Source organism: Flavobacterium sp. Sd200, from assembly GCF_009826935.1.
In the GTDB taxonomy this organism is placed as follows: domain Bacteria; phylum Bacteroidota; class Bacteroidia; order Flavobacteriales; family Flavobacteriaceae; genus Flavobacterium.
In genome coordinates, this window is sequence record NZ_WUMN01000005.1 from 288,357 (window position 1) to 346,027 (window position 57,671).

The 57,671-nt window shown below is 40.6% G+C and carries 39 protein-coding genes (2 of these 39 cut by a window edge); 23 read left to right on the top strand and 16 right to left on the bottom strand.

The genetic code is table 11. The features are described 5' to 3' along the window. Both GR160_RS14755 and GR160_RS19330 read left to right on the top strand, forming a co-directional pair. A protein-coding gene (locus GR160_RS14755) for a hypothetical protein (protein WP_160750659.1) crosses the window boundary here: on the top strand, positions 1-12 show its 3' end. Its footprint begins 201 nt before the window's first position; only the last 12 of its 213 coding nucleotides appear in the window; its start codon lies beyond the left edge, outside the window; it ends in the stop codon at positions 10-12. A 157-nt stretch (positions 13-169) separates the two neighbouring features. After that, complete coding sequence (locus tag GR160_RS19330) at positions 170-337, top strand: hypothetical protein (protein ID WP_202390796.1); 168 nt, start codon at positions 170-172, stop codon at positions 335-337. A gap of 120 nt (positions 338-457) precedes the next feature. On the opposite strand, the gene GR160_RS14760 is transcribed toward GR160_RS19330, so the two are convergent. Further along, the gene (locus tag GR160_RS14760; protein ID WP_160750660.1) at positions 458-2,059 is read right to left on the bottom strand and encodes a Na+/H+ antiporter; all 1,602 of its coding nucleotides are present in this window, start codon (positions 2,057-2,059) and stop codon (positions 458-460) included. A gap of 535 nt (positions 2,060-2,594) precedes the next feature. Here GR160_RS14760 and nudK point away from each other — a divergent pair. The 5 genes from nudK to GR160_RS14785 all read left to right on the top strand — a co-directional run bounded on the left by nudK (position 2,595) and on the right by GR160_RS14785 (position 8,927). After that, entirely contained in the window at positions 2,595-3,173 is a 579-nt protein-coding gene (gene nudK, locus GR160_RS14765; RefSeq protein WP_160750661.1) for a GDP-mannose pyrophosphatase NudK, read from the top strand. Positions 3,174-3,324: 151 nt separating this feature from the next. Then, positions 3,325-5,631, top strand: coding sequence for an acyl-CoA dehydrogenase (locus GR160_RS14770; RefSeq protein WP_160750662.1), 2,307 nt, complete (start codon positions 3,325-3,327; stop codon positions 5,629-5,631). Between the two features lie 61 nt (positions 5,632-5,692). After that, on the top strand, positions 5,693-6,715 hold the full coding sequence (locus tag GR160_RS14775; RefSeq protein WP_160750663.1) for an LLM class flavin-dependent oxidoreductase: 1,023 nt from the start codon (positions 5,693-5,695) through the stop codon (positions 6,713-6,715). Between the two features lie 357 nt (positions 6,716-7,072). Continuing rightward, entirely contained in the window at positions 7,073-7,540 is a 468-nt protein-coding gene (locus GR160_RS14780; protein ID WP_160750664.1) for a Fur family transcriptional regulator, read from the top strand. 115 nt (positions 7,541-7,655) lie between these two features. Further along, positions 7,656-8,927 carry an adenylosuccinate synthase gene (locus tag GR160_RS14785; RefSeq protein WP_160750665.1) on the top strand — a complete coding sequence of 424 codons (1,272 nt, stop codon included), beginning with the start codon at positions 7,656-7,658 and terminating at the stop codon, positions 8,925-8,927. Between the two features lie 720 nt (positions 8,928-9,647). On the opposite strand, the gene GR160_RS14790 is transcribed toward GR160_RS14785, so the two are convergent. Next, complete coding sequence (locus GR160_RS14790; RefSeq protein WP_160750666.1) at positions 9,648-10,925, bottom strand: retropepsin-like aspartic protease; 1,278 nt, start codon at positions 10,923-10,925, stop codon at positions 9,648-9,650. A 205-nt stretch (positions 10,926-11,130) separates the two neighbouring features. Continuing rightward, positions 11,131-13,056, bottom strand: coding sequence for a transcription termination factor Rho (gene rho / locus GR160_RS14795; RefSeq protein ID WP_160750667.1), 1,926 nt, complete (start codon positions 13,054-13,056; stop codon positions 11,131-11,133). A gap of 190 nt (positions 13,057-13,246) precedes the next feature. Between rho and GR160_RS14800 the strand changes: the two genes are divergently transcribed. Further along, positions 13,247-13,657, top strand: coding sequence for a DUF4293 domain-containing protein (locus GR160_RS14800; RefSeq protein WP_160750668.1), 411 nt, complete (start codon positions 13,247-13,249; stop codon positions 13,655-13,657). Positions 13,658-13,722: 65 nt separating this feature from the next. Here GR160_RS14800 and GR160_RS14805 read toward each other — a convergent pair whose 3' ends face one another. Then, positions 13,723-14,451 carry a biotin--[acetyl-CoA-carboxylase] ligase gene (locus tag GR160_RS14805; protein ID WP_160750669.1) on the bottom strand — a complete coding sequence of 243 codons (729 nt, stop codon included), beginning with the start codon at positions 14,449-14,451 and terminating at the stop codon, positions 13,723-13,725. 93 nt (positions 14,452-14,544) lie between these two features. On the opposite strand from GR160_RS14805, the gene rsfS reads away from it, so the two are divergent. From rsfS to GR160_RS14840, 7 genes are all read left to right on the top strand, one after another. Next, positions 14,545-14,916, top strand: a complete 372-nt coding sequence (rsfS, locus tag GR160_RS14810) for a ribosome silencing factor (RefSeq protein WP_160750670.1) — start codon at positions 14,545-14,547, stop codon at positions 14,914-14,916. A gap of 17 nt (positions 14,917-14,933) precedes the next feature. Beyond that, complete coding sequence (gene ftsH, locus GR160_RS14815; RefSeq protein WP_160750671.1) at positions 14,934-16,862, top strand: ATP-dependent zinc metalloprotease FtsH; 1,929 nt, start codon at positions 14,934-14,936, stop codon at positions 16,860-16,862. Positions 16,863-16,968: 106 nt separating this feature from the next. Beyond that, positions 16,969-17,568, top strand: coding sequence for a lactate utilization protein B/C (locus GR160_RS14820; protein WP_160750672.1), 600 nt, complete (start codon positions 16,969-16,971; stop codon positions 17,566-17,568). A 1-nt stretch (position 17,569) separates the two neighbouring features. Next, positions 17,570-18,388, top strand: coding sequence for a phosphatidate cytidylyltransferase (locus tag GR160_RS14825; protein WP_160750673.1), 819 nt, complete (start codon positions 17,570-17,572; stop codon positions 18,386-18,388). After that, positions 18,378-19,031: a phosphatidylserine decarboxylase family protein gene (locus GR160_RS14830; protein ID WP_160750674.1), complete on the top strand. Its 654-nt coding sequence runs from the start codon at positions 18,378-18,380 to the stop codon at positions 19,029-19,031. Before GR160_RS14825 ends, GR160_RS14830 begins: the two co-directional genes overlap by 11 nt. Positions 19,032-19,034: 3 nt before the next feature. Then, complete coding sequence (locus tag GR160_RS14835; RefSeq protein WP_160750675.1) at positions 19,035-19,298, top strand: acyl-CoA-binding protein; 264 nt, start codon at positions 19,035-19,037, stop codon at positions 19,296-19,298. A gap of 8 nt (positions 19,299-19,306) precedes the next feature. After that, the gene (locus GR160_RS14840; protein ID WP_160750676.1) at positions 19,307-20,086 is read left to right on the top strand and encodes a superoxide dismutase; all 780 of its coding nucleotides are present in this window, start codon (positions 19,307-19,309) and stop codon (positions 20,084-20,086) included. A 306-nt stretch (positions 20,087-20,392) separates the two neighbouring features. Here GR160_RS14840 and GR160_RS14845 read toward each other — a convergent pair whose 3' ends face one another. Continuing rightward, positions 20,393-20,623, bottom strand: coding sequence for a hypothetical protein (locus tag GR160_RS14845; protein WP_160750677.1), 231 nt, complete (start codon positions 20,621-20,623; stop codon positions 20,393-20,395). Then, a complete protein-coding gene (locus GR160_RS14850; RefSeq protein WP_160750678.1) occupies positions 20,623-22,035 on the bottom strand; it encodes an MATE family efflux transporter in 1,413 nt (470 codons plus the stop codon). The genes GR160_RS14845 and GR160_RS14850 overlap by 1 nt, the downstream gene beginning before the upstream one ends. A gap of 200 nt (positions 22,036-22,235) precedes the next feature. Between GR160_RS14850 and GR160_RS14855 the strand changes: the two genes are divergently transcribed. Then, the gene (locus tag GR160_RS14855; protein ID WP_160750679.1) at positions 22,236-22,763 is read left to right on the top strand and encodes a hypothetical protein; all 528 of its coding nucleotides are present in this window, start codon (positions 22,236-22,238) and stop codon (positions 22,761-22,763) included. 72 nt (positions 22,764-22,835) lie between these two features. Here GR160_RS14855 and GR160_RS14860 read toward each other — a convergent pair whose 3' ends face one another. Beyond that, complete coding sequence (locus tag GR160_RS14860) at positions 22,836-23,711, bottom strand: PPK2 family polyphosphate kinase (protein WP_160750680.1); 876 nt, start codon at positions 23,709-23,711, stop codon at positions 22,836-22,838. A gap of 72 nt (positions 23,712-23,783) precedes the next feature. Between GR160_RS14860 and GR160_RS14865 the strand changes: the two genes are divergently transcribed. The 3 genes from GR160_RS14865 (at position 23,784) to GR160_RS19450 (ending at position 28,287) form a co-directional block, all read left to right on the top strand. After that, positions 23,784-24,632 carry a hypothetical protein gene (locus GR160_RS14865; RefSeq protein ID WP_160750681.1) on the top strand — a complete coding sequence of 283 codons (849 nt, stop codon included), beginning with the start codon at positions 23,784-23,786 and terminating at the stop codon, positions 24,630-24,632. A gap of 231 nt (positions 24,633-24,863) precedes the next feature. Then, entirely contained in the window at positions 24,864-25,376 is a 513-nt protein-coding gene (locus GR160_RS14870; RefSeq protein ID WP_160750698.1) for an RNA polymerase sigma factor, read from the top strand. Next, the gene (locus GR160_RS19450) at positions 25,366-28,287 is read left to right on the top strand and encodes a VWA domain-containing protein (protein ID WP_160750682.1); all 2,922 of its coding nucleotides are present in this window, start codon (positions 25,366-25,368) and stop codon (positions 28,285-28,287) included. Before GR160_RS14870 ends, GR160_RS19450 begins: the two co-directional genes overlap by 11 nt. A gap of 44 nt (positions 28,288-28,331) precedes the next feature. On the opposite strand, the gene GR160_RS14880 is transcribed toward GR160_RS19450, so the two are convergent. From GR160_RS14880 to GR160_RS14920, 9 genes are all read right to left on the bottom strand, one after another. Then, positions 28,332-31,751 carry a patatin-like phospholipase family protein gene (locus GR160_RS14880; protein WP_160750683.1) on the bottom strand — a complete coding sequence of 1,140 codons (3,420 nt, stop codon included), beginning with the start codon at positions 31,749-31,751 and terminating at the stop codon, positions 28,332-28,334. A gap of 458 nt (positions 31,752-32,209) precedes the next feature. Continuing rightward, positions 32,210-33,025 (bottom strand): T9SS type A sorting domain-containing protein, encoded by an 816-nt coding sequence (locus GR160_RS14885; RefSeq protein ID WP_160750684.1) that lies wholly within the window; start codon positions 33,023-33,025, stop codon positions 32,210-32,212. A gap of 248 nt (positions 33,026-33,273) precedes the next feature. Next, entirely contained in the window at positions 33,274-36,513 is a 3,240-nt protein-coding gene (locus GR160_RS14890) for a pectinesterase family protein (protein ID WP_160750685.1), read from the bottom strand. Between the two features lie 68 nt (positions 36,514-36,581). Continuing rightward, the gene (gene pelA, locus GR160_RS14895) at positions 36,582-37,658 is read right to left on the bottom strand and encodes a pectate lyase (RefSeq protein WP_160750686.1); all 1,077 of its coding nucleotides are present in this window, start codon (positions 37,656-37,658) and stop codon (positions 36,582-36,584) included. A gap of 10 nt (positions 37,659-37,668) precedes the next feature. Beyond that, complete coding sequence (locus GR160_RS14900; RefSeq protein WP_160750687.1) at positions 37,669-39,288, bottom strand: glycoside hydrolase 43 family protein; 1,620 nt, start codon at positions 39,286-39,288, stop codon at positions 37,669-37,671. Between the two features lie 16 nt (positions 39,289-39,304). Then, the gene (locus GR160_RS14905) at positions 39,305-40,504 is read right to left on the bottom strand and encodes a glycoside hydrolase family 88 protein (protein ID WP_160750688.1); all 1,200 of its coding nucleotides are present in this window, start codon (positions 40,502-40,504) and stop codon (positions 39,305-39,307) included. A gap of 344 nt (positions 40,505-40,848) precedes the next feature. After that, complete coding sequence (locus GR160_RS14910) at positions 40,849-42,639, bottom strand: RagB/SusD family nutrient uptake outer membrane protein (protein WP_160750689.1); 1,791 nt, start codon at positions 42,637-42,639, stop codon at positions 40,849-40,851. Between the two features lie 17 nt (positions 42,640-42,656). Continuing rightward, on the bottom strand, positions 42,657-45,866 hold the full coding sequence (locus tag GR160_RS14915) for a TonB-dependent receptor (protein WP_160750690.1): 3,210 nt from the start codon (positions 45,864-45,866) through the stop codon (positions 42,657-42,659). Between the two features lie 32 nt (positions 45,867-45,898). Beyond that, entirely contained in the window at positions 45,899-47,329 is a 1,431-nt protein-coding gene (locus GR160_RS14920) for a glycoside hydrolase family 28 protein (RefSeq protein ID WP_160750691.1), read from the bottom strand. Positions 47,330-48,093: 764 nt separating this feature from the next. Between GR160_RS14920 and GR160_RS14925 the strand changes: the two genes are divergently transcribed. From GR160_RS14925 to GR160_RS14940, 4 genes are all read left to right on the top strand, one after another. Then, complete coding sequence (locus GR160_RS14925) at positions 48,094-51,777, top strand: DUF4450 domain-containing protein (RefSeq protein WP_160750692.1); 3,684 nt, start codon at positions 48,094-48,096, stop codon at positions 51,775-51,777. A 179-nt stretch (positions 51,778-51,956) separates the two neighbouring features. Then, positions 51,957-54,764, top strand: a complete 2,808-nt coding sequence (locus GR160_RS14930; protein WP_160750693.1) for a TonB-dependent receptor — start codon at positions 51,957-51,959, stop codon at positions 54,762-54,764. An 82-nt stretch (positions 54,765-54,846) separates the two neighbouring features. Next, the gene (locus GR160_RS14935; protein WP_160750694.1) at positions 54,847-55,902 is read left to right on the top strand and encodes a phytase; all 1,056 of its coding nucleotides are present in this window, start codon (positions 54,847-54,849) and stop codon (positions 55,900-55,902) included. 208 nt (positions 55,903-56,110) lie between these two features. Next, on the top strand, positions 56,111-57,671 hold part of the coding region annotated (locus tag GR160_RS14940; protein ID WP_237421233.1) for an IPT/TIG domain-containing protein (this coding region is incomplete at its 3' end). 26 nt of the annotated region lie beyond the right edge of the window; 1,561 of 1,587 annotated nt are visible.

Here is a 57,671-nt window from a genome sequence, read left to right on the forward strand (position 1 = left end):
TTTCGCAACTGAATTTATGCAACGGATGGGTACAGGCCACAGAAGCAACTACCCACTTTAGCCTCATCCGGTAATTACTTAATATTTACCCAATTAATTTATTTTTAAGAAAATAGCCCATCACATAGTTTTAACTTTAGGGTATAGATTAACCTAAACACAAAAAATTATGCAAAACAGGGTCATAAAATTAGGGGCATTAGCCATGATGATGATGCTCTTAACCGGCTGCGAAGCTATTGGCGATATATTTAAAGCCGGAATGGGATTTGGTATTTTTTTAGTAATAGCCGTAGTAGTATTAATAATATGGCTGTTGAGTAAATTTAGGAAATAACCAACAATATATGCATGTTGAGAAGCTGTCCAAAAAGTATTTTGAACAGCTTCTTTTTTTTGAATATAACTTAGTCAATTCAGATGATACTCACACTAAAACCGAAAACTGAGACTGAAACTACCCCTCATACATATCCATGCTCAGTCTTGTTTCTTCAAGGTCGAGTTCACGCTCTATTTTGCGCAACACCTCTTCGCTGGCAAGGCCTTTGCGGTGCATTTCGTCTACCTTACTGCGCTCCACATTAAGCAGGTCTATTTGCAGTTGCGTAAATTCATTAAATATATTAGCCGAAAGTGTTTCGCCATTTCCAAAAAAATTAGCAGGTAAGTCGGTGCGTTGCAAACGGTTATATTTTACTTCATATTTACTTTTAATGTTATTTAAAAGTTCATCCTGTAATAGCGATAAGTTATCTTCTATATGGGTTATAGCTCCCGACACCACTATATTTCGCACCTCATATTCTTCGGCATAAATAGAATAGGGCTTAATTTTCAATACTTTTATAAGCAGTGGCAGCGTTAACCCCAATCCTATTAACGATGTTAGTATTACACAAAAAGTAAGGTATATAATAAGGTTGCGGTGCGGAAAAGCACTCCCATCCGGCAAGGCAAGCGGCAATGCCAGCGCTGCCGCCATAGATACTACCCCACGCATGCCTGCCCAGCCAAATACGGCCAGGTTTCTTGGATCGAAAGCTTCTTTGTCTCTTATTTTTCTACTCAAAATACGTGGCAGCATAGCCGCAGGAATTACCCAAACAAAACGCACTATTATTACAACTGCACTTATGGCAAGCCCCCACAAGGCAAGCTCTCCTGTTGTATAATCGTCCAGTCCTTCCTGTATTTGCCTTAGCTGTAAGCCAATAAGTATAAAAACCAAACCGTTGAGAATATAAGCCACAACATCCCACACGGTAGTTGCCATAACGCGGCTTTGATGCGTAAATATAGTTCCCGATCTAAAGGACAAATACAAACCTGTGGTAACCACCGCTATTACACCCGAAAAATGAAAATGCTCTGCCAGTAGATACCCGGCAAAAGGTGTAAGAAAAGTAAGGGTAACCTCTACTATAGGGTCGCACACAAAATTTTTATGTATTAAATACATTATATACCCCATGCCCAAACCTATGGCAACCCCCGCACCAACCACTACAAAAAAATTGAGACCGGCCTGCCACAATACAAAATTGCCTGCCGTTATTGCGGTTAATGCATACTTATAGGTCACCAGGCCGCTGGCATCATTTACAAGGCTTTCGCCTTCCAGTATAGTAATAAGCCGCGGATGCAAACCAAGCCCCCTGGTAATAGAGGTTGCAGCAACAGCATCCGGCGGAGACACGATGGCGCCAATTAAAAAAGCCAATGGCCAGCTAATATCGTTTATTAAATAGTGTGCAGCCACAGCTACGGCAAGTGTTGTAAAAAGCACCAATCCAACCGCGGCAAGGCTAATGGGGCGTATGGATCCTTTAAAATCGTGCCAGCTCGTGTTCCATGCGGCATGATAAAGCAACGGTGGCAGGAATATAATAAAAATCACCTCGGGGCTAAGAGATATTACCGGAAGACCGGGTATAACGCTTATAATTAACCCACACAGTACTAAAACTATAGGAAATGGGAAGTTATATTTATTGCTCAACGTGCCCAAAAAAGCCACACCAAAAAGCATGAGAATTATTATGCCAATGTTTTCCATTTGGAAAGAATTTAAAATAAGGATTAAAGAAGGGTAAATATAACAGAAAAACACTACAACAAAAAACCCGCTGCAGCTGCCACTGTAGCGGGTAATATTTTGGTGCCAATAAAAGATTTGTTAAGTATATTTTTACTGCTATTTAAAAATTTACTGAACAAACGGCAGCAGCCGGTGGCAAATTAAATGAGGGTTCGAAGCTAATTTAACGTTAGCCACACTAACTACTGCTTTATTATAATATCAACAAATATGCGGCTAATATATTACATTGTTTTATATTTTAGTACGAAAAGATTATAAATTTTAATCACATTTCGAAAAAAAATCCTTATTTCAAATGCTTGGTAATGAAGCTTAAAGTTATCTTATTATCAATAAATAATCAAACATGCAAAAAGCCTGAATATTATGCAAGCATAGTTAAATATAAATTCTTAAAATTGCCAAAGCACTGAAAATAATACAAAACACACTTAAAACAATATTTTGCCCGTTATAGTCATCGTATATTTGTTAAAACAAGCCTGTAAAAATGGAACATTCAATTAAAATACTTTCCAGAAAGCTACTATCAGATAATTGGGCAACACTGCATAAAGTAGAATATGTGCATACACTTCCCTCCGGTAAATCACAAAATGAAGTACGGGAGGTATATGACCGCGGCAACGGTGCTGCCATTTTGCTCTATAATATTGCTAAAGGCACGGTTATACTTACGCGTCAGTTGCGCATTGCCACCTGGTACAACGGAAATACAGAAGGACTCATGATAGAAGCCTGTGCTGGATTGCTGGATGAAGCCGATCCTGAAGATTGTATTCGCCGTGAAACAGAGGAAGAGACCGGTTATACACTAACCGAGGTTACAAAAGTTATGGAAGCCTACATGTCACCCGGATCGGTTTCGGAGATATTGTACTTTTTTATTGCCGCTTACAGCGATGCCATGAAAACCGGCGAAGGCGGTGGGCTTGATAGTGAACAGGAAAATATAGAGGTACTCGAAATCTCATTTAACGAGGCGCTTGCCATGATAAAAACCAAACAAATAAAAGATGCCAAAACCATAATGCTGTTGCAGTATTTGAGGTTGGAAGGAATTCTTTAAGAGATTGTTGGATTTTTAGATATAGGATTGTTGGATGTAAGATTGTTGGAACTAATATCTAATAATCTTACATCCAACAATCCTTTTAACACTTATTTAAACCCATTGCTGTAAGTAATTGCTTATTTTTAAAGGATAAAATATTACCATAATGGACATTACTTTTAGTACCGACCCTAAACTTTATATAGCACTGCCGTTTATTTATTATGCCTGGCACGACGAAATAATTACTAAAACAGAGTTTGACGCAATTTCAGATTTTATAGACACTCAGAACTGGCTTACAAAAGCAGAGAAAAGTTTTCTGGAATCTAAAATAGTATATGACGCCCCCCCTACCCGTTCGGAACTTTTTCAGTGGAAAGAAATTATAAACAAAACATTAGACGCTAACACAAATGTTAGCAGCTTTACAGAGTTAGGCATCCTGATTGCTAATACTGACCGTGATACATTTACTGAAGAAGACATCAAAACCATTGCCCCGGCAGTGGCACTGCTTGAAGCTAATTTAGGTATATCTGCCGCCGAAGCCATTGCGGGGTTTAGCAAAAACGAAAAAACCGTTACTCAGGAACACAACACCATTCAGAGTTTTGACGTGGCAAAAATGACCGCGCTGCTCGATGGCAATCAGGCAGAAATTATCAATAAAGTAAAAGATATTATTAGTAGCGAGGCCTTTAAACTGGACATCCCTACCGATGTGAATGATTTTAGGGAAAAAGTACTACAATGGTGTAAAATACTGGCCGAAAACGGATTGGGGTCTTATGCCTATCCTATAGCACAGGGTGGAAAAAACGACATTGAAGGCTATTTTGCTATCATGGAAACACTTAGCTATCATGATCTTAGCCTTGTTATAAAATTTGGGGTTCAGTTTGGACTTTGGGGTATGAGTATATTGTCTTTAGGTACTGAAAAACATTATAAAAAATACCTGAAAGATGTTGGCACTTTAGAGCTTCCGGGCTGTTTTGCCATGACCGAAACACACCATGGCAGCAATGTAAAGGGCATACACACAACAGCTACTTATAATCATACCGACCGTACTTTTAATATACATACCCCCGAAAAATATGACCGTAAAGAATATATAGGCAATGCAGCCAACCATGGCGAAATGGCTACCGTTTTTGCAAAGCTTATCATAGACGGAAAAGACTATGGAGTTAATGCCTTTGTAACGCCAATTCGCAATAAAGACAAAAGTCCTTATCCGGGAGTAACAATAGAAGACTGTGGTCATAAAATGGGGCTAAACGGTGTAGACAACGGCATCATTACCTTTAATAATGTAGTTATTCCGTATGAAAATATGCTCGACAAATTTGCATCGGTAAACGAAAACGGAGAGTTCGAAAGCCCCATACCGAGTGATAACCGAAGATTCTTTACCATGCTGGGCACACTCGTTGGCGGCAGGATAGGTATACCACGATCGGCACTTGCGGCATCAAAAACCGGGCTTACCACAGCAATTAAATATGGCGATAAACGCAGGCAGTTTGGCCCAGAAGGCGGACAGGAAGTGCCCATACTCAATTATCGCATGCACCAACGCAGGCTAATGCCCTACCTTGCAAACGCCTATGCACTAACCTTTGCTTTACAGCACCTTACTAAACGTTTTGTAAACCGTAAGGAAGAAGAAATGCAGGAAATAGAAGCTTTGGCAGCCGGGCTAAAAGCTTACACCACCTGGAACGCCCGCAATACATTGCAGGAATGTCGCGAAGCCTGTGGCGGTAAAGGCTACCTGAGCGAGAACCGCATAGACGACCTTAAAAATGACACCGAAATATATACCACTTTTGAAGGCGATAATACTGTATTAATGCAGCTTACTGCCAAGAACAGGCTGGGCGAATATCGCAAGCAGTTTGGCGAAATGAATGTTTCTACCATATTTAATTATGTCGTTGGGCAGGCAAAAACCGCAGTTACAGAAAAGAACCCGTTTGCCACACGCAACACCGACGAAAGCCATCTTAAAGACCCTGCCTTTCATTTAAACGCCTTTACCTATCGCGAAAAAGAAATTGTTAGCAGTGCAGCACGCCGTTTTAAAAAACTGGTTGATGACGGCCTCGAAGCTTTTGATGCTGCCAATATTATGCACCCGCACATGCTTCAAATAGCCGATGCCTATTTAGACAGGGTGGTACTGGAGCAGTTCCAGGCTAAATTACAGGAAGTTACAGATGAGTCGCTTAAAGAAGTTTTAACACGCCTGTACACGCTTTTTGCCCTTAATAAATTAGAAGAACATAAAGGCTGGTATTTAGAGCAGGGTTATATGGAAGGCGTTAAAACTAAAGCTATCCGCAAGTATGTTAGCCAGTTATGCTGGGAAATACGCCAGGATGCCGTGCCGTTAGCCGATGCCTTCAATATACCGGAAAGCTGTCTGGGGCTTATTGCTACCACCAAGGCAGATGAGGCGTAAAGGATGTACAGGTTACAGCTTTTATCTGTAACTTTGTATATTACATTTTTGAATTCACACAATGAAAAACATAAAAATAAGCGTTCTCGACCAGTCTCAGGTAAACCGTAACAGTAGTGCCCATGAAGCGTTAATGGAATCGGGTAAATTGGTGCAACTTGCAGACCAACTGGGGTTTGAACGTTATTGGGTGAGCGAACACCACAACTTTAAGCTTGTAGCAGGCACCACTCCAGAGGTGCTTATACCTTATTTGGCAGCAAGGTCTGAAAGGATAAAAGTAGGTTCGGGTGGTATCATGCTGCCCAATCACACCTCCTTAAAAGTAAGCGAGAATTTCGGCATGCTTGCCACGCTCTTTCCGGGCAGGATAGATCTTGGCATAGGACGCGCACCGGGCGGCGACAGGCTTTCTGCACATCTTCTAAACCCTGCAAATACATTTAGCGAGAAAGATTTCTACCAACAAATAGTTGATGTTCAGGCATTTTTGCGCAATGCAGAAATCCCTGATACGGTACACACAAAGGTCAAGGCCTACCCTATCCCTGATGTTTTGCCGGAATTCTGGATACTGACATCGAGCGGTGGCAGCGCACAGTTTGCAGCACATTTTGGCATGGCACTCTCTTTTGCACATTTTATAAATCCGCAGGGAGGACCAGAGGTTGTAGCCATATACCGCGATAGCTTTAAGGCAAGCCCCGAACTAAAGGAACCTAAAGTAAACGTGGGTATTTTTGCCTTTTGCTCTGAAAATGAAGACAAAGTAAAGGACTGGATCACAGAGTTTGACTACCGCATGCTGCATATAGAAATGGGTGCCACAGGCGATTTGCCGTCGCTTGAGGAAATAAAAAACAAAGAATACACCATGCACGAACGCGCACGCATTGCATGGAACCGCAACCGCTTTATTGCCGGAACACCCGATGTGGTAAAACAGCAGCTTGATGACCTTGCGCACGATTATAATGTAGACGAAATTATGATAGCCACCTGGTCGGATAATTTTGAAGACCGAAAAAGATCGTATGAATTGATAGCAGAAATGTATCCGGTTGAGAAAACTGAAACAGTTTAATAATGCTCTATGTATATTTATTTACCACTAAAAATCAGTGTACAAAAAGTGTTGTTTAAGAGTAAAACCGAATAGGCTTTGAACGGTTTTGAACAACTTTGAAACTGTTTGACCTGAAAAAATACAGATGATGAGCATTTTCAGCCAAAAAGGGTATATATAGCTATTTACGGTGTATTTTCTTACATAAATTAACTTTCACACAGAAGAGATTTTAGTCAGTTTTTGATGCTGAAGCAATTTTTATAAATCCGTCTGAAAATTTTTCAGGCGGATTTTTTGAAAGCGTCAAGATTTAACCAACTAATATTTTACTTCAAAAAAATTAGCGTATCTTTGCATATCGATTTACAGACTATGGAAAATAATAAAAACCAGGATATTGTAAAAAATGTCTTCACGAAATTCCTGGAAGACAAAGGCCACAGGAAAACACCCGAGCGTTATGCTATACTTCAGGAAATATACAACAGCCTGGAGCATTTTGATATAGAGTCGCTTTACATCAAAATGAAGAACAAAAACTACCGTGTTAGCCGTGCCACTTTATACAATACCATAGAGTTACTGCTGGAGTGCGGGCTTGTGCGCAGGCATCAGTTTGGGCAAAACCAAAGCCATTACGAAAAATCGTATTTTGACAAGCAGCACGACCATATTATAATGACCGATACCGGTGAAGTTATAGAGTTTTGCGACCCAAGGATACAAAGCATTAAAAAGACCATAGAAGAAATTTTTGGTATTGAGATCCATAACCATTCTTTATACCTTTACGGCAACAAAAAAACTACTGCCGCAGAAGCAGAGAATGCCGAAAGCTAATAACGGCTGATGGTAAAGCAACAGCAAACCAACCCTGCATAAGGATTGGTTTTTGTTTTTAATAACTATTGCGACTTATTTAAACACAACATAAACAACTAACTAAATAAAAGGAATGACCGTAGATCTACTACTCGGATTACAATGGGGCGACGAAGGCAAAGGTAAAATTGTTGACGTGCTTACCGCCGGATATGATATTATAGCACGTTTTCAGGGCGGGCCAAATGCAGGGCACACGCTTGAGTTTGACGGTATTAAACACGTATTGAGAACCATACCGTCGGGTATATTCCATAAAAACTCTGTAAACATAATAGGCAACGGTGTGGTAATGGATCCGGTTGTTTTTCAGAAAGAGCTGGAAGGCCTTGAAAAATTTAATATTGATATTAAATCACGCCTGCTTATTTCGCGCAAGGCACACCTTATATTGCCAACACACCGCCTGCTTGATGCTGCCAGCGAGGCCAGCAAAGGCAAGGCAAAAATTGGCTCTACGCTTAAAGGAATCGGCCCTACTTATATGGACAAAACAGGCAGGAACGGCCTTCGCATTGGCGATTTAGAGCTTGATAATTTTAAAGAGCTTTATCGTGCGCTTGCTGACAAGCACCAGGCTATGATAGACTTTTACAATGTAGACCTGCAATATGACCTTGAAGAACTTGAAACCGAGTTCTTTGAAGCGGTAGAGGTACTTAAAACCCTTACTTTTATTGACAGCGAAGAATATTTAAACCAAGCCATGAAAGCCGGAAAAAGCATTCTTGCCGAAGGTGCACAGGGCTCGTTGCTTGATATAGATTTTGGAACTTACCCATTTGTAACATCGTCTAATACAACTGCTGCCGGAGCCTGTACAGGGTTGGGCATTGCCCCAAACAAGGTTAAAGAAGTATTTGGTATTTTTAAGGCATATACTACCCGCGTGGGCAGCGGTCCTTTCCCTACCGAACTGTTTGATGAAGACGGCGCTACCATGGCACGTGTAGGTAATGAGTTTGGATCGGTAACAGGGCGTGCAAGACGCTGCGGATGGTTAGACCTTGTGGCACTAAAATATGCCGTACAGGTAAACGGTGTAACACAACTTTACATGATGAAAGGCGATGTACTGTCGGGCTTTGAAACCCTTAAAGTTTGCACTGCCTACAAATATAAAGGAGAAGAAACCAAGCATTTCCCTTATAACATCGAACCGGAAAATGTTGAACCCGTTTTTGTTGAGAAAAAAGGTTGGGCTGCCGATCTTACCGGAATTAAGGAATACGACCAGCTTCCGGCTGAGTTTAAAGACTATGTAGCGTTTATTGAGCAGGAACTTGAAGTGCCTGTTAAAGTAGTATCTGTAGGACCGGACAGAACACAGACTATTTACAAATAATCTTTATTATATTATATACAGAACAGGCAACCATAAAGGTTGCCTATTTTTTTGTTAGCATACTGATTAGCAGGAAGAGCACATATATAGTTAAATCTATAAAAAATGTCATAGTTTAAAAGACACACCCCTAACCCCTCTCAAGAGGGGAATAGCTTCACTCTTACTGATAAAAGCAACTATCTTTAAAGGTCTGAGTAAGCACATCTGAGTGTTCCCCTCTTGAGACTATCGTGTGGACACAAATATTAAGTTGATTAATTCTGCCAAAAGTCCTCTCCCCCAACCCCTCTACGAAGGAGAGGGGAGCCAACGGACGGGTACAGTACGGCAAAAAAAACACTGTCATATTATTGCTGAATCGTTATCAACATGTATGAGTGAAGCTCCTCCCTCCCCTTCGGGGAGGGTTGGGGTGGGGACAAAAAAGATGTGTCCACACGATAGCTCTTGAGAGGGGTTAGGGGTGTGTTGTGTAGAATAATTATCACCAATAGAGATTCATTATAAAATTCAACATACCTCCCCTCCGGAGCTTATTATCAAAACCCAGTTATCTACAACCCAAATAAAAACCTGCAAGGTTTTGAAAACCTTGCAGGTTAGTGGTGCGTGATCATTATCGCTCTCACACATGATATAGAAGACCCTGCATGTATGGCAAAAACTTCTTATATCATATTTAAATTATTTGATATTTTAAAATACACTCCTTAACAACTACTTAGGCGTTGCCCAGAGTTCTTTTTCATTCGTAAACTTATATTCGGTCTTTGGCTGAGGGGTTAAGGAAATTTCCTTGCCATTTTTAAGCTTTAAAATAAGCTTCTTTTGATCTTTCAATAAATTTTGCTGATACATCCTTAAGGTATAATTATCTCCAAAATCTGCCGGAACTTTACCGTTAATGCTCACCACCTCGTCCATCAGTTTAATATCGCTGTTTACAGTATTAGCATTAGCATCTATAGACATGATTTTAAGCTTACCTTCTATATAATGCACACGGTAGCCATATACCTCGTTTCCAATTGCCGGAGCCGGCTTTTTCCTTGACGAAAGCGCATATACTGTATTGCCAGAAGTATTTATTATTACATTATAATTATCCCTAAAAATTTTATTGCCAATAATTATATTGTTTACAGCTTTTGTAAACGAAATTTTGGGTTGGACGGCAAGTTTTTTTCCCGAAAGCTCGAAGCTAAACCCATCTTTAATAGTATAAATAGTGTCAACAGGCGCCAAACCACCTACGCTGATAGAGCTGGGTCCAAAGGCTTTAGTAGCGTCAGACTTAGCAAAGAAATGTGCATTTGAAGTATTTACCTCAATAATATCGTTGTTAAATCCAAAATCAACCAAGGTTTCAATCTTGTTGCCATTAAGCGCAATGGGCATATAATGGTTTGCATTGGTTTCAATAATGCGATAGGGCAAAACCAAATCGTTATTGTTTACCATAAATGGTTTTTCAGATATTTCTACAAAATTGTTATCGAAATCAAATTTCCAATTTAGTTTATTGATAACCGCAGCTCCTAAAATACCCTGGAACATTAGCTCTTTGGTCTGGCTTATCGATTTAAAATCTACCTTAAGAAACGGGGAGTTCAGAACCGAAATTCCACCAATCTCCATCTTAGGACAAATTATAAAATTTAAATTTACCTGAACGTTATTTCCATCGGTCGCAGTAACGCTCTCGGCATTACCACCATAGGGCACAAATTTAAATTGGTCTACAAGAGAATTATCAATACCCGAAAACGAGAAACCGTTATCCCACATAAAAGTGGCATTTTTTCCGTTAACTTTTATTTTTAATAATATAAGGTCATTTTTTATTTCAATCGGAATTTTAACCGTTTTGTTGTCGGTTTTCAGCGTTGCTGAATGCAAAAAATCAACTATCTCTTTTTCTGTTTGTGCCTGCGCTTTAGGCAATGAAAGAGATAATGTAATCAGGAAAAATAAGATCGTGTGGTGTAGTTTCATTTTGGCTTATGTAAATAATTAAAGGGCAATTATAGTCAATATTTTTTACACACCACTTTTAAACTTCAACCTCTACACCCTGACTTTACCTGTAAACACGTACACTTTGTGCTATCTAAAAAGCAAAAAACCTGCAAAAACTGTTCTTATTCAGTTGTTTGCAGGCTTAATGATTATTTTATGATGTACCTAAAAAAAATCGGTATTAGTCGTTCATCGAAATAAGGAATTCGGCGTTGTTACGGGTCTTTTTAAAACGGTCGTTAATAAAATCCATAGCCTCAACCGGATTCATATCGGCAAGATATTTCCTCATTATCCACATGTGCTGTATGGTTTTTTCGTCAAGCAGCAAATCGTCTCTCCTTGTGCTCGACGATGTAAGGTCTACCGCCGGGAAAATACGCCTGTTGGCAATTTTCCTGTCTAACTGTAGTTCCATGTTTCCGGTACCTTTAAATTCCTCAAAAATAACCTCGTCCATTTTAGATCCGGTTTCCGTTAGTGCCGTAGCAATAATACTTAAAGATCCGCCACCTTCTATATTACGGGCTGCACCAAAAAAGCGTTTTGGCTTTTGCAGGGCGTTGGCATCTACACCACCGCTCAATACTTTTCCGCTTGCAGGCTGCACCGTGTTGTAAGCCCTGGCAAGACGCGTAATAGAGTCCAAAAGCACCACTACATCGTGGCCACACTCTACAAGACGTTTGGCTTTCTCTAAAACAATATTGGCTATTTTTACGTGTTCCTGCGGCTCTTTGTCAAAGGTAGAGGCAATAACCTCTCCCCTAACGCTGCGTTGCATATCTGTAACCTCTTCAGGACGTTCGTCAATAAGCAGTACAAGTAAATAAACTTCAGGATGATTTGCCGCAATAGCGTTCGCTATATCTTTAAGCAACATGGTTTTACCAGTTTTTGGCTGTGCCACGATCATGCCGCGTTGTCCTTTCCCTATAGGCGAAAACAGGTCTATAATACGGGTAGATATAGTGCTTTGCTTTTCAGCAATATTAAATTTCTCTGACGGGAAAACCGGGGTTAAGTGCTCAAAAGCAATCCTGTCGCGCACCACCTGTGGGTCATGACCGTTAATTTTGTTTACCTTAACTAACGGGAAATATTTTTCGCCCTCTTTTGGCGGACGTACCACACCTTTTACAGTGTCGCCCGTTTTTAAGCCAAACAGGCGTATTTGCGAATTAGACAAATAAATATCATCCGGAGATGCAAGATAGTTGTAGTCAGATGAACGCAGGAAACCGTAGCCATCAGGCATCATTTCGAGCACACCTTCGCTCTCAATAATACCGTCAAACTCATAATCCGGTTCGCGGTAGTTTTGTTTCTTGTTTTGTGTTGCCTGTGGCTGTGGTGCTGTGGCTGTGCTATTATTGTTGCTTGCCGCCTGGGGCTGTGCCGGCACAATAGCAGGGCCATCTGCCTGGGGCGCACCACCATCTGCAAGAGCCTGCATTCTTTTTTTATAGCTTGGGTGATTAGGATTGTTGGCATTAGCCCTCTCAATTTGTGCCCTTCGCTCTTCTTCGGTCAGTTGTGGCCTTTGCTTTGCAGGCGCATCACCTTTTGGTTGGTTAGCGTCTCTCGCCTGTATTTTTTTCCTTTTGTCTTTCTCACCTGCCGGATTTTGACTGTTAGCAGCAGATAAATCTGTCGGCTCTTCAGTCTTAACTTCCTGTGCAGCATCTTCTGTCTGTGCGGTTTGCGCCACAGGAGTATCTTCGGCTGTTTCAGTTTGTTTTAAAGGAGTATTTTTCTTTTTAAAAACCTTATCGGTTTTGGGTTCAGCTGTCGGTGTGTTTTCGGCAGTTGGAGCTGTTTCTGCCGCAGGGGCTTCATCAGCAAGGGTTTGTGTTTTAGTTTTAGCATCGTCTGCCTTAGCTATCCTGGCACGCTTTGGTTTAGCTTCGCTTTCAGACGTGGGCGCAGCGGCAGCCGTTTCTTCAAATAGTGGCAATACCTGTGCAGGGTTTGCCGCCTGATGGTCTAAGATCTGGTAAATAAGTTCGTCTTTTTTTAGTCCGCGATATTTATTGATCTTAGCTTTCTTAGCAATTTCCTGAAGTTCAGGCAGCTTCATTTCTTTCAATTCAGAAATATCAAACATGTATTATTTCGGGTTAGTTTTTGAAATTTTAAAAAACGCAGAAAGTAATAAGGAATTTTTGGAGAAACCATACTTCTGCAGAGAGGAAGTACTTGTAGTTTAGTATTGCAATATTACAAATTATTTTTTACTGTGCAATAGTATTTTTATAAAAAGAAAACATATTTTTGTGCAGCAATTAAAAACAGCGATGTTACAAAGAATACAAAGCATATATTTATTTATAGCCGTTATTAGCAGTGGGGTGCTGCCTTTATTTTTGCCCCTGTACACTCTTGATAATGGCGAAGAAGTATCGTTTATGCAAAATATAGCCTATGTATTGTTATTTGTTTTTAGTGCCACGCTTTCTATAATAGGCATATTTACTTATAAGAGAAGAAAAAATCAGTTTGTTATTGGCAGGCTGAACATAATATTAAATTTAGTTTTATTAGGATTATTTATTTACAGGGTGCTAAATTTATCCGGAGATACAAAAGTATCAGAGAAGGGTATTGGGATGTTCCTCCCTATTGTTTCTATCGTTTTTATAAGCCTTGCCAATAAGGCTATCAAGAAGGATGAGGATCTCGTAAAATCAGCAGACCGTTTAAGATAAACCTTTAATCTTAGTTTATTAGTGCGTAAAAGATCCGGAGCTTGCCAGCTACCGGATTTTTTTGTTTAATACAGCAACTGCACCTCTTTTATAGCATATTGCGCAATGGAAGTATCTTCAAGAGCAACCTCTAACATGCCGTTGCGGTTAACGCCCTGGATAATGCCCACAAACCTTTTCCCGTTACTTTCAAAGGTCATAGGTACTCCTTTTTTGAACAGCCTGTCGTGATAGGCCTGCCACAATGCATCTTCCCCATTATTCAGTAATTTTACGGCAGTAAGTTTTATTTGCTGTATTATCCTGTGCATTATCTCCTCTTTATCAAAATCATGGCCTGTCACCAAGGCTAATGACGATGCCCTGGCCAATCCATCAAAATTTTGCTGGTTCACATTAAGCCCTATTCCTATAACAGATGATATAGCCCCACCCGACTTAAAACTATTCTCTATAAGCACACCGCCAATTTTTTTACTGCCTGCCAAAATGTCGTTAGGCCATTTAACACTAAGCTGCGGAATATTATATACTTCTAAAGCTTGGGCAATGCTTACTGCCACCCCTACATTAAGGTTAAAAACGGCATTAGCTTCAAACAGTAAATTTTTAACCAAAACACTAAAAGTTAAGTTTTTACCCGACTCTACACTCCACTGCGCACCCATTTGCCCACGCCCGGCTGTTTGGTTTTGGACAGTAACAACAGTAAAATTTTCTATGTCCTGAGAAGCCACCAGTTGTTTAAGGTAATCGTTGGTAGAGTTTGTGGCATTGAGTTTGATTATATTCATTTTAAAATAAGTGTACTTACCCTTTTTTAATATAAATTTAGGGTCAAAAGTAAACACAAAAGTGATAACTTTGCGTAATATATAAATTTTTAGATGGCGAAAAAAAATGTAAACAATGATGATCTGTTAGCTAATATCATCAAAGGAATAGAAGAAGTAAAAGGCAATGATATAGATATCCTCGATTTAAGGGCAATCGATAATACCGTGTGCGATTATTTTGTAATATGCAACGGTACCTCTAATACACAGGTAAACGCTATTGTTCACTCAATTCAAAAAATAGTTTCCAAAGAATTAAAAGATAAACCTTGGCATGTTGAAGGTACAGAGAATGGTGAATGGGTACTTATGGACTATGTAAACATAGTGGTACACGTTTTCCAGAAACACATTCGCGAGTACTACAACATAGAAAGCCTGTGGGGCGATGCCAGGATAACTTCTATTGGTAACAACTACTAACAAAGAACCAAAAATTCATGTCAAAAGATAATAAGCCTACAAAATTTAAAATAAGCCCGTACTTTATATATGGCGGAATTTTATTGCTGCTTATAGCTGCAAACTATTTTAGCGGAGCTTCTAACTGGAGCAGCCCTAAACCTACATCGCTTTCTACTTTTTACAAGTACTTAGACCAAAATGAGGTACAAAAGGTAGTTTACAACAAAACTACCGCCGAGGTGTATTTAAAACCCGAAGCCCTTAAAAGCAAAGAGCACGAAAAAGTACAAAAAGACATGTTTGACCACGCCAACAAAGGCCCTCACTACAGTGTGGTTATTGGCGACAAGAACGAACTGTTTGTAAAAAAACTTGACGAAGCCTCTAAAGCCGGTAAGCTTACAGACTATTCTGCTGAGCCGGAGAGTGCCTGGGGCGAATGGCTGATAACGCTTTTCCCTCTAATCATCATTATTGGTCTTTGGGTGTTTATGATGCGAAGAATGTCTGGCGGTGGCGCAGCCGGAGGCGGCGGACAGATATTTAATATCGGCAAATCTAAAGCTAAACTTTTTGACGAAAAAAACGATATTAAAGTAACTTTTAAAGACGTTGCAGGCCTTGAAGGTGCCAAAGAAGAAATACAGGAAATTGTAGAGTTCTTAAAAACCCCTGAAAAATACACCAGCATTGGCGGTAAAATACCAAAAGGAGCATTGCTTGTAGGCCCTCCGGGAACAGGTAAAACCCTGTTAGCCAAAGCTGTTGCAGGCGAAGCTAAAGTTCCTTTCTTTTCGCTTTCGGGTTCAGACTTTGTTGAGATGTTCGTAGGTGTGGGCGCAAGCCGCGTGCGCGACCTGTTTAAACAGGCCAAAGAAAAATCACCTGCCATTATATTTATAGATGAGATCGATGCTGTGGGCCGTGCCCGTGGCAAAAATAACTTCTCAGGCTCTAACGACGAGAGAGAAAACACCCTGAACCAACTACTTACAGAAATGGATGGTTTTGGTACTAACACCAATGTTATTGTGCTTGCCGCAACCAACCGCGCCGATGTTCTTGACAAAGCTCTTATGCGTGCCGGACGTTTTGACAGGCAAATTTATGTAGACCTTCCGGACATCAGGGAGCGTCGCGAGATATTTGAAGTACACCTTAAGCCGATAAAAAAATCGGAAGACTTAGATACTGAGTTCCTTGCAAAGCAAACCCCGGGCTTCTCCGGTGCTGATATTGCAAATGTTTGTAACGAAGCTGCCCTTATTGCTGCCCGTAACAACAAAACCGCAGTAGACAAACAGGATTTTCTTGATGCTGTAGACCGTATTGTGGGTGGTCTTGAAAAGAAAAACAAAATCATCTCTGCTGAAGAAAAACGTGCTATTGCCATTCACGAAGCAGGCCACGCAACCGTAAGCTGGATGCTTGAGCATGCTGCCCCACTGGTAAAAGTAACCATCGTGCCAAGAGGTCAAAGCCTTGGTGCTGCTTGGTACCTGCCGGAAGAAAGGCTTATTGTTAGACCGGACCAAATGAAAGATGAAATGTGTGCCACCATGGGAGGCCGCGCTGCTGAAAAGGTTATTTTTAATACCATATCTACAGGTGCTTTAAGCGACCTTGAAAAAGTGACCAAACAGGCACGTGCTATGGTTACCATTTATGGGCTAAACGACAAACTGGGCAATATTACATATTATGACTCTACCGGGCAAAGCGAATATAACTTTGGAAAACCTTATAGTGAAGACACAGCACAGGTTATTGACAAAGAAATTTCAGACCTTATAGAAGAGCAATACCAGCGCGCTATTAACATTCTTGATGAGAACAGGGACAAGCTACTTAAACTTGCCGATATACTTATTGAAAAAGAAGTGATCTTTAAAGACGACCTTGAAGCAATTTTTGGCAACAGGCCGTTTGAAAAAACAGGGCATGAGGTAATTAGTGAAGCTTAGATAAAAAATCATAAATAAAAATTAAAAATCTTAACCCAATCGCAGGATTGAGTTAAGATTTTTTTATCTTTGGTCATTAAGCAAATCATTTGGGGATATAACGAGTATGAGCCTTTTTAAGAAGATTTTTGGTGCAGGAGAAGTTTCCGGAGAAGAGAAAAACGCAGACAACAGTCCTTTTCTCCCGGAAGATCAATTGCCTATTGACGAGCTTTTTACTACAAATTTTAAAAAAAACGGGGGTAAATTTATTTACTGCGACAGCGTTAACGAGGTGCACGAACAGTTTTTAAACGTGCTTGAAGAAAACGACTGGTTTGAATGCGAAGCTTTGTGTTTTGAACCCAAATTACAGCACCTGCTCGACGAAAACAGGCTTGAATACAATAATGTTAAAAACCCTAAGTTTTTACTGGCAACCTGCGAAAGCCTTGTGGCCGATGAGGGTGCAATACTTTTTTCGTCTAAACAAATAAAACAATTTAAACCCGGCGAACTGCCCGACAACATTGTAATATTTGCCACAACCAGCCAAATGCTGGCCAGTAAAACAGACTGCCTTAGACATATTAAGAAAAAATATGATAAGGACTACCCCACTAACATAACAGCCATTAAATATTTTGAAAAAGCTAAAGACGAAGATTTTTTGCATTATGGCAGCGTAGCTAAAAACCTTTACTTATTGCTTTTAGAAGACCTTTAATATGAACGAGAGCATCATAAGGACATTATCGGGCTTGGTTTATATTATTTTGCTTGTATCAGCAACCCTTTACTCCCCCTTTACCTTTGCAATTTTATTTGGCATTTTCCTTATACTATCTGTAGTAGAGTTTTGCCGCCTTGCTAATCTTGACAAAGCTGTTCCTATTGTTATGGCCTTAGCAGGTTTAATGCTGTTTGGCTACAACGTTAACAACAATCCGGCATCTAACCTCATGCTCAACCTGGCAGCACTATTTATATCGGTTAGCCTCCTTATGGATCTTTTTAAAACCGGGCCGTTGGTGCCACGCGACAAAACCGCAAAACTGGCGCGTTTAACCGGATATGTTATTATACCGTTTATACTTATCATTAAAATGGCGTTTTTAACAAACGCCTTTAATCCGTATATAATTATAGGCATGTTCATACTAATATGGGCTAATGATACCTTTGCGTATATTGTGGGCAAGCTTATAGGCAGGCATAAACTGCTTGAACGTATATCTCCCAAAAAAACCATAGAAGGTTTTGTGGGGGGCATGCTGTTTGCTGTTGTAGGAGCCTATATTTTAGGACAAAGCAGCTATTTTAATACAGCCCTAAGCCCCTGGCAGTGGATGGCCTTTGCGGCAGTCCTTGTAATTTTTGGCACATTGGGCGACCTTGTAGAATCTCAACTTAAACGAAATGCCGGTGTAAAAGACAGCGGTAAGATAATGCCCGGACATGGCGGCATACTTGACAGGCTGGATAGCGTATTATTTGCGACACCTTTCTTATTTTTGTATTATCAAATCTTAAACTATGTTTCATAAAGAAGGAGCTAAAATTATTTTTATTGCCTTAGTGGTAAGTGTGGGCATTGTATTGCTGGCAGAAGAATTTATACAGGTATTTTGGCTTTTAAAAGCCATTCAGGTATTTACGTTGGTTTTCCTGATCCTGATATTGCAGTTTTTCAGGAACCCGAAACGCCACGTTACCGCTTCAGACCATAATGTAATTGCCCCTGTAGACGGCAAAATTGTGGTTATAGAAGAAGTGTATGAAGAGGAATATTTTAAAGAAAAACGCCTTCAGGTATCTATCTTTATGTCGCCCATAAACGTACACGTAACACGCTATGCAGTAAACGGTTTGGTAAAATTCAGCAAATACCACCCTGGCAAATATCTTGTAGCCTGGCATCCTAAGGCCAGCACCGAGAACGAACGTACGACTGTGGTTATAGAGAATAATTATTTTGGAGAAATATTGTATCGCCAAATTGCAGGTGCATTGGCAAGACGAATTGTAAACTATGCACAACAAGGCATGCAGGTAGTACAGGGCACTGATGCAGGCTTTATAAAATTTGGCTCAAGGGTAGATATTTTTTTACCTTTAGGTACAAAAGTAAATGTGCAGCTTAACCAAAAAGCCATAGGCGGAAAAACCATTATTGCAACTAAAGAGTAATAAATGCAGGAAAAAGACCTTGATACCCTTTTTCAGGAAGCTTATGAAAAAGCTTCTTTAATGACCGAGGCCCTGCCGCAGGATGTAATGCTACGCATATATGCCTACTATAAACAAGCTACTTATGGCCAGTTTAATGTAGGGCAGCACGCCGGGTCTAACTTAAGGGATGCTTTTAAAACAAATGCCTGGATGCAGGTAAGCCACATCTCGCCCGATGAGGCCAAGAAATTGTATATTGAAACGATAAACTCGTTAACTAAATAATTACTATTATGAAAAAAGTAAAAATTTTCTTTTCAGCATTAGCCGTTGTAGCTGCGCTACAATCTTGTAAAGATAAAGATAACCTTGAAGAGGTAGTAACTGTTCCTGAGCCGCAAAAAGAGGCCGCTGCGCCTGTTGGCAACCCCGACGATGTTAAGGCAGAAGACGCTTCGGGCAAATTCCAGATAGCCAAGCTTGGCTATAAGTATGATGCGCTCGCTCCAAACATCGACGCAAGAACAATGGAACTACACTACTCTAAGCATTATAAAAAATATACAGACGAGCTTAACAAAGCAGTTAAGGGCACTCCGCTTGAAGGCAAGACCATAGAAGAGATATTTGCAACACTTGATCCTGAAAACAAGGCAGTTCGTAACAATGGTGGCGGTTTTTACAACCACTCACTATTTTGGGAAGTAATGGCTCCTAATGCAGGAGGCAAACCAACAGGCGCACTTGCCGATGCTATTACTAAAGATTTTGGATCGTTTGAAGCATTTCAGGAGAAATTTACTGAGGCTGCCACTAAGCAGTTCGGTTCGGGCTGGGCATGGCTTGTAGTTACTGCCGATGGAAAACTTGCCGTGGGCAGCACTGCCAACCAGGACAACCCATTAATGCCGGGACAGTCTGTTACAGGTAAACCAATTTTAGGCCTTGATGTTTGGGAACACGCATATTACCTAAACTACCAAAACAAAAGACCTGACTATATTACTGCTTTTTACAACGTAGTAAACTGGCCTGTAGTAGCTAAAAAATATGAAGCTGCCATAGCCAAATAATATCTTTCTTATATTATTTTGGTCAGATTAGTTGTATATTTTTGTCACGCAAAGACGCGAAGACGCAAAGTTGATGACAAAAACCGATATTTCTGAGCGACGTAAGTCGCAAAGCTTTGCGACTTACGTCGCTCAGAAGAATTGCTAATCCAAAAAACAGCTTTGCGTCTCTGCGCCTTTGCGTGACAAGACTTTTAAGCTGAAATATTAAATAATCAAGCCGCATGAAACTAACATCATGCGGCTTTTTTTATAGTATAAATTCGGTAAAGGTTTAAAACCTAGAACTGTTACTGTAAGCTCCCCCTACTCTTTTTCGTAACGATCCATTTCGCGGTCATAAAAATTGTTGGCCTCTTCAATAAGGCCTTCCATTTCGGCATTAAGTTCATTTTCGTCAAGATCTTCCGGCTCTTCCAAAAATTCTACCTCATCATCTTTAAGGTTTATTATAAAGCGTGGGTAATCAAGATGAATAATAAATATATCATCCGGATGATCTGTATTATCTGCAAGTACAAATTTAGGTAATTCCATTACTTAGTTTCAGGTTTAAGGTTTAAAGTTTCAGGTTGCCCGTCTTCTTCAATAAATTTATGGGTTAAATAATTAAAGCGAAGATACAAAAATATTGCTGCTGCGGTCAGTCCTGCCAGCAAACCAATCCATATTCCTGTTGCTTTTAGCGGTGTGTACAGCCCTAAATAGAACGATACCGGAAAGCCAATAACCCAGTAGGCTATAAACGTAATTATAGTAGGCACTTTAACGTCCTGCAAACCACGCAGTGCACCAAGTACCACCACCTGCACCCCATCGGATATCTGGAAAACAGCAGCTACTAAAAGTAATGTAGACGCTATTTTTATTACTTCGGTATTATCAGTCAACTGTATAACATCTTCAGCATTTACAAACCAATGTGGCAAATAATTGTGCAGCAGCACGAAAAGCAGCGCAAAAACAATTTCTATAATAATTGCCAGCAAAAATATAGAACGGGCTACTATTCTTAAATTAGCATAATCTCTTAATCCTTTTTGATTGCCTACACGCACCATGGCTGCCACACTTAGCCCCATAGCAAACATAAACGTCATAGAAGCCAGACTAAGCGCAATTTGGTTTGCCGCCTGATTGGTCTTGCCCAAAAAACCTGAGAGCCACACAGCGGCCGTAAAAAGGGCTACCTCAAACAGCATTTGCATAGACGAAGGCAAACCCAGTGAGGTTATTTTTTTAAGCATACTCTTTTTAATTTCGCCAAAGCTGAAATTGCTGAAATACTTTTTAAGTTTTGCATTGCGCGATAGCGATATGTGCATGAAAATGAGCATGGCAACGCGCGAGGTTACTGTACCAATGGCAGCCCCCATCATTCCCATTTCAGGGAAAAACCACACGCCATATATCAGTACATAGTTAATACCTACGTGTATAACATTACTGAATATAACTGCATACATAGCATATTTGGTTAACGACATACCGTCGGCAAACTGTTTATATCCCTGAAACATAACCATGGGCAGCAACGAGAACCCCACCCAGCCCACAAAGGGTTTGGCAAGGGCAATTACCTCTTCGGGTTGATGCATAAGCTTCATTAACGGTGTTGCAAAAGATACAATGGTAAACAAAATTATGCCCAGCATGGTGCATAACAGCAACCCATGATGAAAAGCAGAACGCACGGTTTGCTCGTCTTTCCGGGCATCGCCCTGTGCTACTATTGGCGTTATGGCAGTAGAAAAGCCTATGCCTGCCGACATAGCTATAAACACAAAACTGTTAGCAAGAGATACAGCGGCAAGCTGTGTAGCTCCAAGCCTGCCTACCATGATATTATCTATAACACCTATAAGGGTATGACCAAGCATACCCAGGATTACCGGATAAGCAAGCCGGATATTAGACGAAAACTCTTTTGTGTAAAGCGATAGACCCACTATGAAATTGTAATTTTTTACAAAGGTACGCCGTAGTTTCCGATTGAAAACCTAAATGCGCTAAAACATTATAAATCATTATTTTATGTAAGACATATCTTAATTTTATTATTTCTTTGGTAATATATTAACTAAATATTACAAATGATGATAAGCAGCTTACTGTAATTTTGGCTTACTAACATAAACTTGATGAAGCCATGAAAACGAAAATGAATTTTAAAGCTTTACTGCTGGGAACATTGCTTTTACTTGGGGCAAATGGTTTTGCACAAAAAATTACGGGTACAGAAAATCCTGCCATTGATAACTATGACCAAAATTTCAGGCTGGGCTTTGGTATAAATGCCGGGCTGCCTACCGACAGCGATTTTAACTTTGCACTGGGCGGCGATATAAGGTTTCAGTATGACCTTACCATGAAAACATCGTTGACACTAACTACAGGCTACACACACCTGTTTGCCGATGAAAACATTCCTGATCTTGGTTTTATACCCGCAAAAGCAGGCTTTAAAGCCTTTGTTTGGGAAGACCAGTTTTATGTATTGGGCGAAGTGGGTGCCGGTTTTGCTGTGACTAATAACTATGACCAAACCACGTTTTTATGGTCGCCTGGCATAGGCTATGCCAATAAATACATAGACATAAGCGCACGCTACGAAGGCCTTAATGATTTTGGTACCGACCAAATTGCACTGCGCATTGCGTATGGCTTTAAACTTTAAATTGCCCCCTTTTATAAACATAACCTAAGTTACCAAAACTACCCGGCAGCATTAATTTGACTGCCGGGTTTTTTATTCGTTTTCAAGCTGCTTTCTGTATTTGGCAATATTATCTGCAACTTCTTCATCAACTTCGGGTTCTTTAATATCATATTTTTTAAGCTCCTCTAAAATAGTTTTAGCTACAAAAAGCCTAGCCTTCTTTTTATCATCGGCAGGAATAGCAAACCATGGTGCTTCATGTGTAGCAGTATTATTAATAGTTTCTTCATAATACTGTTGATAATCGTCCCATCGCTCACGGTCTTCCAGATCGCCCGGAGAAAATTTCCAGTTGTGTCCTTTCAGGTTTAAACGACGCAAGAGGCGTTGTCGTTGTTCTTCTTTACTGATATGAAGAAAAAACTTAAGTATAATAGTTCCGTTTTGCGAAAGATGTTTTTCAAAATTGTTCATTTGGTCGTAACGGTCATTCCATATAGTCGATGGTATATCTTCAACCTGCTCAATACCCGGCAAATTTTCAGCTAATATGTTTTGAGGATGCACCCGGCTAACCAAAACATTTTCGTAATGCGAACGATTAAACACTGCAAACTTGCCTTTTTCCGGCAGGGCAATATAATGACGCCAAAGATAATCATGCTCCAACTCTGCCGAAGTTGGCTTTTTAAAACTATACACATTTACCCCACGTGCATTAAAGTTTTTAAAAACTTCACGAATAAGGCTGTCTTTACCACTGGTATCCATTCCCTGAAGACATATCAGTACGCTATATCGGTTGTTAGCATACATTTTATCCTGTAGTTTACTCAGGTCTTTGCTTATCTTTTTAAGTTCACTTTTTAGCATATCTCCGGTCACACCCAGGTCTATATCAGTTAGAGCGTCATTAATGCTAAAAGCTCCGTTAACTTTAAAATCGTTAGTATTTATATTCTTCATCTACAAAATAAATTATCTTTATATAAATATAACAATTAAAATACCGCTGCGTTTTTAGTAAAACATAAGATTATGCAAAAGTTTACGCTTCAGTTGCTGTTTAAAATTATAGGCATTGGGTCGGCTTCAGGGCTCATATACAATAACAATTCGCTCTACCTTATTGCCGACAACAGCCATTTGCTGTATGAATACAACTTAGACAACAAAGTCCTTGATAAAACACCGTTGGTGTCTAAAGACTATGCGGGTGCATTAGAAAATGTGCCTAAAAAAGATAAAACAGATTATGAAGCCATTGCCGCAAAAGGCGATGACCTTTACCTGTTTGGCTCCGGCTCTACAGAAAACCGCAACCTGATAGGCCACATTAACGGCAAAACAAAGGAGGTATATCCGCACATTGATGCCACCGACCTTTATCTTGCCATGCAACAGTTTGGCGAAATATCTCCCGAAAATTTTAACATAGAAGCTGCTGTAAATGATGGTGGCGAAGTGTGGTATTTGTTTAACCGCGGTAATGGCCCGGCTGCACAAAATGGCATCTTTACACTTACAGGGACAATAGACGACACTGCTTTCCAGATAGTATATAACAAAATTAAACTACCAAAAATTAAAGGGGCTCAGGCCAGCTTTACCGATGCTGTTATGGTAGACAACAAACTCTATTTTATTGCAGCAGCCGAAGGCGGCAACAGCACCTATGCCGATGGCGAGGTTTCGGGCACGCTTATTGGCCGCATCAACATAGACAAAATGAAAGTGGAGTTTACTGAGGTTATTTCGACTAAAAATAAATTTGAGGGAATAACACTCTATAAAAAGGAAGGCAAAACCCTTGAATTTTTGCTATGTGAAGATACCGACAGCGATGCTGCTGAATCGGATATTTATAAAATAACCGTTAAACCGTAGAGACGTTGCAGTGCAACGTCTAACATCCATAAAAATATTGGGCGATATTATTGCAGACGTTGCAATGCAACGTTTCTACAAAATATGTTTTTGCGAGGTGTTAGACGTTGCAGTGCAACGTCTCTACAAAATCTTTTTTCACCCCCTCCCAACCTTTTTATCTTTTTCGTGCTCTATGTATAAAAGAGACTAATTGTGATAGACGAAAAACTCATAACAGCTTGCAGAAAAATGCACCGCGACTCTCAGAGGCAGGTGTATGAGCTTTTGGCTCCTAAACTGTACCACACCTGCAAACGGTACCTTAAAAGCGAAGAGGCCATAGAAGAGGCTATGGCTGATGCCTTTTACACCATATTTACTAAACTCGACCAGCTAAAAGAAACCAAAGCTTTTGAGGCCTGGGCGCGCAAAATTGCCGTAAACCAGTGCCTGCTGAGCCTTAAACGCAATATAAACTTCAACATTTATATTGAAGATATGGCCCGTGCCGAAGAACCGTCGGTAGGGCAAACGGCAACACTGGAAGAGGAAGACCTGCTACACCTGCTTACTTATTTGCCAGAGGGCTGCCGCACCGTGTTTAACCTGTATGCCATAGAGGGATTTTCGCATAAAGAAATTGCCGCTATGCTGGGTATTAGCGAGGGAACATCTAAGTCGCAATTAAACGTCTCCCGTACCAAACTTAAGGAAATGGTAAACAATGTTTATTACAAAAACACGAGCAGCAATGGAAAATAAAGATAAAATATACGACCAGTTTAAAGAGGCCGCCACTAAGGCCGAAGATAAAGGCTTTGCACGCATGGATGCCGTATGGAACCGTGTGGAAGAAAAGCTTGACCAGAAAAAAGAACGCCGTGCCGCCATTTGGTGGAAGTATACCGGCATTGCCGCCCTGTTACTGCTGTTTACAGGCATAGGAGCTTATTTGATGAATAATAACGATGCGGTTATAACACCACAGGCATTGCCACAACATAACGTTACGGTTACAGATACGATAAAAGTAAAAGAAACCGTTGCCCCGATTACAAAACAAACGGTTACTAAAAAACCGGAACAGGTTATTGTTTCTGCAGAAAAACCGAAAGCCAAAAATGCCCCGGTTATTGACAAGACCAAACCTGTTATTGAAAGCAGTGCAGATGCAGCAATAGTTGCTGCTCCAAGTGTAAACAACACCAGTGCTTACAACACGGCAAGCAGTGAGGTTATGGAAGCAATGGCAAAGGAAAAATATCCTGTAGCCGAAACACCACAGACCGAAATAGTGCTTACCCCAGCTGTAGCTACTATAAATGCAGAGGGTAAAATGGTGTACAGCGGTATTGTTTATGACAGCAGCAAAATGCCGATTCCGGGGGTTAATGTAACCTTAAAAGGCCTGACAACAAAAGGAGTACAAACTGATTATGACGGTAAATATCAAATTGATGCCAACCCCGGCGATATTCTGCAATTTTCTTTTATAGGTATGGAAAGCCAGGAAATAAGGATAAGCAGGAACACTACGATCGATATTGCCATGGCTGATGACAGTAATACACTTGAAGAAGTGGTAGTAGTGGGGTATGGTACTTTGAAAAAATCAGATGTAACCGGTGCTGTTACTACTGTAAACCGAGAGCTTTCCCGAAAAGAAAGACGGAAACAGGAAAAAGAGGCTAAGGCCGCTATGCAGCAGGGTGTAGCTGCAGCATCTATGGGAGATATTAATACTGGCTATGGATACTCAGCCCCATCAACTGAACTTAAATCGTATAAAGGGAAAAATGAAAACCTAGCTAAAAGCAATACTTCCGTTAATAATTCCTTGGCAGTTGGTGTAGATGCCAAAGCAATACAAGATACAAATATTACACAGGCTTTACAAGGGCAGGTTGCCGGGCTGCAAATAACTCCCAACAACGGTGCGTCGGAATATTATAATACAGTATCAATAAGAGGGGTTGGATCTATACAAACTGGTAACAAGCCTTTGTATGTAATTGATGGAAAAATAGCCAGCGAAGATGCATTAAGGAACATTGACCCTAATAAAATTGAGCATATAGAAGTGCTTAAAGATAACGCTGCAACTTCACTTTATGGCAGCAGGGCTTCAAACGGAGTAATAATCATTAAAACCAAAAACCTGTCGCGCAAAGAAAAAAGAGCTATTAAAAAGGCTGCTAAAGAAGCACTAAAAACAGGGTATATAGATACAACATCGGGAAAAAGTTTGACACCTGAAAAAATACAGGTTGATAGCGAAGAATATGAAGCCTTTGAAGAAAATAAATTTGAAAACCCTGCCACTACTCCACTGTCCACCTTTTCGATAGATGTAGACAATGCATCCTATACCAATGTACGAAGGTTTTTGAACGGTGGGCAAACCGTGCCTAAAGATGCGGTTAGGGTTGAGGAGATGATAAACTTTTTTAAATACAGCTATCCGCAGCCAAAGGGCAACGATCCGTTTTCTGTCAACACCGAATACAGCGATGCCCCATGGAACCCTAAGCATAAGCTGCTAAAAATAGGGCTTCAGGGCAAAGAAATAGCCTCTAAAGACCTGCCCGCCTCTAACTTTGTATTTCTTATAGATGTTTCGGGTTCTATGAGTGACAGCAACAAACTGCCCCTACTCAAGCAGTCTATGAAAATATTGGTTAGCCAAATGCGAAAGCAGGACAGGATTGCCATTGTGGTATATGCCGGGGCCGCAGGTTTGGTACTGCCTTCTACAAGTGGTGATGAAAAAGAAACCATAATTGCGGCCTTAGACAAACTGAATGCAGGCGGTAGCACGGCAGGCGGTGCCGGTATAGAACTGGCTTATAAAACAGCTCAGGAAAACTTTGTAAAAGGCGGCAACAACCGTATTATACTGGCTACCGATGGCGATTTTAACGTAGGGGCATCATCTAACACCGATATGCAAACGCTGATTGAAGAAAAGCGCAAAAGCGGCGTGTTCTTAACCTGTCTTGGCTATGGCATGGGCAATTATAAAGACAGTAAACTGGAAACCCTGGCCGATAAAGGTAATGGTAATTATGCCTACATAGACAACATGCAGGAAGCCGACCGCTTTTTGGATAAAGAGTTTAAAGGCTCTATGTATGCCCTTGCAAAAGACGTTAAGATACAAATTGAGTTTAATCCTAAACACGTGCAGTCGTACCGATTGATAGGCTATGAAAACCGCAAACTGCGAGACGAAGATTTTGCAAATGATGCCATTGATGCCGGAGAACTTGGTAGTGGTCACACGGTTACAGCGCTGTATGAAATTATACCCACAGGGGTGCAAAGCGATTATTTTGCGCCAACATCTGAACTAAAATACAGCCAGCCCAATGCTGCTACGGGTACATATAACAACGAACTTGCCACTATAAAACTGAGGCATAAAAAACCTGAAGGCGATAAAAGTACCGAAACAGTTACCGTAGTCCCTAATAGTGCCGTGAGCCTGGAGCAGGCATCAGCCGATTTTAAATTTGCAGCTTCGGTAGCGTGGTTTGGGTTAAAGCTAAGAGACAGCAAACTGCTACCTAACAAACAAACCAAAGATATTTATGAACTGGCCAAACCTTGCCTGTTGTATGACCCCGAAGGTTATCGCGCAGAATTTTTAAGGCTTATACAAATGGTGGAATAAAAAAAAGGGGCTGTCTAAAAAGTTAGGCAGCCCCTTTTTTATTCTTAAAGCCCTATTTGAGTCCTGCTGTTTATAGAATGATACCCTAATTTCCTGTAGCTTTCAAACTGGGCTTCATCAAAAAACTGGTCGGCGGTAGATTGCTGCGGAAAATCAGGGTTTGCCATTTTGTATTCCCGTATATCCACCGGCTCGTCTTTGGTTAAGCTTGCTTTTACATAAACCAGTGTGCCTTGTTTTTGCGTAGTGCCCGGATAAATGATATCTCCTTTTACCACGTGAGCAGACGAATTTTCTATGGCAGAAATAGATATAACTATCTCAACCCCAAAGTCTATCCTACAGCGCCTAATGGCATTGGCAAGACCTTCGCACGCTGTTTCCTGATCCTGTTCTGCATCGCCAAGAAGTATATAGCTGCATTTTCGCCTTACCAGTTCATACAACCCCATGTTATCAAAATGGCCTCCATCAGAAAGGCACACATAATTCATATCAATGTCTGATTTTCCCATAAGGTCTCTTATTAAATACAGTAGCCCAAAGTTTGGGTCAGACCTTTTCCATCGCCTAAGCCTTGGGTTTCCAATCCACCACCCCAGGCGCACATTAAACATCGTTAACAAAAAAGCCATGCCCGGTGATGAATGATAGCCCCAGTTAGGGTTTACGGCTGCGCCCGATATTGCCATGGCCGTACCAATGGTTGGGCCTCCTTTTTCGTTAGAATATTCATCGGTTGGCCTGTATCCGTATTCATATACATGGTCTATGTCGTATGTAGAAGGCCGTGTTGGGCTAAAGTCGTAGCCACAATATAAAGGCGAAAAAACAAACGATTCGGCCATCCTGTCCTGCCGGTCTAAAGCAGATACCACAGTAGCATTTAATGCCGAATTTATTATTGGAAACGGACCTGAATAACCATATTTTGTTTGAAAAGAAGATAATAGGATATCATCGTTAGAATCGAAACCCGTATAGGCATTTTCCGATTTTGTTCTTTCTTCCCGCGTGCGTGTGGCACCCAAAAATGCCCTTATAAGCCTGTTCCTGTAAAAATGATGAAGAGAGAATTCGTTTACACCCACCCTCCAGCTTAAAATAAGAGTTGTAAGGGCTAAAATTAGCGTGATGATCCATCTGCTCAAATCTGAACTTCCAAAGTTTTCCCTTATCTCTTTAATGATATACGACCCCGATAAAAGCATTATTATTAAAAATACAAACGGACTTATTTTAATCACAAGGTTTGTAATCAGTTTCTTTTGTTCTTCTTTTATGCTTGTGGCTTCAAAAGCTTTTTTTACTCCCCAGCCTACAATAACTGCACCTCCCGGAAGTACTGAAAGCAGATATTTTTTTACATCATTTTCCCAAACATCAGGCATAAGTAATGATGCAAAACTCACAACTATCCAAAGCAGCATAAACCTATGTATGTTGCCCCCTATCCTGCCCCACCATTCTCTCCTGTAATCCGGGAAAAGCTCTCCCATTAAAGCCATGCGCACTATTACCGAAACAGAGAATATTTCCAGCACTAACGGCACCCCGAAAATAAGTATAACCTTTTTGGGGTCTATTCCCCATTCTGCCTCTATAAAAGTGTAAATATCAGCCAATGAAGTCCAAAATAATACCAGTAAAAAAATAAGGATCGCCGCCGATACAATTGAGGAAAGGAATACTGCTACAAGCACTTTTGCAGAAGTATTGTCGCTATTGATTTGTTCATTATCATATATATTGGCAAGCCCCAGTTGCATAATATCTTTACGCTTATGGTAATTGCCCCAGGCAGCCACCCAAATAAATGCTAGAAAGGCAGCAAAGGCGGCATGCAGGCCTAAATCGGTTATGTCTTCTTTAGATGTATCGCACTTGGCTAAAAAATAGGTAGTTATTATAAGTGCAGACAGGCATGCCCAAACAACAAGCAGCGCCGGAAGCGTTTTAGAAAAATTGATTATAGAAGAGAGACTGAACTTTATATTTTCAAAAAAATCAGGAAACTTTATCCGTATGGTTTTATGCTCAACCGTATGAAAAGAGCGCATTGCTACGGCTATCAAAAGTGCCCCTGTAAAAAATATAATAAAGCTATAACAAAACATTCCAATAGATTTCTGTGTAATCATATCAATCACAGATCCTTTCCAAAGGGCAAATATATCTTCAATAAAAGAAAGAACGGTGAGCAATGTGAGCATTAAAACAAACTGATTGATAACAGTATTTCTAAGCCAGGTCATGCCCGATGCCCACGCATCTGAAGACATTATGCCTGTGTTTGGCGAGAGGTAGTTACTAAACATACGCAGCCAACGCAAAGGGCGCACCTCATCGGCCAACGGATCGCCGGACTTAGTTGGAGACAGTTGATCGTTTACTTTGCTAAACGAACCCGACCTTTTTATCCAGGAGTTAAACCAGGTACCTATATACCCCCCGCCCGAAACTGTTGATATATAATCGAACTTATGGAGCACATTCAGGCTGGCAAGTTTTTGCAAAATGCCCAGATTGAATGTTGCCGACCTTATGCCTCCTCCCGAAAAGGCAATTCCCATAAGTTCCATTTCATTCGCTTTTACAAAGGGGTCAAAAACATCGAGTGTTTTGAGTTTTACCGAATTATTTTTTACACTTTGGCTGTTATTGTTAGGAGAAGTGATATCGAATTCCTCGGCACGCCTGCATCTCGCCTCTTCGATCTCGATCAACTCATCTCTCAGCAATGTTTCAAATGGCAAAGGAAATCCCCTCATTTTAAGTTCATTCAGCAGCAAATTGTCTTTTAAAAGCAATGCATTAGCTTCTTCGTTTTTTCCTTTCCACCAGCTCCTATAGGCAATACAATCGGGCTTGCTCAAAATATCGGTATAATCAGTGCTGTCTGCTTTCTCGACAGAATCATCTTTAAAAGGTTTATAAAACTGGTAAAGCCTTATAAAATAGGCCTTTTTTTCCTGTCCTGCTAACGTAAGTATAACCTGCAGAGGTATGTATTGTAAAATTGCTGAAAGCTCAATACGCTGTTGCGCATCTCTGTAGAGCACTGCACGAATTTGCTCTCGCCAAAAAAACGGAGGCCTAAATAAAAAAAGTTCATTATTTTTCTCTGCCGGTTGGTGTATTTCAATTTCAACATTAAATATAATAGGAGGCTTAACTATGTTATCATATAGCCAATGATATAATTTTATAACCGTATTAAAATATCTCGATTTTAATTTATCCCTGTCATATTTAGTTGGGCTGTGCCAAACAAGATCTTTTATCCTTGCGTGTTGGTTAGGTGTTAATATTTTATGTTGAATGTCCATAATATCCAACTCATTCCATCTTTTTCTGTGCGCAAGCTTGTCTGATAATCCATTTACCGCATCATTCTTTAAAATATCCTGAAAAAGGGTAATGTAAGCAACGGCTTGAGCGTTTAGGTCGGTAACAATATCCATAGTGTCAATAGTTAAGATAATTTGTATGTTTTAAACTCCAATCGTGTTCGACCCGGCCGGTAGCTGTGAGTAGCAGGTACATTTTGGCAACAGGTTTATTGTATAATCAAACAGATGCACTGCGGGTGCAGTGTTTAATAGCAATGCAGGACTAAAAAAATAAACGGCAAATAGAAATTTGGTGGCTGTTAGCTGTGCAGAACAAAATAATTTTAATTGATCTTTAAAATTATATTTCAATAAAAATTACAGGACTGAATTACAAGCAACTAACTATATATTTACTATAACAAATTAACACTTTTGCTGCAATAAAAAAAATACCTATTAATAGGTATTTTTCTGAATTTCAAAACATTGAATATAAAAAAACAGCAGCAGGAAATCCTGCTGCTGTTAAAAAAATAAACTTCTTTATAATAACTTAACTAACTCAAAACTGCTATTTTATATAACGATTACTGTACCGCTACCTTAAACGATTTTCTGCCTTCGGCCGAAGTAAGGTTTACTATGTAAAGACCTGAAGTTAAAAAATCAAAATCAGTATCTGTACTTGTTTGTAAGGTTTTAACCAATGCTCCCGTCATGCTGTAAACATCTACCTGAGTACTGCTAGCCACATTAGAAACATACACCTGTCTACCGTTAGAAAAAACATTTGCCGATAAGCCTTTTTCAAAACCATTAGTGTTCATTACAGGCGTAGATACCGTAGCACCCCTTACTTCCATTTTATAAAGGTTGCAGGCAGCACTTCCATAAACATAAAGTCTCCCTCCTGTACCTGTATAGTTTGCCGTTATAATTGCAAAATCGTTGTTGGTACCATCGTTTGTAGAGGCAGAGCCTATTGTGTTTGTACCATCGGTTACATAAACCGTACGTGTGCTTCCGTTGCTTCCGGTTTTAAACCATACCTTAATAGTACAGGCACCACTTACATTAAGATAAAGAAAACGCTGGGTAGGAGTGCTCAAAAAAGTGCTTCCTGTATATCCGGCCCCGTTTAACTGAAAACGGTGTGTTCCTGAAAATTCATCAGGAAATGTGGCGTTGCTCGCTGTTATTGCACCAAAATTTGATATTTGATTCTCGGCATCCGGCGCACTGGCAAAAAGCCCTAAATTATCTACCACTACAGTACCTGATACGCCACTGCCAAGAGGCCACGTATCGCGGTCGTTACCAAAATCCCATATTTTGGTTTGGGCACTTAAAGCTGTTGTAAAAAGCCCTACTGCCAAGGCTAAAGAAAGTAGTTTTGTTCTCATAATAATTTTTTGATTTATTGTTAGATTTAGATTAGTGCAATCGATTGCGTAAAAATAATATATTTTTGAATACAACAAAAAAAATGTATATTTTTTTTACTATTAATATTTTAAATATTGCTTTAATAAGAATACAACCTAAAGTTATCATAAAAACAACTCTAATAATAACTTTAGGTTTTTTATGCTAAAAAATAAAGCCTAATACTGCTATATCATCAATTTTGAAGTCGAAAGCTATAGTATATTTAGTTTGTGATGAGTTTAAAAAAGCTTTGCCCATCGGCTGTTTTTACCACCACAAACCAAAGCCCTGCCTGCATGGTAAATGTATTGTCTGTAGTTGTATCAAACTGGCGCACCAATGCGCCACTAACAGCATATACCGATATGCTTGTAACAGACTTTAAATTTTGAACTGCAATGGTATCTTTATACGCAATTACATTTATACCATTATTAAAATTATGTGGTTTATTGCCCAAAACATCATCGGCTATAAGTTGCGGAAAAGGATCCCAGTCATCTGTTCCTTTAGTAAAGTTAAATGTACTTATAGTAGTACCGTCGTTTAAAACAGGCTGGGTCAAAGCCGTTGCCCATGCTGCACGGTTTGTGGCGTTGTTTACTCCTGAATTCTCAATCGTGCCATATTCATACATTCCTGCCGATGTGCCACCCAAAGTATTTTGCCATCCTAAAGGCATGATGAGCGAATTGCCTATAGAGCCGGGATAATCGGACGTTTCTATTGTAGTATTGTAAAAAACTACTTCGCTTGTTGTTGCCTGCCATGGGCGTCCAAAATAGCCTGGTTTAGCACGATATACCGAAGCGGTCTCTACCTGTGGCTCTGCCGATGTTACCGTGCATTCATACATTAAATATCCTCTTCCACTGCTTTGCTGCGCAGCAGTTATATAGGCCTGGTCATTGCTTTGATCACTCACGTTCATACTAAGTTCCGATTTGTAAAATACTGCATCCATACCCCCAAAAATATAGTCTACAGCACCCATAATGTCACCTTTATAAACAGCCACCCTTGCTCCTACACCTCCAAAAAACGAATCCTGCCTGCCTATAACCCTGCATTTATTAAGGATAACCTTATCGGTATTATTGGCAATGGCCAATGCGGCGGCCCTTTCTACCATTGTCCTGTTCTGTACGCTTGTATTACCAGCATTCACAGGCCTTGCACCGGGGCTTCCTGCCGACCACATTTGCACTATATCCTGTGATTCTTTCTGCGAAATGTATTGGTTAAAAGAGTTCTCAAAAATGATACCGTCGGCAGTAAAGCCATTGGCAGTAACAACTACAGTAGCATTCCAGTATGATCCATTAGTAGTTCCGGCACCTGCGTTTTGATAAGAGGCATAGCCGTTCTCACGGTTTACATTTAATATATCCTGATGCCATTTTTGATCAGCCCCCATACTGTAGTAGCTGTACCCATGACCATAGTATGATGTTATCCTTACAGCTTCCGTAGCAATATCTACCCCTTGGTTAAGAATATCTGTACTTGGAGCTACCGAAGCATTTTTTAAAGTAACATTTGGCTGGCTTATTACGAGCATTTCTTCATAATTGCCCGGGTCTATGCTAATAACAACACGATCTGTACTGCCTCGCTGCATGTTGGCAACAGCGCGCAAGGCATCGTTTATGGTTTGATAATCTTTGTCTGCGCCTACAGTAATCTGAGCATCATAAGGTATTGTTCCTCCTATCTTAATTTCAGTAAAATAACTAGTCAGTGTTTCCGGCCCGCCTACAGTTATTGTAACATAACCGGGAACGCTTCCTGTATAAGTATATTCGGTATTTTCGATAATCGATGTGCTGTTTGTAGCAGTAACTATTGCTTCTCCACCTTCTATCGAAAAATTTGCACTATAGTAATAGGACACTGAAACTTTCTCTCCTGCATTTACCGGAACCCTTATCTGTGCCCCTGTTTTTGCGGTTAAATGACCCTGTGCAACCACCGTGCTAACGCGCCCCTCTAAAAGCATACCTTTGTAGGCTGCAGTTGTAGTGGTGTTTATTGCCCTATCGTTAAAAGACCAAACCGTTACAGGAACAAACCCCAGCGTTTTTGTTGTGGCAGCATTATTTACAATTAAATTAGAAATTAACTGCAACTGCAACGGATAGCTATCCAGTCCGCCAGCCGAAACCGAATAGATTCCGTTGCGCAAAGCTATTCCTGTTGTGCCGATAAAATTATAGGTATAACCCTCTTCATTCAAATTTGTAAAAATCAAATCAAGGCCGGCTGACTGTTCGGCAGTAAGGCCTGTGGTGTTTACAGTAACATCATGCACCGGTTTTGGAACAAACACCACATTTGTCGTTGTTACAGGTTGTGTTACGGTAATAGTGCTGAGTTCCAAATCAAAATCATTAACGCCCTGCGCTGTAATAGTATATTCGGTATTAGGTTCTAATTGTACCGTATATGTGGAAGTAGTTGTATTAATTACAGGCACCGGAACATAAATAGAGTTTGCAGCAGCGTCTGGAGTGTAAGTAAGTGTAAGGTTTGATATATTAGTTCCTAAACCAGTAACGTCGCCCGTAACCGTATATAAATTTACGCCTGCCAAAACTATTGGGTGCGTAAATTCAGGCGTGGTAATACCTGTCGTATTTAGTGTTGCTCCGCTGCTAATAATATAGCCACTGGCATTGGCAAGGCTTAGCTCATAGGAATATCCCACAGGCAGTGTAACACTGTAAACCCCATCAATAATTTGAGCAGTCCAGGTTTTGCCCGCTGCATTGGTAAAAATTACAGTATATCCATTTGGTATGCCTTGAGCCAAAGCCACATCTATAGCTCCACTTACGGTTGTATAGGTAGCAGGCTTTCTGTACACCCTGTAAATACTGGCTTTTGCAACAGCATCGAAAATACGGTAAGTTCCGGCACTTTTTGCTACAAAATTAACTTCGGTAATAGTACCGCTGGCCGATGTTGTTTCAAAAGTATCAGTTTGCGACTCGGGATTTGCCTCATAAACAAAGCTTAGCAAACCTGCCGTATCGCCTCGCGCTATCAATTGCACTTCATCATCTTCATTAAGCACAAGGCTAAAATATCTTGATGGTGGTAAGCCTGCCGAAGCATTGGCAACACCGTTGCAATATACCCTGCCTGTATGTGTACTCACGCTGGCAACATTGGCATCAAAACGGGTAAGGTTTGTATTGGTTGTTCGTAGCCTGTCACTCGTAGCACCCGTCCAGGACAATGCCCCTGCATTAAAACTTACCGGAAAATTAATACCGGTGCCGCCAGGTGCAACACCACTGTCATACCACGAGTTAATAACAGCTTCGCTTAACTGGTTATTATACTGGGCGGGATCTAATTGTGTGGCTCCAAAATCCCAGACATCGGTGGTTTGAGCCTGCAATTGGCTTGGCATATTGATAAATGCCAAAATAGTGAGTAAGAGTAATTTTATTTTCATGGTTAAAAGATTAGGTTAGGTTACAAAATCACTACATCGATTTCGTAAAGTATGTTTAAAAAAACAGCCTATTTAAGACTGTTTTTCCATTTGGTGTATTTCTTTAAAACTTCTTTTGGTTCGTTGGTGTACCAGCCATATCCGTTACGGCGTTCATGACCTATCTCGGCAAGCGAATATTTTTTTATACCGTCCCTGTCGCAAAAAAATGGCCTGTTGGTATCCAGTTCCATAAAACGCGCCCACAATGGTTCGGCATCAGCCCTTTGTACTACTACCCTATCCTTTTTGCCGTCAGCTCCGGTTACTTCTTCTACTTTAATGCCTTCAATTTTTGTTTTTTCAAACCACGCCACAGCAGCATCTACAGCAGCAACAACCTCTTTAGACGGATTTTTTACAGACATTAGCAACAACGTTATTTTAGCAGATTCTTTACCACTAAGTGATGCCAACTCAAAAGCCCTTGCATTTGCAGGTTCTAATGTAACCTCATCGTGCTGGGCACACCAGCTTGTAAGCACACCCTTTTGCTTGTACTGTGTTTTTAGAATGCAGTCAATGCCTCTGTCAAAAGCTGTCGATACCTGCTTTAAAACTTTATCGCTTGGCGTAATACTGTAATAGTTGGCATCTTCCTTAATATTCTTTAAGATCATAAGAATGTTTACCATAGAATCGTCATTATAGGTAATGTGGGTATAATAACCTTTTTTTAAAGGGTAGAACTGTGGCCATCCACCATTTTTATATTGTGCTTCAAGCAAATAATTAAGTCCTTTTAAAAAAGCCTCTTTATACTTCTCTTCGGGCTTTTGTTTATATATCTTAGAGAGGAATACCATTTCCTGACACGTAGCCCCATTATCTGTAGTACTTTCTTTGGCCGTAGACTTAAGATCTATCAGCTTTTTTTTGTCGGCCTCACTAAGCGGTTCCTGCATTTCAATATTTTTAGGCCATCCTCCAACATTGCGCTGATAGAGTAATACATTATCTGCAATCTGTGCAGCTTCATCAGATGCAAACCATGCATCGTCGTTAGACTGTGTAATAGCCCGCCAGGATTTTTTGTTTACCTGCCCGTGCACACAAAACGTTACAGATATAAGCAACGCTCCTAAGATATTTTTAAAATTTTTCATGTACGTTTCTTTATTTAGTTATCCTTATCCAGTCAACTTTCATGTTTCCTGCGTCGTTTATAAATCCGTTTCGCAATGCAGCAAAACCCAGTTTTGCTCCTATCCACCTGCCTTCTCTGGCTTTAAAAGCAGTTCCTATTTTAGTAAAATTCGTGCCGTCTTCGCTATACGAAAAATTACAGGTATCGCCATTGGCCACCTGTACCCGCAGATATATCGTATTGCCGTTTAACAACACCGGATCGAGTTCGCGCTCAACACCTTTTTTATCGGCATTATTGCATACGGCCTGAGCCAAAAATAATTTCCCTCCCTGTTGTTTTACCCTCAAAAAACTATAGTCAAGCCCCATAATAACCAGTCCTGCTTCTTCATTATCAAAACGGAGATTAAATTCGCATTTTGCTGTAGCCGTAAAATATTCGTTAGGAAATTTTTGCAGCAACAGGTTGGGCGCATCAAAAAGGTTAACCGCTTCTTTGGTCTTCGGAATACAGTTAAATGTATAATATCCCATATTGCTCGGAAAACCATAGGTGATCTTTGGGTTGGCATGCCATTGCCATTGCAGCCCTAAAGACGGATTATTAAACTCATCGCTGTCGGGTTGATAAACAACTGGAAACGATTTGCCAACATTAGGCTTTTTATGAACCATTACAGGCTCTCCCACACCATCTCTGTTAGTATCTATACCCATTACAGGCCAGTTATCCTGCCATTTCATGGGCTGCAGGTGTACTACACGGCCTAACGCACCTTTATCCTGAAAATGTAAGAACCAGTCTTCGCCGTTTTGGGTTTGCACCCATGCGCCCTGATGTGGGCCATTAATTACAGATTTTCCCTGATCTAAAACCTTCCTGGTTTCATAAGGCCCATAAATATTCTTAGACCTGAATATGGTTTGCCAACCTGTTGGTACTCCGCCCGCCGGTGCAAAAATGTAATAATAACCGTTTCTTTTATACACCTTTGGTCCCTCTAAAGTAGGCTCGGAAGAATGACCGTCAAAAATAAGTACATCATCGTTTTGGGCAACAGTACCCTGCGCATTCATGGTGCAGGCTGCCAGCACGGTCTTAATTCCTGCCCTGCTGCCTGCAAAAGCATATACAAGATAAGTTTTGCCATCGTCATCCCAAAGCGGTGTAGGGTCTATAAGCCCCTTACCTTCTTTAACCATTACCGGAGCAGACCAGGGGCCTTTTGCACTTTTAGACCGTATAACATATATACCGTAATCCGGATCCGGGTAATAAATGTAGAATTCATTATTATGATACCTTATACAAGGCGCCCAAACTCCGTTGCCATGCTGTGGCTTATCGAAAACATCAAAAGGTGGCTGTACAGGCAGTGCATAGCTTATTATTTTCCAGTTAACCAGATCGTGTGACTCTAAAATAGGAAGCCCCGGTATACAGTTAAACGAAGAGGCCGTCATATAGAACTTGTCTTTAACCCTTATAGCATCAGGATCGGAATAATCGAGGTTTAGTACAGGGTTTTTATAGGTTCCGTCTCCATTGTCTGAAACCCAGACTTTAGAAGGTGTGTTACCTATTTGCTGACCAAAAATAATAGTTGTAGTTAGTAATAGTAATAGGGTAATGTTGTGCTTTATCATTATTGTGGTATTCCTGTTATCGGTTCAGTTCTAAAGCTGCCAGTATAAATGGCCCTGTAGCTTTTGGGTCGTTGTCTTTTTTGCGTTCGTTCACATAATATGAATACGAGCCATCGCGGTAAGGCTTGCCTCCCAACCCTGCAACGGCACAGGCCTGTGTAATTGTAATCTCACCATCGGGAGCAACTTTCATCAACTCGGTGGTCAGTCCGTCAAAAGCCTTGTTGGCAATGGCCTTAAACTTTTCGGGCAGGTAACCTCTATTGGCTCCCTTAGCCATGGCATAGGCAAACATAGACGAACCTGACGACTCTAAATAATTACCCTCGCTGCCTCCTTTGTCAGTTACCTGATACCACAAACCGGTTTTATCCTGAAACTTTATAAGGCTGTTAGCCACGTTATTCAAATATCCTACCAATTCTTTTTGCTTCGGATGATCTTTAGGGAAATAATCCAGTACATCTACCAGTGCCATCATGTACCAACCAATTGAGCGCGACCAAAAGTTTGGCGAACAACCCGTAGTTTTATCTGCCCAGGGCATTTGTTTACTTTCATCCCATCCATGATATAACAATCCTGTTACCTTATCGGTGGCATTTGCCTGTATCAGTTTGAACTGTTTGGCAACATCATCTAAATTTTTACCGTTTTCATATCTAACAGTATACTGGGCATAAAAAGGCTCGCCCATGTAAAGCCCGTCCAACCACATTTGATTAGGATATATTTTTTTGTGCCAAAAACCGCCGCTTGCTGTGCGGGGCTGCTCCTGCAACTGTTTTCTTAGCTGCTGCATTACGGCTAAATACCTTTTATCTTTAGTAGTATCATACAGGTTAAAAAGAATATTACCTGCGGTAACCATATCTATATTATAGCTATCAAACTTATAAGACGGCACTTCCCCGTTGGCATCTATAGTAGCATCTGCATAGCCTTTAATGTAGTTATAGTAGGCTTTATCATTGGTTTTTAGGTATAACTTTTCCATGGCGGTTAGTACGAGGCCATGTACATAGTCCCATTTTGGTTCGGTCTTTTCATCAATTTGGTACGCCTGCGGGTGGCGCTTCATAATAGACTTAGCCATCCTTTCAGACCATTTCAGGCTTGCCGGAATTTCCTGCTTTACAGCCTGTCCCTTGCATCCCGTTACTACCATTAGGAACATTATAATTGTAACCTTGTAAGAACCCCTTATATATTTCATATTATTTTTGATTTTTATATGTTATACCAATTATGATTATGCTTTAGCCTGTTATTGTTGGCACTTAATTTCTCGCAAAGGCGCAGAGGCGCAAAGCTGTAAGTCAATTTTAGGTTCTTAAGCGGCTGTTAAGCCGCTAAGCTTAGCGGCTTAACAGCCGCCCGGAATGAGAATATCACACACCGCTTTGCGCCTCTGCGTGAAAAAAAAGGCATCGTAATAATCTGGTATTAGCTCATAGCATTTTTTCATCAAAAAAGAGGGGTGTGCACAAACACCCCTCTCTCAAAAAAAACTACTTAACTATCATATTTAACATTGTATTCTGCATTAAAAATAAGATGCTAATAACCGTAATCGTTAAACAACAAGCCATTACTGCTGTCTAAGAATACCTGCCATATTGGCCAGAACTGTCTTGCATCAGGGTTTACACCCGGCCTTACAATTCCGTTTATTTTGGCATCGGTAAGGTTACTCCATGCAAGAGATGTATATCCTGCACCAGGATCGGCAGTTTCGCCATGGTTTAGTCCATAAACAATGAGTGTTTCATCATCGGCTGCATACCTGTAGTAAAGTGTAGACGCAACATCGGCATACTCTCCTGTGCGTTGTTGCAGACGGAACATTTTCTCCTTAGCCTGCGTTAAGCTTGACCCAAGACGGTTCCAACGGATAAGTGCCTGTTTGCGCTCCATTTCTCCAGTAAACTCAAATTTGTGTTCTTCGGCAATGGCATTAAACATAGCATCTCTGCTTCCTGCTACTGCATCTACATAAGCATCAACCTTAACTGCATGCTGTGCAGTTGGAAATGCCCTCCTGCGGATCTCTTTAAGGTAAGGTACTGCTGCACCAGGGCCTTCAAGCTCGTTAGCGGCTTCAGCAGCCATTAAAAGTACCTCAGCATAGCGCATGTATATTTTATTAACTCCATCATCATTTGTAGAGGTAACCCTGCGTGTCATCCACTCATAACGGTATTTACCAAAATACCATCTGTTTATAGCGCCTAATTGTTGCTTTGCTATACCGTTTACTGCTGCTCCATATCGGTAAGGCACACACGTAACATCGCGGCGGGTATCGGTAAGATCATAATCATAAAAAGTGTGTGGCAGCGGTCCTGCTGTACCACCCCTGTTTGCACCATTTGCCTGATACTGGTCAATACTTACGTGGCTAACCGCAAATGTAAACAGCATTCTTCCGCGACCATCTCCAAACGGTATCTCCCAAAGCGATTCGCCACCTGCAGTGGTAACTTCCTGGTTATATTTTCTCCAAAATGTTTCAAAAGAAGGTTCTAAACGTGCGCTGCCACTTGCAATAACATCCCTGCATTCGCTTAGCGCAATGGTGTACATGGCATTTACAGAAAGTTCGGGATCGGTACTTCTCCTTACACCATCAGGATATTGCTGATAGCCACATGCTGCCAGCGCTAAACGTGCGCGTAGCCCTTTTACAAAAGCTTTATTTACTCGCTCTACCGATGATGTTGCAGTATTGCCGTTAGGCCAAGGCACTAAAGTAGCTGCTTCTTCAAGATCGTCTATAAGCTGTTTGTAAATTATATCCCTGCTTGATTTTGGTATATATATAGTTGCATTATCTATAGGCTCAAAGCGTGCCTGAACATCGCCCCATGTTTTTAGCAAATCGGCATAATATACTGCACGCAGGGTAAGCGCCTCGCCTAACAAATATCCCAGCTCGTTGTTGGAAGTTGGGTTACCGTAGGTCCTGATACCGCGGATACAAAGATTGGCACGCTCAATACCTACATACATTTGTGCCCAAACATTATTGGCAGTATTCATTTGTGTGTTATTAGGCTTTGCATCATAGGCCACAAGGTCTGCCCTGTCATCTGATGTAGACTCCGATGAATTGTACCACTCACAATCGGTATTCATACCATACCATGGCAGGAAGCGCCCCCTGTAAGAGTTGGTCTCTCCAAAAGGTATTTTAATGCCGTCTACTGCACTGGCGGCAAGATCCGGACTCGAAAAAATTACCGATTCATCTAAACTTGAAACTGAAGGTGCCTCTAAAAATTCAATATCGTCGCAAGAAGAGAAAAAGCCCAACAGTACTATTCCTGTAACTTTTAAAATATTTTTCATTGTCATAGTAATTTTAATTAAAAATTAAGGTTTAAACCAAAAGTAAACTGCCTGCTACGCGGATATGCAGAAGAATCTACACCCGGTGTATAAGGGGTTGACCTTTTTGTAGATACTTCTGGATCAAGCCCTGAATAGTTTGTAATTACAAACACGTTGTTACATGTAGCATAAAACCTTAGTTTAGATATACCTACTGTTTTGTTGAAATTATCGGGCAATGTATAGCCCAGCGTAAGTGTGTTTAGCCTTAAAAATGATCCGTCTTCTACTGCCCAGTCGTTAAACACATAACGGTTCATGTAAGGAGACCACATGCTTGTATTGGCATTTAGTGCTGCAAGTGCCGTAGGGTCTGTTACCAATTGTCCGCTCGCATCTATATTTGTCCAACGATTTCCGGCCGCCATTTCTGTGCTTAGGTTTCTGTACTGGTTGTTTGGGTTTGAAGTAGTAAATTCAATTTTATTGGCATTATATATATCATTACCATAGCTCCAGTTAAAAGCAGCCATAAGGTCGAAGCCATAAGCATTTGCATTAAGAACAAAACCACCGGTATGTTTAGGGTTAGCATTTCCTATAAGGGAAAGATCATCGGTATTTACAACACCATCTCCATTAGTATCTTTAAGTTTCATTGAGCCCGGAGTTACAGCGGTTCCGTATACAGGAGAAGCATCTGCCACACCTGCTTTTAAGGTGTACACTCCGTTAACATAATCAAAATCAGACACCTCATAACGGCCTGCATTCTGATAGCCATACATCATGCCCAGCGCCTGTCCTCTCCATACAGCATAATCATTACCAATTTGGGTTGAAGCCCAGTTGGTTGGGAATGTAAAGTTGTCCATTACACCAAGCGATTTAATGGTATTTTTATTGAACCCTATGTTGAACGAAAAATCTAAACCATAATCTTTAGTATTTACAGCCGTATAATTTAGCGATGCTTCAAAACCTTTATTTTCATTCTCTCCCATATTCCTATATTGTGTAAGATAGGCCGAACCTGAAATAGGGAAATTAAGCAACAGGTCTTTGGTTGTGTTTTGGTAAGCCTCTAATGTACCAGACAACCTTCCTTTAAGGAATTCGAAATCAACACCTAAGTTTCTGGTTATAGTAGTTTCCCACTTAAGTTCAGGGTTAGCCATTACAGTTGATGGCGAAAGATAGCCTGTAACATTGTTTATCCAGGTTGAGTTATAGGCCTGAAACGTTTGTATGGTTTGTCCTGTAGGAATATTGTTGTTACCCGCCTGGCCATAGCTCACCCTAAGTTTTACAAGGTCTACCCATGAAACGTTTTTAAGGAAGTCTTCAGAAATTTTCCATGCTGCTGCTGCTGATGGGAAATACCCCCAACGGTTATCGCCTAAATATTTACTGGAACCATCGGCACGAAATGTAGCTGTTAAAAGGTATTTGTTTTTAAAATCGTAATTAGCACGGCCAAAGAACGACAGTAATTTATCATCAGGGCTAACAAAATTTTCTACATAAGAGCGCTCTGCCCTTGACGGAAGGTTCATAGAGCTCGTAAAATCAAACAATTTAGGATAACCATGCATAGTGTTGGTTACAGTGGCTGTACCATAATTAATTATCTCCTCTCCGGCCATTAAAGTCAAATGATGGTCATCACCCAATATCTTCTTAAAATCATAATTAAGCGTTGTGGCATTCCTAAACCTCCTGTCCTGGCGGGTATCGGTAATAAGGGCCGGATCTCCCTGATAATCTGCCAAAGGCATATTATTTACATAATAGGTAGAGCGTCCATAAAATCTATACGTATTATAGTAATAGTTATCAAGACCAAAGTCTGATTTAAGTTGTAGGTTTTTAACTATTTCCCAGGTAATACCTCCCAATAAGTTGATATTTCTCCTTTTTTGCAAACGCTGGTTATCATTAACCGCTACAAAAGGATGCACAAGGTAACCTGCCACAGACTCATCGGTATTATCTGTTGTTAATCCGGGTAATTCAATGGGAGCATAGCCCACACTGTGCCTTAAACGCGAGTCTGCAGCCGAAAATTCCCTTAAATCGTTAGCACCACCTCCATTAATCTCTGTATCAGAATAACGGGCAGTAAACGAAAGACTTACTTTATCACTGGCTTTATTTTTTAAGTTAAAAGAAAGGTTATTTCTTTTAAAATTAGAACCTATCATAATAGCTTTTTCATCATATCGGGTATAGGTAAAACTATAGTTAAGTTTATCAGACCCACCACGAACACCAAGGTCGTGGTTTTGCACCTCGCCCATATTGCCGTAAATTTCTTTTTGCCAGTTGGTTCCTTTTACACCTGCAAATTGGTTGTTGCTTGTTCTTGGTCCAAAAACATCGTCATAAGATGGCTGGTCTTCTGAAAGAAGGGCATACTCATACTGCCAGTCGGCATAATCCTGCGGGCTAAGTACATCTATTGTTTTAGCTAAAAATTTGGCACCAAAAAAGGCATTATAGTTTACTGATATCTTGTTGTCTTTGGTACCACTTTTTGTTGTAATGATTATTACACCGTTGGCACCCCTTGAACCATATATTGCAGTAGATGAGGCATCTTTAAGTATCGTGATTTTATCAATATCCGATGGAGAAATATCCCCTATGGCATTTACCGGGAAACCGTCTACAATTATTAACGGAGAACTGTCCTGAGAAAGTGATGTACCTCCCCTTATTTTTATTCTGATATCTGCATCAGGAGATCCCTCTGTAGAACTTACCTGTACACCGGCCACACGACCTGTAAGGGTTTCGGCTACGCTTGGCATAGTAAGTTTTTTAAGATCGTCGCCCGATACTGTTGCCACAGCACCCGTAAGATCCTGTTTACGAGCTGTACCATAACCAATCACCACAACTTCATCAAGCTGCGAAGCCGACTCTTTCATTATTATATTTAACTGTTTGCCGCTTCCTGCAGCCTGGGTTATGGTTTCGTAACCAATGAAAGAAAATACCAGTTCGCTTTTTGGGCTGGCAACTTCAATGGAAAATTTACCATCTACATCGGTCATTATGGCATTAGAAGTACCTTTTTCGGTAACGGTAGCACCGGGTATAGTAACCCCGCTCTGATCTGAAACCGTACCGCTAACCGAAGTTTTTTGAGCCCACGCCTCGGTTCCCGTGAGCAATAAGATAAACAATGTAATGGCAAAGCAATAATTTGCCCCTTTGTTATACAAGTAGTTTACACACATAAAATTAGGTTTGATTAATGAAAAAGTTAGGTTTATTTTGCAGGAAGCTCAGCCGGGCTTCCGTTTATTTTAGTGTTTATGAGTTGAATGTTCTCTACGTTTTGAAGCAGGTATTTATTCTCTACCTTATCTATCGTTACATTCTTAAAAGTTATATTTTTAATAGGCAGCTCTTTATGGCCTTTAGCCAAAATGCCATACTTACCACCATTTTTTACCGTAACGTCTTCTAAAGATATATTGCGCACAACAGGCATATTGTTCCCGGTCTGGTTGCCATGAACATTATAAAAAAGGTCTATGCCTAAAACTGATTCTTTTACCTGGCCAACCCTTATATTCCTAACAAATACATTTTCTATAACACCACCCCTGCGTGTATTTGATTTGATGCGGATGGCACGGTCTAACTCAGGGCTATCCATTTCACAATTATCTACATATACATTTCTAACCCCTGCAGAAATTTCGCTGCCAATGGTTACACCACCGTGACCGTCGAACATTTTACAGTTTTGAACCACAACATTCTCAGTAGGTATAGCCACACGTCTTCCGTCACCATCCCTGCCTGATTTTATAGCTATACAGTCGTCGCCCGTATTGAAACTACAATTGCGGATAATCACGTTTTTACAGTATTCAGGATCGCAGCCATCGTTATTAGGACCATGGCTTGTAATGGTTACACCGTCTACAATAACATTTACAGATTTTATGGGGTGCAGCACCCAAAAAGGAGCATTTACAATTTTAATGTCTTTTATAAGTGCATTTTTACATTGAAAAAATTCTACAAAATTTGGCCTTATGTAATTGCCATTACCAAAAATGCGGTTTTCTACCGGGGTTCCGTCGTCTCCCATATTACGCAATCGATTGAGAGGCTCGGTCTGACTAACCATTCCTTTCTTCCAACCGTAAGAAGCCCCGCCGGACCACGACCACCATTTTTCGTTACTGGCCTGACCATTGATCGTTCCTTTACCACTAACCGCTACATTTGTTTTTTTGTAAGCCCTTATTAAGGGAGAATAGTTCATTAACTCCGTACCTTCAAAAGACGTATGCACTATAGGATAATCAGCAGGATCGTTACTAAACAACAGCTCTGCTCCTTCTTCAAGATACAGGTTTACATTATTATCCAATTCAATAGGCCCAGTATAATATTTACCTGCAGCAACCACTACCCTGCCTCCTCCATTTTGAGAACAGGTTTCAATTACCTTTTTAAAAACAGCCGTATTATCAAACAAACCATTGCCTACAGCCCCATAGTCAGCTATAAAATAAGCCTTGTCTTTAAAAACAGGCTCTTTAACATTATCTATAATTTGTTGCATTTTACTCCAGTCGGTTACCTGCGCATCAGGCTTGCCAGCCTTTGATGCACACGAACCCAACAATCCTGTTACCGAGAGTATACCTGCTGCAACTTTTAGCAATCTAAATTTGGACATTTTAATGTATTTTGAAAAATTGGCTTTAAAAAGGTCTCCAACAGCAATCAACGAAAACGATTGATGTAATCGATTACACAAACGTATATATAAATTTCCTTTTTACCAAGAAAAAAAGATATAAAAAACATTTACAATAAAAATAACAAATTATTTTTACAATAATCATAATTATATTAATAATTACACGAAAATAAACTATTAAAAAACTACAAATAATTAGAAATAGATATGATTGAGCAATAATTTTTGAAGAAAATTTAAAGAAATAAATACACAAACATATTTAAAAGGTATCCTGCTCTATCCTGAAACATAAAATTACAAGATTTTTAAAATTAAAAACTCACTATATTATTCTTAAAACTGACTATTACTCGAGAATTTAAAAAGTGGCTATATAATGTTTATTAGGTATGCATAGCACTTACTGCAATCGATAACAAATAGATTGAACTATGCTATTAAACCCATCTAATTTATAAGTAATACCCTTTAAATAATAGATATTTATTTAAAATAAGTTTGGTAAAAGATATTAAAACTGAGATCACAAATTTTACCACTAAAAACATTTTACAACTGTATTTCCTACAAAATTTAATAAAAATTATTTTTAACATAAATTTAACATTATGTACTTATTATAGTATCTCTTTCAGTTGCTATCAAAGATACAATCACATCTACATATTTCAATCGATTGAAATACTTTGAATATTACTTCTATCTTTGAAATATCAACTAAAATAAAGCAACCCAACATGCATTTTTTTAAACGATCATTTGTCCTTTCTGTTTTATTATTTTCATTAGTTACAACTGCACAGGAACTCTATCCTGTAAAATTAGCCGATGCCTCATGGCATAATGAAGAACGTGAACTGCGTTATAAACCCGATGGCACCGACTTTGTTATTACTAATGGCAGCCGCTTGTTTACGCGTGCTCTTTATGGAACCAACACAGCCTTTAGGGTCGAGACCGGAGACAGGCCTGAGTTCGCCCTGTATATGCCCGGCATGGGAGGCAATTTTAAACTTGGCTTTGGAACAAATAATAAAACAATATGGGCTACGGAGGCACAAACCATAACAGCAAGATACAGGCCGGGAGCCATGCTTTATACTATACAGGACCCTTTGCTGGGAAATGGCAAACTGCTTATAGAAGTTTTAGCCATGGCCGATGCCGACGGGTTTCTTATTAAAACAGAATTACAAAATGTAAAAGATCCTATTAACCTGTTTTGGGCTTTTGGAGGTGCATCGGGTAAAAACTTTAGTCGTAATGGCGATATGGGTCCCGATCCTGAATCTAACTTCTACTTAAAACCGGAAAACTCTAAAGACAATATATTTAACATAACCAAAAATAGTTTTACCTTACAATATGGTACAGGTTTAGAGGTAAACAATGGCGGCTATGTTATAAAAGATTCTGTACAGCAATCCAAAACCTCTAAAGAAAAATTACTTACAGGCACATATCCAACACAGACACAAGTAAAAACTGTCAACTCAGGAATCGTATCAAGTCCGTTAGAATTCTACACTTCACTGGCTGGCAATAACCCGGCACTGGCTGGCAGGTTAAATGCAAAAAACAATACACCTTATTATTTTAGTGTACACAATCCGGCTACTAAATCTGCACTTAGTTATAAAGAACTGTCTAAGCAATTTGCGTTGGCAGAAACTGCAAGAAAAGAAATTGCCGGACGAATTGCCATCAACACACCCGATTCATATATAAATACAGTTGGCAACGCCATTGCCATAGCATCAGATGCTACTTGGGAAGATCCGTCTTACCTGCATGGTTCTATTGGGTGGCGCATGCGCCTAAACGGCTGGCGCGGTGCCTATACTGCAGATGTGCTTGGTTGGCACGACAGGGCTAAAACTCATTTGCAGAGTTATGCAAGGTCGCAGGTAATTGCTCCGGAAAGCGGTTCGGTCATAGCAGATACTACAACCCATTTGGCCCGAAGCCTGGAAAAATTGGGAGTGGGTATGTTTACCAGTGGCTATATTAGCAGGAACCCTGACGGACAAAAAATGACGGCACACCACTATGACATGAATCTTGTGTTTATAGACATCATGCTGCGCCATTATGATTGGACGGGTGACATAACTTTTTTAAAAGAAACCTGGCCATTGCTAAAGCGCCATTTAGATTGGGAAACCCGTAATTTTGACTCTGACGGTAACGGGCTTTATGATGCCTATGCTGCCATTTGGGCGAGCGATGCTTTGCAATACAGTGGCGGCAGCGTTACTCACACAACAGCTTATAATTATTTTGCTTACACAAAAGCTGCACAGATAGCTGTTATTATGAACGAAGACCCTGCCCCCTACCGCAATGAGGCTAACAAGATCTTAAAAGCTATGAACGCCCAACTGTGGTTAAAAGACAAAGGTGTGTTTGCCGAATTTAAAGATGCTTTAGGCAACCAGTTGCTGCATACGGCTCCTGCATTGTGGACGGTTTATCACAGTATGGACAGCGAAACCATGAACCCGTTTCAGTCATACCAAAGCCTGCGGTATATAGATAACGAAATTCCGCACATCCCTATTAAGGCAAAAGGACTGGATAACGGCGGATATTACACTCTCTCTACCACAAAATGGATGCCCTATGAATGGTCTTTAAACAATGTTGCATTAGCCGAATCTATGCATACAGCTTTAGCCAACTGGCAGGGCGGCCGTACCGATGAAGCTTTTAAACTTTTTAAAAGTGAAGTGTTGGCATCGATGTACCTTGGTGGCAGCCCGGGAAATTTTGTACAGATATCGCACTATGATGCATCCCGTAAAGAAGCCTACCGCGATTTTGGCGACCCCGTAGGGATGTTTTCCCGAGCACTGGTAGAAGGGCTTTTTGGTATTGCTCCTAATGCGCTAAGCAACTCACTTACCATTCGGCCGGGATTGCCTTCGGCATGGAATTATGCTTCATTCGCTACACCCGATATTTCGTTCGATTTTAAACGCAACGGGCAAACTGATGTTTATACCATTATTCCAAAACTGCCTCAAAGCCTTGACCTGAAATTTCAGGCTATTGCAAAAGGTCAGGTAAAAAGCATTACCATCAACGGAAAATCCACACGTTGGAAAAATATAGACTCTGCGGTAGGACTGCCCATTATTGAAATAAATGCTGATGCCGCAGATAAATATGACATAATTATTGCTTGGCAGGGCGATGCTCCTGTACTTCCTCCAGCCGAAAAAACATATACACCAGGCAGCAGTATTATCGAGCAATTTGGCAATGCTTCCGTTTTAAAAATAAACGATCCGCAAGGCGTCCTCACAAACGTTAATACCACACCATCCGGTTTCTCGGCCAAAGTAAATACAAATACTATTACAGGAAATTATACAGTATTTGTACAGCTAAAGCAGGGAGAACTTTCATGGCACATGCCGCTTTGCTTTAAAGTAGAGAAAGCCATCAGTTTAGTTAACAATAAGAACCCCGAAGCAAATAACAACAGTATCAGTCTACAAAACAACACAGCTCAGGATATAAAAGCAACAATTACAGTTAATGATTTTAGCACTACTGCAACATTTCCTGCCGGAAAGACTGGCGATGAAATAAAAGTACCTGTAAACAGTATGGTTACAGGCACTAATAGTATAATAATAAAAACACAGGATGGCAGTGTCCTGACAGAAAAGCTATACAACTGGGATGCAACCACGACAGGGAAACTGGAAACCGTTAATCTTTCAAAATATTTTAATGATAAGGTTACGCAAATATTCCGCAATAAATACCTGTCTCCAAGGCCGAAAACCACCACACTGCAACTCCCGTGGCAGGGCATTGGCGACTGGGCACACCCTCTTAAAACATTTAATGTAGATGACAGTGGACTGCGAAAACTTGCAGGGGCAAACAATACCTTTACCCTGCCACAAGGCGTTGGTTTTTCTACTCCCGGAGCAAAGGATGCAAACAATATCCTCTTTACCTCTCAATGGGATAATTATCCTACCGAAAAAACAATACCGCTAACAGGAAAAGCATCGCATGCGTGGTTTTTAATGGCAGGCTCTACGAACCCTATGCAAAGTCAGCTTGATAACGGTGTTATAATTGTAGAATATACCGACGGCTCTAAAGAAACTTTAGCACTGCGCAACCCGGAAATATGGTGGCCTATAGATCTGGATTATTATACCGATGGGTTTGCTTTTGCGTTAAAAAGCCCCCGCCCTATCCGCATTCATTTAAAAACGGGAACCATTGTTCAGGGAGTAGACTCTAAGGTAAACCACAATGGTAAAGAAATAGAAGGCGGTGCTGCTACTGTGCTCGACCTGCCTTTAGATAAAACCAAACCCCTTAAAAGTATTATACTTAAAACCATAGCAAACGATGTGGTTATAGGGCTTATGGCAATTACATTACAAAGGTAAAAACACAACACCATTACAAATCATTAACCATAAAGAAGCGTTTTGATTACATTAAACAATCAAGATGCTTTTTTTAATAACCTAATGTTTTCACACACTTTACAAGGGTAACATAAAGCTAACGTGGCTGTTAAAAAGCGACTATATTTTTGCGCTCAATTAACAACAACACAAACTTTATGAAAAAATTACTACTATTACTTACTGTAATGGTGTATGGCCTTTGTGGGTATGCACAACAAACAGGAGTCATTTCGGGTAAAGTTACCGATCTTGAAGGTAAATATTCCCTACCGGGAGCAACCCTTAAAATAGCAGATGGCAACCGCTACACCATCTCTAACCAAATAGGCGACTACGAATTTTTGAACATTCCGGCGGGCAGCTACACTGTAGAGGTTATTTATTTGGGATACCAGACCCAAACGCAGGAAGTAACGGTTGAAGAAGGTAAAAATACAACTGCAAACTTCGTTCTTACTACAGGCTCTGAAACATTGCAGGAAGTAGTGCTTGTGGGCGACAGGCTTAAAGGCCAGGCAAGGGCACTGAACCAGCAAAAAAACAACAGGAATATTACTAACGTAATATCGTCAGACCAGGTGGGGCGTTTTCCTGATGCCAACATTGGAGATGCTTTAAAGCGTGTTCCGGGCATCACTATGCAAAACGACCAGGGTGAAGCACGTAACATTATCATTCGTGGTCTTGCGCCTTCGTTAAACTCGGTAACCATCAACGGAGACAGGATACCTTCTGCCGAAGGAGATAACCGTAATGTACAGATGGATCTTATTCCGAGCGACATGATCGCTACTATAGAGGTAAACAAAACCCTTACGCCTGATATGGATGCAGATGCGATAGGCGGATCTGTAAACCTTATTACCCGTGCCACTCCAAACGGCGAAAGAATATCGGCTACACTTGCAGGTGGTTATGGCCCAATAAGGGAAAAAGGTATTTATACTGCCGGGCTTGTGTATGGTAACCGCTACCTTAACAACAAATTAGGCGTAGTAGTAAGTGGCTCATACAACAATAACGATTTTGGATCGGACAACGTTGAGGCCGTTTGGGTTAAAGACGATTTTAATAACGTATATGTTGAGGAGCAGGATATAAGAAAATATGATGTACAGCGTATTCGCCGCAGTGCTGCAGTTGCGTTCGATTATAAATTTAACGACAACAACGCCATATATGCCAATGCTATTTACAACTGGAGAGACGACCGCGAAAACCGTTTCAGGACTACTTATGATGATATAGCACCCGAATATACAGGCGAAACCATTACTGGTTTTACCGGAAGGGTAAAAAGAGAAACCAAAGGCGGTGTAGACAACAGCCGCAACAAAAGCAGAAGGCTTGAAGATCAACGTGTGCAAAACTATGCCCTGCGTGGTGAGCACCTTATTAGCTCTAAATTAGACCTTGACTGGTCTATGAACTATGCCAAAGCACGCGAGTTCAGGCCGGGTGAGCGTTACATTGAATTTGAGCAGGAAGGTTTGCCATTATTCCAGGATCTAAGCGATGTTAAAAAGCCACTTTTAACTACCACAGGCGAAGATGCAGCCTCTTTTGAGCAATCAGCACTTACAGAGAACAGGGATAATACTGAAGAGACAGAATTTGGCGCAAGAGTAAACGTGCGCTTCCCCCTATCGGTTATTTCAGGACAAAAAGGCCGTTTAAAAACAGGGCTACGCCTTAGAATAAAAGACAAAAGCCGCGATAACATATTCTATTCTTACGAACCTGTAAACGGCGTTACGCTGGCAGATGTACCTACAAGCTATTTTAGTGGCAACGGTTTTAATCCGGGCAGCAAATATGTACCGGGCTTATTTGCATCGGCAAACTATTTAGGCAACCTTGATTTAAACAACCCTTCGTTGTTTACAAGCGAACTCGATCCATCTGAATTCCTTGCGGTAAACTACAAGGCTAAAGAAAACATTTATGCAGGCTACGTGCGCTGGGATCAGGATTTTAATAACAAACTGTCTATGATAGTGGGGGTTCGTATAGAAAACACGTATATAGATTATACAGGCAACAGGGTACTTGACGAAGAAGAGCTTGAAGGCCAGATAAACAACACCAACTCTTATACCAACGTATTGCCAAGTATTTCGTTTAAATATGATGTTAACCAGGATCTTATTTTAAGGGCTGCTGCCACAACAGCACTTGCACGACCGGATTATTATGCGCTTGCTCCTTATGTTAACAACATTGCAGCCGACTCAGAAATTATTGCCGGTAACCCGGAGCTCGACGCTACTTACTCATATAACTTTGACCTTATGGCAGAGTATTACTTTAAATCGGTAGGGCTTCTATCGGGTGGTGTATTCTACAAAAATCTTAAAGATTTTATTTATACGTATAGTAATAATCAGTATTCTACAGCCGATTTTACAGCTGATTTCCCCGGACAAAGCAACCCGGTTCCGGTTGGTGAAGAATGGACATTTATACAATCACGCAACGGAGATAATGTAGATGTGTATGGCTTTGAAGTGGCTTTTCAGCGTCAGCTTGACTTCCTGCCTGGCTTCCTGAAACACTTTGGTGTATATACCAACTATACTTATACTGACAGTAAAGCTAAAGGTATTGCCGACGAAGACGGTAACGAAAGAAAGAACGTGAGCCTTCCGGGTACTGCACCGCACATGTTTAACGGGTCGCTGTTTTGGGACAACAACAAATTCTCGGCAAGGGCATCGGTTAACTTCGCATCAGATTATCTTGATGAGTTAGGATCGGATGAGTTTAACGACAGCTATTATGACAAGCAGGTTTTCCTTGATGTGAATGCTTCATACAAGATCACTAAAAACCTTCGTATTTTTGCCGAAGCAACCAACCTGACTAACCAGCCACTGCGCTACTATCAGGGAGTATCTTCAAGAACAAAGCAAATGGAATACTACCAGTCGCGTTTTAACCTTGGTGTTAAATTCGATTTTTAATCTTACGCAAAACATATAAGTAACGGCAGGATGTACAACCATCCTGTCATTGCTTTTTTTAAAACTTTAGAAGAGTTACATTATGTACAAAAAAATAATAACCCTAACAACAATATCGGTACTGGCAGCTGCATGTGGTTCTCAGCTTGCACCTGTAAGACCCGATGCTGTTAAACCTACAGTGGTTACAGAGCCTACACCACACGATACTGACGATCCTGCCATTTGGATTAACCCTGACGATGCAACCAAAAGCCTTGTTATTGGTACCGATAAAGACACCGATGGCGGCATATACATGTACAGCCTTGACGGAAAGATCATTAAAAAGTCGATAACCCTGCAAAGGCCAAACAATGTAGACCTTGCTTACGGACTTTTGATAAACGGTAAAAAAACAGACATTGCCGTTACTACCGAAAGGGAGACGAATAAGATAAGGATCTTCAGCCTGCCTGGTCTTGAGCCTATAGATAATGGCGGCATACCTGTTTTTGAAGGCGAAACCGAGCGCGACCCCATGGGGGTTGCCCTTTATACACGTCCGTCAGACAATTCTATTTATGCAGTGGTAGGCCGTAAAACAGGGCCATCAGGCACATACCTATGGCAATACAGGCTTAGCGGAAACAGCAACGGTACCGTAAGCGCAGTAGTTGAACGAAAATTTGGCACCTTTAGCGGTAATAAAGAAATTGAAGCCATTGCTGTAGACAACGAGGCAGGTTTTATATATTATTGCGATGAAGGCCAGGGGATACGAAAATATATTGCCGACCCCGCTGCTAAAAACGATAAGGAATTGGCTATGTTTGGCAAGACCGGATTTAAGCAGGACCATGAAGGTATTGCTATTTATAAAACATCCGCCACTGCCGGATATATTTTAGTATCGAACCAGCAGGCAAACACATTTATGGTATATCCGCGTGAGGGTGTCAACGGCAATCCTAACGAATATCCTTTGCTTGCAGAAGTGCCTACCTCTACCATAGAGTGCGATGGTGCCGATGTTACCAATGTAAATTTAGGGACAAAATTCCCTAACGGAATGTTTGTAGCCATGAGCAACGGCATGACGTTTCATTTTTATGACTGGAACCTTATTCAGGCGCGAATCGATGCGGCAAAAAAATAAAAAATTATCTTTAAGATAACATTAACGATCCCGGAAGTTTATAACGACCGGGATTTTGCTTTAATATCAAACAAAACGGCAATCATTTATTCAGAATATGATTATAAAACTTCACATTAATTAACTTTTTGATAAAATAAGGATAATTAACAACCGCTTAATAAAATTTAGCTTGCGCAGCATTTGCATATTATAAACTAAACACAAAATGATGCGCAAAAAAAAACCGTTCTTCCAATCAGGGTTTATTGCTTTGATAACCTGCTTTATGTTAACCTTATCCGGTTATGCTCAGGCACCCTGTACTAACACTTCAATTTCATCATTTTTTCCGTCAACAGGCCCTGTAGGTACTGTAGTAACCTTAACAGGTACAGGCTTTGACTTGGGTAGCGGAACCTCATCTGTAAAATTTAACGGATTAGAGGCTGCATCTTTTACTGTAGTATCGGCAACCACAATACAGGCCACTGTTCCGCAATATGCCACAAATGGAGCCATAACCATAATTACTAACGGATGCAGTGCTACAAGAGCCGCATTTAGCGTAATGATAGACAACTGTAATGAAATATACATATCTGAAGCGTATGATGCCACGGAAGGAAACCCCGGTGCAATAGAAATATATAACCCGACAGAAAACACTATTGTTTTTAACAATCAATATGTTTTAGAACGATACCAGCGCATTGGAGATCCCACCCCTGTTAATAATTATATATTAACGCTTACCGGATCTATAGGTAGTGAGGAAACGTATATAATTTTAAGTGGCGATGCTCCTTGCGGTATCCCTGATGACAGGCCAACGATGGGTAACGGTATTAATGCCGACGATGAATTTAAATTAAAGAAAAACGGTACTATAATCGATGTACTTCAGGTGCAGGGAGGAAACGGTGACGCAGCTAGGGGATACAATATGATTAGAAGGCCACTAGCTGTTGGCCCTTCAAGAAATTACAGTAATGCCGACTGGATATGGCTGCAAACAGAAACATGCGACTACTTAGGTTTCCATGACGATCAGCCTAAACGCACAACAACACAGGGCGCAACAATATGTGAGAATACATCGTATACATTTACTGCGACTTCAAATATTATCACGATCTACACCTATCAGTGGAAAACGCTTAATGCATCGGGCAACTGGGTAAATGTTACCAATGGAGGCAATTATTCCGGTGCAACAACAGCATCATTAACCATAAGCAATATTCCGGCAAGCTTTAACGGCAATCAGTATTATTGCGAGATTGGCGCCGGAAACTGTACACTGCCGGGCGATGCAGCACAGCTTATTGTTATACCTAACCTACCAACAGTTATAGCCTCGGCTACCGCTACCGACTGCGCCACACAAACCGCAACAGTTACCGTAACCTCTACTTTGCCAGCAACAGGAATTACCTATAGCATTGATGGCGGTACGCCACAGGCTTCGAACATATTCAACGGTGTGGCCGCCTCATCAACACCACATACCATAACCATTACCGATACCAACGGAACATGCCCTCCGGTTACAGGGACTATAACCGTAGCACCTGTGGTAACATTGCCAACAGTTATAGCCTCGGCTACCGCAACCGACTGCGCCACACAAACAGCAACGGTTACAGTTACTTCTACTTTGCCAGCAACAGGGATAACCTATAGCATCGATGGAGGTGCGCCACAGGCTTCGAACATATTCAACGGAGTGGCGGCTTCATCAACACCGCATACCATAACCATTACCGATACCAACGGAACATGCCCTC

Bases quoted from the DNA above. Each gene is read 5' to 3' on its own strand.
- GR160_RS19330 (WP_202390796.1), top strand. From the start codon at position 170: ATGCAAAACAGGGTCATAAAATTAGGGGCATTAGCCATGATGATGATG.
- GR160_RS14760 (WP_160750660.1), bottom strand. From the start codon at position 2,059: ATGGAAAACATTGGCATAATAATTCTCATGCTTTTTGGTGTGGCTTTT.
- nudK (WP_160750661.1), top strand. From the start codon at position 2,595: ATGGAACATTCAATTAAAATACTTTCCAGAAAGCTACTATCAGATAAT.
- GR160_RS14770 (WP_160750662.1), top strand. From the start codon at position 3,325: ATGGACATTACTTTTAGTACCGACCCTAAACTTTATATAGCACTGCCG.
- GR160_RS14775 (WP_160750663.1), top strand. From the start codon at position 5,693: ATGAAAAACATAAAAATAAGCGTTCTCGACCAGTCTCAGGTAAACCGT.
- GR160_RS14780 (WP_160750664.1), top strand. From the start codon at position 7,073: ATGGAAAATAATAAAAACCAGGATATTGTAAAAAATGTCTTCACGAAA.
- GR160_RS14785 (WP_160750665.1), top strand. From the start codon at position 7,656: ATGACCGTAGATCTACTACTCGGATTACAATGGGGCGACGAAGGCAAA.
- GR160_RS14790 (WP_160750666.1), bottom strand. From the start codon at position 10,925: ATGAAACTACACCACACGATCTTATTTTTCCTGATTACATTATCTCTT.
- rho (WP_160750667.1), bottom strand. From the start codon at position 13,056: ATGTTTGATATTTCTGAATTGAAAGAAATGAAGCTGCCTGAACTTCAG.
- GR160_RS14800 (WP_160750668.1), top strand. From the start codon at position 13,247: ATGTTACAAAGAATACAAAGCATATATTTATTTATAGCCGTTATTAGC.
- GR160_RS14805 (WP_160750669.1), bottom strand. From the start codon at position 14,451: ATGAATATAATCAAACTCAATGCCACAAACTCTACCAACGATTACCTT.
- rsfS (WP_160750670.1), top strand. From the start codon at position 14,545: ATGGCGAAAAAAAATGTAAACAATGATGATCTGTTAGCTAATATCATC.
- ftsH (WP_160750671.1), top strand. From the start codon at position 14,934: ATGTCAAAAGATAATAAGCCTACAAAATTTAAAATAAGCCCGTACTTT.
- GR160_RS14820 (WP_160750672.1), top strand. From the start codon at position 16,969: ATGAGCCTTTTTAAGAAGATTTTTGGTGCAGGAGAAGTTTCCGGAGAA.
- GR160_RS14825 (WP_160750673.1), top strand. From the start codon at position 17,570: ATGAACGAGAGCATCATAAGGACATTATCGGGCTTGGTTTATATTATT.
- GR160_RS14830 (WP_160750674.1), top strand. From the start codon at position 18,378: ATGTTTCATAAAGAAGGAGCTAAAATTATTTTTATTGCCTTAGTGGTA.
- GR160_RS14835 (WP_160750675.1), top strand. From the start codon at position 19,035: ATGCAGGAAAAAGACCTTGATACCCTTTTTCAGGAAGCTTATGAAAAA.
- GR160_RS14840 (WP_160750676.1), top strand. From the start codon at position 19,307: ATGAAAAAAGTAAAAATTTTCTTTTCAGCATTAGCCGTTGTAGCTGCG.
- GR160_RS14845 (WP_160750677.1), bottom strand. From the start codon at position 20,623: ATGGAATTACCTAAATTTGTACTTGCAGATAATACAGATCATCCGGAT.
- GR160_RS14855 (WP_160750679.1), top strand. From the start codon at position 22,236: ATGAAAACGAAAATGAATTTTAAAGCTTTACTGCTGGGAACATTGCTT.
- GR160_RS14860 (WP_160750680.1), bottom strand. From the start codon at position 23,711: ATGAAGAATATAAATACTAACGATTTTAAAGTTAACGGAGCTTTTAGC.
- GR160_RS14865 (WP_160750681.1), top strand. From the start codon at position 23,784: ATGCAAAAGTTTACGCTTCAGTTGCTGTTTAAAATTATAGGCATTGGG.
- GR160_RS14870 (WP_160750698.1), top strand. From the start codon at position 24,864: ATGCACCGCGACTCTCAGAGGCAGGTGTATGAGCTTTTGGCTCCTAAA.
- GR160_RS19450 (WP_160750682.1), top strand. From the start codon at position 25,366: ATGGAAAATAAAGATAAAATATACGACCAGTTTAAAGAGGCCGCCACT.
- GR160_RS14880 (WP_160750683.1), bottom strand. From the start codon at position 31,751: ATGGATATTGTTACCGACCTAAACGCTCAAGCCGTTGCTTACATTACC.
- GR160_RS14885 (WP_160750684.1), bottom strand. From the start codon at position 33,025: ATGAGAACAAAACTACTTTCTTTAGCCTTGGCAGTAGGGCTTTTTACA.
- GR160_RS14890 (WP_160750685.1), bottom strand. From the start codon at position 36,513: ATGAAAATAAAATTACTCTTACTCACTATTTTGGCATTTATCAATATG.
- pelA (WP_160750686.1), bottom strand. From the start codon at position 37,658: ATGAAAAATTTTAAAAATATCTTAGGAGCGTTGCTTATATCTGTAACG.
- GR160_RS14900 (WP_160750687.1), bottom strand. From the start codon at position 39,288: ATGATAAAGCACAACATTACCCTATTACTATTACTAACTACAACTATT.
- GR160_RS14905 (WP_160750688.1), bottom strand. From the start codon at position 40,504: ATGAAATATATAAGGGGTTCTTACAAGGTTACAATTATAATGTTCCTA.
- GR160_RS14910 (WP_160750689.1), bottom strand. From the start codon at position 42,639: ATGAAAAATATTTTAAAAGTTACAGGAATAGTACTGTTGGGCTTTTTC.
- GR160_RS14915 (WP_160750690.1), bottom strand. From the start codon at position 45,866: ATGTGTGTAAACTACTTGTATAACAAAGGGGCAAATTATTGCTTTGCC.
- GR160_RS14920 (WP_160750691.1), bottom strand. From the start codon at position 47,329: ATGTCCAAATTTAGATTGCTAAAAGTTGCAGCAGGTATACTCTCGGTA.
- GR160_RS14925 (WP_160750692.1), top strand. From the start codon at position 48,094: ATGCATTTTTTTAAACGATCATTTGTCCTTTCTGTTTTATTATTTTCA.
- GR160_RS14930 (WP_160750693.1), top strand. From the start codon at position 51,957: ATGAAAAAATTACTACTATTACTTACTGTAATGGTGTATGGCCTTTGT.
- GR160_RS14935 (WP_160750694.1), top strand. From the start codon at position 54,847: ATGTACAAAAAAATAATAACCCTAACAACAATATCGGTACTGGCAGCT.